Annotated in this window: 61 protein-coding genes and 1 tRNA gene (1 of these 62 cut by a window edge); 23 read left to right on the top strand and 39 right to left on the bottom strand. The window is 62.6% G+C overall.

Annotation, left to right across the window (positions count from 1 at the left end):
• Positions 1-6: 6 nt before the first annotated feature.
• The gene (locus tag CWB41_RS14645) at positions 7-447 is read left to right on the top strand and encodes a VOC family protein (RefSeq protein ID WP_115836238.1); all 441 of its coding nucleotides are present in this window, start codon (positions 7-9) and stop codon (positions 445-447) included.
• A gap of 6 nt (positions 448-453) precedes the next feature.
• Here the strand turns inward: CWB41_RS14645 and CWB41_RS14640 are convergent, their stop codons facing one another.
• On the bottom strand, positions 454-1,179 hold the full coding sequence (locus tag CWB41_RS14640; protein ID WP_115836239.1) for a class II aldolase/adducin family protein: 726 nt from the start codon (positions 1,177-1,179) through the stop codon (positions 454-456).
• Between CWB41_RS14640 and CWB41_RS14635 the strand changes: the two genes are divergently transcribed.
• Positions 1,178-1,558 (top strand): hypothetical protein, encoded by a 381-nt coding sequence (locus tag CWB41_RS14635; protein WP_129396516.1) that lies wholly within the window; start codon positions 1,178-1,180, stop codon positions 1,556-1,558. The genes CWB41_RS14640 and CWB41_RS14635 overlap by 2 nt on opposite strands.
• Positions 1,559-1,785: 227 nt before the next feature.
• Complete coding sequence (locus CWB41_RS14630) at positions 1,786-2,136, top strand: hypothetical protein (RefSeq protein ID WP_129396515.1); 351 nt, start codon at positions 1,786-1,788, stop codon at positions 2,134-2,136.
• Here CWB41_RS14630 and CWB41_RS14625 read toward each other — a convergent pair.
• Genes CWB41_RS14625 through CWB41_RS14610 form a run of 4 tightly spaced genes read right to left on the bottom strand, consistent with a single transcriptional unit; the run spans position 2,090 to position 5,280 of the window.
• A complete protein-coding gene (locus CWB41_RS14625; RefSeq protein ID WP_115836242.1) occupies positions 2,090-2,599 on the bottom strand; it encodes a DUF934 domain-containing protein in 510 nt (169 codons plus the stop codon). The genes CWB41_RS14630 and CWB41_RS14625 overlap by 47 nt on opposite strands.
• Positions 2,600-2,602: 3 nt before the next feature.
• Complete coding sequence (locus CWB41_RS14620; protein WP_115836243.1) at positions 2,603-3,340, bottom strand: phosphoadenylyl-sulfate reductase; 738 nt, start codon at positions 3,338-3,340, stop codon at positions 2,603-2,605.
• A complete protein-coding gene (locus CWB41_RS14615; protein WP_115836244.1) occupies positions 3,327-4,985 on the bottom strand; it encodes a nitrite/sulfite reductase in 1,659 nt (552 codons plus the stop codon). The genes CWB41_RS14620 and CWB41_RS14615 overlap by 14 nt, the downstream gene beginning before the upstream one ends.
• A gap of 1 nt (position 4,986) precedes the next feature.
• Entirely contained in the window at positions 4,987-5,280 is a 294-nt protein-coding gene (locus tag CWB41_RS14610) for a DUF2849 domain-containing protein (RefSeq protein ID WP_115836245.1), read from the bottom strand.
• A 159-nt stretch (positions 5,281-5,439) separates the two neighbouring features.
• On the opposite strand from CWB41_RS14610, the gene CWB41_RS14605 reads away from it, so the two are divergent.
• Positions 5,440-6,108, top strand: coding sequence for a DedA family protein (locus CWB41_RS14605; protein ID WP_245411231.1), 669 nt, complete (start codon positions 5,440-5,442; stop codon positions 6,106-6,108).
• A 68-nt stretch (positions 6,109-6,176) separates the two neighbouring features.
• Positions 6,177-6,458, top strand: a complete 282-nt coding sequence (locus CWB41_RS14600; RefSeq protein ID WP_115836246.1) for a hypothetical protein — start codon at positions 6,177-6,179, stop codon at positions 6,456-6,458.
• A gap of 64 nt (positions 6,459-6,522) precedes the next feature.
• Here CWB41_RS14600 and rimO read toward each other — a convergent pair whose 3' ends face one another.
• The 4 genes from rimO to CWB41_RS14580 form a co-directional block, all read right to left on the bottom strand.
• Positions 6,523-7,872, bottom strand: coding sequence for a 30S ribosomal protein S12 methylthiotransferase RimO (gene rimO / locus CWB41_RS14595; RefSeq protein WP_115836247.1), 1,350 nt, complete (start codon positions 7,870-7,872; stop codon positions 6,523-6,525).
• Between the two features lie 147 nt (positions 7,873-8,019).
• Positions 8,020-8,745 carry an outer membrane protein gene (locus CWB41_RS14590; RefSeq protein WP_115836248.1) on the bottom strand — a complete coding sequence of 242 codons (726 nt, stop codon included), beginning with the start codon at positions 8,743-8,745 and terminating at the stop codon, positions 8,020-8,022.
• A gap of 622 nt (positions 8,746-9,367) precedes the next feature.
• Positions 9,368-9,571 carry a hypothetical protein gene (locus CWB41_RS14585; protein WP_115836249.1) on the bottom strand — a complete coding sequence of 68 codons (204 nt, stop codon included), beginning with the start codon at positions 9,569-9,571 and terminating at the stop codon, positions 9,368-9,370.
• Positions 9,572-9,749: 178 nt separating this feature from the next.
• Positions 9,750-9,965 (bottom strand): hypothetical protein, encoded by a 216-nt coding sequence (locus tag CWB41_RS14580; protein ID WP_115836250.1) that lies wholly within the window; start codon positions 9,963-9,965, stop codon positions 9,750-9,752.
• A gap of 169 nt (positions 9,966-10,134) precedes the next feature.
• Between CWB41_RS14580 and CWB41_RS14575 the strand changes: the two genes are divergently transcribed.
• A complete protein-coding gene (locus tag CWB41_RS14575; RefSeq protein ID WP_165204381.1) occupies positions 10,135-10,854 on the top strand; it encodes a Crp/Fnr family transcriptional regulator in 720 nt (239 codons plus the stop codon).
• Here the strand turns inward: CWB41_RS14575 and CWB41_RS14570 are convergent.
• On the bottom strand, positions 10,851-11,630 hold the full coding sequence (locus CWB41_RS14570; RefSeq protein WP_165204378.1) for a bestrophin-like domain: 780 nt from the start codon (positions 11,628-11,630) through the stop codon (positions 10,851-10,853). The two genes, CWB41_RS14575 and CWB41_RS14570, sit on opposite strands and share 4 nt — an antisense overlap.
• Positions 11,631-11,855: 225 nt before the next feature.
• On the opposite strand from CWB41_RS14570, the gene CWB41_RS14565 reads away from it, so the two are divergent.
• Positions 11,856-12,272 carry a hypothetical protein gene (locus CWB41_RS14565; RefSeq protein ID WP_115836253.1) on the top strand — a complete coding sequence of 139 codons (417 nt, stop codon included), beginning with the start codon at positions 11,856-11,858 and terminating at the stop codon, positions 12,270-12,272.
• Between the two features lie 277 nt (positions 12,273-12,549).
• Positions 12,550-13,548, top strand: a complete 999-nt coding sequence (locus CWB41_RS14560) for a potassium channel family protein (RefSeq protein WP_245411232.1) — start codon at positions 12,550-12,552, stop codon at positions 13,546-13,548.
• Between the two features lie 231 nt (positions 13,549-13,779).
• On the opposite strand, the gene CWB41_RS14555 is transcribed toward CWB41_RS14560, so the two are convergent.
• The 5 genes from CWB41_RS14555 to CWB41_RS14535 form a co-directional block, all read right to left on the bottom strand.
• Positions 13,780-14,406 carry a DUF4126 domain-containing protein gene (locus CWB41_RS14555; RefSeq protein ID WP_115836412.1) on the bottom strand — a complete coding sequence of 209 codons (627 nt, stop codon included), beginning with the start codon at positions 14,404-14,406 and terminating at the stop codon, positions 13,780-13,782.
• A gap of 56 nt (positions 14,407-14,462) precedes the next feature.
• Entirely contained in the window at positions 14,463-14,873 is a 411-nt protein-coding gene (locus tag CWB41_RS14550; protein WP_207206614.1) for a DoxX family protein, read from the bottom strand.
• Between the two features lie 43 nt (positions 14,874-14,916).
• On the bottom strand, positions 14,917-16,023 hold the full coding sequence (locus CWB41_RS14545; RefSeq protein ID WP_115836256.1) for a glycosyltransferase family 2 protein: 1,107 nt from the start codon (positions 16,021-16,023) through the stop codon (positions 14,917-14,919).
• A gap of 216 nt (positions 16,024-16,239) precedes the next feature.
• Positions 16,240-17,067, bottom strand: a complete 828-nt coding sequence (locus CWB41_RS14540; RefSeq protein WP_115836257.1) for an outer membrane protein — start codon at positions 17,065-17,067, stop codon at positions 16,240-16,242.
• Between the two features lie 211 nt (positions 17,068-17,278).
• A tRNA-Ser gene (locus tag CWB41_RS14535) sits at positions 17,279-17,368 on the bottom strand.
• 283 nt (positions 17,369-17,651) lie between these two features.
• Between CWB41_RS14535 and CWB41_RS14530 the strand changes: the two genes are divergently transcribed.
• Positions 17,652-18,137 carry a hypothetical protein gene (locus CWB41_RS14530; RefSeq protein ID WP_115836258.1) on the top strand — a complete coding sequence of 162 codons (486 nt, stop codon included), beginning with the start codon at positions 17,652-17,654 and terminating at the stop codon, positions 18,135-18,137.
• Positions 18,138-18,142: 5 nt separating this feature from the next.
• Here CWB41_RS14530 and CWB41_RS14525 read toward each other — a convergent pair whose 3' ends face one another.
• On the bottom strand, positions 18,143-18,481 hold the full coding sequence (locus CWB41_RS14525; RefSeq protein ID WP_115836259.1) for a hypothetical protein: 339 nt from the start codon (positions 18,479-18,481) through the stop codon (positions 18,143-18,145).
• 14 nt (positions 18,482-18,495) lie between these two features.
• A complete protein-coding gene (locus tag CWB41_RS14520) occupies positions 18,496-19,320 on the bottom strand; it encodes an oxidoreductase (RefSeq protein ID WP_115836260.1) in 825 nt (274 codons plus the stop codon).
• Between the two features lie 68 nt (positions 19,321-19,388).
• Here CWB41_RS14520 and CWB41_RS14515 point away from each other — a divergent pair, with 68 nt between their 5' ends.
• Positions 19,389-19,865 (top strand): MerR family transcriptional regulator, encoded by a 477-nt coding sequence (locus tag CWB41_RS14515; RefSeq protein WP_115836413.1) that lies wholly within the window; start codon positions 19,389-19,391, stop codon positions 19,863-19,865.
• On the opposite strand, the gene CWB41_RS14510 is transcribed toward CWB41_RS14515, so the two are convergent.
• The gene (locus CWB41_RS14510; RefSeq protein WP_115836261.1) at positions 19,822-20,589 is read right to left on the bottom strand and encodes an SDR family NAD(P)-dependent oxidoreductase; all 768 of its coding nucleotides are present in this window, start codon (positions 20,587-20,589) and stop codon (positions 19,822-19,824) included. The two genes, CWB41_RS14515 and CWB41_RS14510, sit on opposite strands and share 44 nt — an antisense overlap.
• A gap of 158 nt (positions 20,590-20,747) precedes the next feature.
• Between CWB41_RS14510 and CWB41_RS14505 the strand changes: the two genes are divergently transcribed.
• Positions 20,748-21,644, top strand: a complete 897-nt coding sequence (locus CWB41_RS14505; protein ID WP_115836414.1) for an AraC family transcriptional regulator — start codon at positions 20,748-20,750, stop codon at positions 21,642-21,644.
• A gap of 17 nt (positions 21,645-21,661) precedes the next feature.
• On the opposite strand, the gene CWB41_RS14500 is transcribed toward CWB41_RS14505, so the two are convergent.
• On the bottom strand, positions 21,662-23,170 hold the full coding sequence (locus CWB41_RS14500) for a S10 family peptidase (protein WP_115836262.1): 1,509 nt from the start codon (positions 23,168-23,170) through the stop codon (positions 21,662-21,664).
• A 68-nt stretch (positions 23,171-23,238) separates the two neighbouring features.
• On the bottom strand, positions 23,239-24,801 hold the full coding sequence (locus tag CWB41_RS14495) for a sensor histidine kinase (protein WP_115836263.1): 1,563 nt from the start codon (positions 24,799-24,801) through the stop codon (positions 23,239-23,241).
• A gap of 266 nt (positions 24,802-25,067) precedes the next feature.
• On the opposite strand from CWB41_RS14495, the gene CWB41_RS14490 reads away from it, so the two are divergent.
• Positions 25,068-25,898, top strand: coding sequence for an MBL fold metallo-hydrolase (locus tag CWB41_RS14490; protein WP_245411233.1), 831 nt, complete (start codon positions 25,068-25,070; stop codon positions 25,896-25,898).
• Entirely contained in the window at positions 25,873-26,514 is a 642-nt protein-coding gene (locus tag CWB41_RS14485; RefSeq protein WP_115836264.1) for a uracil-DNA glycosylase family protein, read from the top strand. Before CWB41_RS14490 ends, CWB41_RS14485 begins: the two co-directional genes overlap by 26 nt.
• On the opposite strand, the gene CWB41_RS14480 is transcribed toward CWB41_RS14485, so the two are convergent.
• Together CWB41_RS14480 and CWB41_RS14475 are read right to left on the bottom strand one after the other, a co-directional pair.
• Positions 26,511-27,203, bottom strand: coding sequence for a TerC family protein (locus tag CWB41_RS14480; protein ID WP_115836265.1), 693 nt, complete (start codon positions 27,201-27,203; stop codon positions 26,511-26,513). The genes CWB41_RS14485 and CWB41_RS14480 overlap by 4 nt on opposite strands.
• Before the next feature lie 108 nt (positions 27,204-27,311).
• Positions 27,312-28,004, bottom strand: coding sequence for a pyroglutamyl-peptidase I (locus CWB41_RS14475; protein WP_115836266.1), 693 nt, complete (start codon positions 28,002-28,004; stop codon positions 27,312-27,314).
• 122 nt (positions 28,005-28,126) lie between these two features.
• Between CWB41_RS14475 and CWB41_RS14470 the strand changes: the two genes are divergently transcribed.
• Positions 28,127-28,429 carry an STAS domain-containing protein gene (locus CWB41_RS14470; protein ID WP_115836267.1) on the top strand — a complete coding sequence of 101 codons (303 nt, stop codon included), beginning with the start codon at positions 28,127-28,129 and terminating at the stop codon, positions 28,427-28,429.
• A 2-nt stretch (positions 28,430-28,431) separates the two neighbouring features.
• Here the strand turns inward: CWB41_RS14470 and CWB41_RS14465 are convergent, their stop codons facing one another.
• The 5 genes from CWB41_RS14465 to CWB41_RS14445 all read right to left on the bottom strand — a co-directional run bounded on the left by CWB41_RS14465 (position 28,432) and on the right by CWB41_RS14445 (position 34,236).
• Positions 28,432-29,712 carry a glycerate kinase type-2 family protein gene (locus CWB41_RS14465; protein ID WP_115836268.1) on the bottom strand — a complete coding sequence of 427 codons (1,281 nt, stop codon included), beginning with the start codon at positions 29,710-29,712 and terminating at the stop codon, positions 28,432-28,434.
• A gap of 106 nt (positions 29,713-29,818) precedes the next feature.
• A complete protein-coding gene (locus CWB41_RS14460) occupies positions 29,819-30,268 on the bottom strand; it encodes an RrF2 family transcriptional regulator (protein ID WP_115836269.1) in 450 nt (149 codons plus the stop codon).
• A gap of 157 nt (positions 30,269-30,425) precedes the next feature.
• Positions 30,426-32,291 carry an ABC-F family ATP-binding cassette domain-containing protein gene (locus CWB41_RS14455; protein ID WP_115836270.1) on the bottom strand — a complete coding sequence of 622 codons (1,866 nt, stop codon included), beginning with the start codon at positions 32,289-32,291 and terminating at the stop codon, positions 30,426-30,428.
• A 54-nt stretch (positions 32,292-32,345) separates the two neighbouring features.
• Positions 32,346-33,098: a DJ-1/PfpI family protein gene (locus tag CWB41_RS14450; protein ID WP_115836271.1), complete on the bottom strand. Its 753-nt coding sequence runs from the start codon at positions 33,096-33,098 to the stop codon at positions 32,346-32,348.
• Positions 33,099-33,174: 76 nt separating this feature from the next.
• On the bottom strand, positions 33,175-34,236 hold the full coding sequence (locus CWB41_RS14445; protein ID WP_115836272.1) for an NAD(P)-dependent alcohol dehydrogenase: 1,062 nt from the start codon (positions 34,234-34,236) through the stop codon (positions 33,175-33,177).
• A gap of 283 nt (positions 34,237-34,519) precedes the next feature.
• Here CWB41_RS14445 and CWB41_RS14440 point away from each other — a divergent pair, with 283 nt between their 5' ends.
• Positions 34,520-34,918, top strand: coding sequence for a GlcG/HbpS family heme-binding protein (locus CWB41_RS14440; RefSeq protein WP_115836273.1), 399 nt, complete (start codon positions 34,520-34,522; stop codon positions 34,916-34,918).
• A gap of 15 nt (positions 34,919-34,933) precedes the next feature.
• On the opposite strand, the gene CWB41_RS14435 is transcribed toward CWB41_RS14440, so the two are convergent.
• Entirely contained in the window at positions 34,934-35,518 is a 585-nt protein-coding gene (locus tag CWB41_RS14435) for a TetR/AcrR family transcriptional regulator (RefSeq protein WP_245411234.1), read from the bottom strand.
• A 202-nt stretch (positions 35,519-35,720) separates the two neighbouring features.
• Here CWB41_RS14435 and CWB41_RS14430 point away from each other — a divergent pair, with 202 nt between their 5' ends.
• The 4 genes from CWB41_RS14430 to glpX all read left to right on the top strand — a co-directional run bounded on the left by CWB41_RS14430 (position 35,721) and on the right by glpX (position 39,655).
• Positions 35,721-36,752, top strand: coding sequence for an aldo/keto reductase (locus CWB41_RS14430; RefSeq protein WP_115836275.1), 1,032 nt, complete (start codon positions 35,721-35,723; stop codon positions 36,750-36,752).
• A gap of 76 nt (positions 36,753-36,828) precedes the next feature.
• Positions 36,829-37,242 carry a dihydrofolate reductase gene (locus CWB41_RS14425; RefSeq protein WP_115836276.1) on the top strand — a complete coding sequence of 138 codons (414 nt, stop codon included), beginning with the start codon at positions 36,829-36,831 and terminating at the stop codon, positions 37,240-37,242.
• A gap of 92 nt (positions 37,243-37,334) precedes the next feature.
• A complete protein-coding gene (locus tag CWB41_RS14420) occupies positions 37,335-38,639 on the top strand; it encodes a homoserine dehydrogenase (protein WP_115836277.1) in 1,305 nt (434 codons plus the stop codon).
• Positions 38,640-38,647: 8 nt separating this feature from the next.
• A complete protein-coding gene (glpX, locus tag CWB41_RS14415) occupies positions 38,648-39,655 on the top strand; it encodes a class II fructose-bisphosphatase (protein WP_115836278.1) in 1,008 nt (335 codons plus the stop codon).
• 33 nt (positions 39,656-39,688) lie between these two features.
• Here glpX and CWB41_RS14410 read toward each other — a convergent pair whose 3' ends face one another.
• From CWB41_RS14410 to CWB41_RS14360, 11 genes are all read right to left on the bottom strand, one after another.
• Positions 39,689-40,132 carry a hypothetical protein gene (locus CWB41_RS14410; RefSeq protein WP_129396514.1) on the bottom strand — a complete coding sequence of 148 codons (444 nt, stop codon included), beginning with the start codon at positions 40,130-40,132 and terminating at the stop codon, positions 39,689-39,691.
• Between the two features lie 102 nt (positions 40,133-40,234).
• Entirely contained in the window at positions 40,235-40,531 is a 297-nt protein-coding gene (locus tag CWB41_RS14405) for a GlsB/YeaQ/YmgE family stress response membrane protein (protein WP_115836280.1), read from the bottom strand.
• Positions 40,532-40,629: 98 nt separating this feature from the next.
• Positions 40,630-41,874, bottom strand: coding sequence for a molybdopterin molybdotransferase MoeA (locus tag CWB41_RS14400; RefSeq protein WP_115836281.1), 1,245 nt, complete (start codon positions 41,872-41,874; stop codon positions 40,630-40,632).
• Positions 41,867-42,346, bottom strand: a complete 480-nt coding sequence (gene moaC, locus CWB41_RS14395) for a cyclic pyranopterin monophosphate synthase MoaC (RefSeq protein ID WP_115836282.1) — start codon at positions 42,344-42,346, stop codon at positions 41,867-41,869. Before moaC ends, CWB41_RS14400 begins: the two co-directional genes overlap by 8 nt.
• 2 nt (positions 42,347-42,348) lie before the next feature.
• Positions 42,349-43,182, bottom strand: coding sequence for an indole-3-glycerol phosphate synthase TrpC (gene trpC, locus CWB41_RS14390; protein ID WP_115836283.1), 834 nt, complete (start codon positions 43,180-43,182; stop codon positions 42,349-42,351).
• Positions 43,183-43,255: 73 nt separating this feature from the next.
• Positions 43,256-44,284, bottom strand: coding sequence for an anthranilate phosphoribosyltransferase (trpD, locus tag CWB41_RS14385; protein ID WP_115836284.1), 1,029 nt, complete (start codon positions 44,282-44,284; stop codon positions 43,256-43,258).
• A gap of 39 nt (positions 44,285-44,323) precedes the next feature.
• Entirely contained in the window at positions 44,324-45,733 is a 1,410-nt protein-coding gene (locus CWB41_RS14380) for a peptide MFS transporter (RefSeq protein WP_245411236.1), read from the bottom strand.
• Between the two features lie 60 nt (positions 45,734-45,793).
• Positions 45,794-46,393: an anthranilate synthase component II gene (locus CWB41_RS14375; RefSeq protein WP_115836285.1), complete on the bottom strand. Its 600-nt coding sequence runs from the start codon at positions 46,391-46,393 to the stop codon at positions 45,794-45,796.
• Positions 46,394-46,523: 130 nt separating this feature from the next.
• Positions 46,524-47,528 carry an aldo/keto reductase gene (locus tag CWB41_RS14370; protein ID WP_115836286.1) on the bottom strand — a complete coding sequence of 335 codons (1,005 nt, stop codon included), beginning with the start codon at positions 47,526-47,528 and terminating at the stop codon, positions 46,524-46,526.
• A gap of 139 nt (positions 47,529-47,667) precedes the next feature.
• On the bottom strand, positions 47,668-49,185 hold the full coding sequence (trpE, locus tag CWB41_RS14365) for an anthranilate synthase component I (RefSeq protein WP_115836287.1): 1,518 nt from the start codon (positions 49,183-49,185) through the stop codon (positions 47,668-47,670).
• A gap of 4 nt (positions 49,186-49,189) precedes the next feature.
• Positions 49,190-51,115 (bottom strand): peptidylprolyl isomerase, encoded by a 1,926-nt coding sequence (locus tag CWB41_RS14360; RefSeq protein WP_115836288.1) that lies wholly within the window; start codon positions 51,113-51,115, stop codon positions 49,190-49,192.
• Between the two features lie 279 nt (positions 51,116-51,394).
• Between CWB41_RS14360 and tpiA the strand changes: the two genes are divergently transcribed.
• The 4 genes from tpiA to CWB41_RS14340 form a co-directional block, all read left to right on the top strand.
• Positions 51,395-52,159, top strand: a complete 765-nt coding sequence (gene tpiA / locus CWB41_RS14355) for a triose-phosphate isomerase (RefSeq protein WP_115836289.1) — start codon at positions 51,395-51,397, stop codon at positions 52,157-52,159.
• A 142-nt stretch (positions 52,160-52,301) separates the two neighbouring features.
• Positions 52,302-52,688, top strand: a complete 387-nt coding sequence (gene secG, locus CWB41_RS14350; protein ID WP_115836290.1) for a preprotein translocase subunit SecG — start codon at positions 52,302-52,304, stop codon at positions 52,686-52,688.
• A complete protein-coding gene (locus CWB41_RS14345; protein ID WP_115836291.1) occupies positions 52,685-52,999 on the top strand; it encodes an HdeA/HdeB family chaperone in 315 nt (104 codons plus the stop codon). Before secG ends, CWB41_RS14345 begins: the two co-directional genes overlap by 4 nt.
• Before the next feature lie 73 nt (positions 53,000-53,072).
• Positions 53,073-53,615: the beginning of a CTP synthase gene (locus tag CWB41_RS14340; protein ID WP_115836292.1), read on the top strand. It continues 1,086 nt past the right edge of the window; the window shows 543 of its 1,629 coding nt (coding positions 1-543); its start codon is at positions 53,073-53,075; its stop codon lies off the right edge, out of view.

Below are 53,615 nucleotides of genomic sequence, written 5' to 3'. Positions count from 1 at the left end.
GCGGCTATGGAATATCTGCACACAATGGTCCGCGTGACGGACTTCGACCAATCGCTCGACTTTTATTGCGGCAAGCTCGGCCTTGTCGAAATGAGCCGGATCGTCAACGACAAGGGACGCTATACGCTGGTTTATCTCGCCGCGCCGGGCGATGCGGAAGCGGCCAGGAAAACCAAACGGCCGCTCGTCGAACTGACCTACAATTGGGACCCCGAGGCTTATACGGGCGGGCGCAACTTCGGCCATCTCGCCTTCGCCGTCGATGACATCTATGCGACATGCGCCAAGCTGCAGAAGGCGGGCGTGACCATCAACCGGCCGCCGCGCGACGGCTACATGGCCTTCATCCGCTCGCCGGACAATATTTCCATCGAGCTTTTGCAAAAGGGCGAGGCCAAGGCGCCTGCGGAGCCGTGGAAATCCCTGCCCAACACGGGCGTGTGGTAATCCGGTTCAGGCTTTCTTTGGCCTCGCGGCGGCCGCTTTCCTTGGCCGCTTCGCGGGCGATGCGGGGCCAAGCGTCGCGACCGTGTCCGACTGATAGCCATAGGATTTGAAGCGCTCGACCGTGATGGCGATCTCTTCATCCGGCAGGATATGCGGCCGGCCGATGGCGCGGGCGATGACATACATCTTCGCCAGCGTTTCGAGTTCGACCGCCCGCCACATGGCCTGGCCGAGGTCGCGACCGGTGACGATCATGCCGTGCTGGCCAAGCAGGACGCCGTGACGTTCGTGCAGCCCCTCGACCGCGAGATCCGAAAGCTCCTGCGTGCCATAGGGCGCATAGGCCGTGCAGCGCACGTTCGAGCCGCCGAAGGCGGCGATCATGTAATGCGCGGCCGGGATTTCCTCGCGCAGCATCGAGAGCGCTGTCGCGTAGACCGAATGGGTATGGATGACGGCGCCGTCCTGAGGCCGGGCGCGAAGAATGTCGAGATGCATCCGCCATTCGCTCGACGGCTTGTGCGGCCCCGTCCAGGCCCCGTCATTCTGTCCGAGCGGCATGCGGGCGATCATTTCGGGTTTCAGACGATCGTAGGGAATGCCGCTCGGTGTGATCAGCACGGCATCGTTGACGCGGACTGAGAGATTGCCGGCGGTGCCCTGATTGAGATTGAGCCGCTCCAGTTCGCGGCACGTGTCAGCCAAAGCTTGACGGAGCTTGGACTCAGACATGAAAAGCTTCCGCCTCGGCCACGAGTTCAAGAATTTTTGCGCGATGCGAAACCTTGAAAGAGGTCATTCATTTCACCAGTTGCAATTGCTCTGCACCAGCCGCTCAGCCGATCTCGCCGCGCAATATACCGAAATCGATGCGCTGCGGTACGTTTGTTGGAAGCGGTATAATTTAGCGCGATTTTCCGCTCGCGCATCGAGGCGAATATTAACGCTCATCGCGCTGCACACAAAGCTGGGCATAAGATTCACCTCGCACGAATCAAAGATTGACTCGACAAATTCCAACTTCGGCGCATGCTGCGGCTCGGGGCTGATGCATAGTGCTGCGAGCACATTGCGCTTTGGTTGCTGCAGCGCGCGCATTGCCGAAATTTAATATTGCAATCTGATGACAACAGCGTGAGTCGCAACACGAAAGAATCGCGTTGCTGTCACGAGTTTGCCGAGTTCGAACGTCATTGGTCTTTGCGTCGCCGACGACGAAGATTCGAACTCAGGCGGCAACGAGAATCGAGACGCTTTCTAATTTTGAACGGGTCTAACGGCTGCAAGCGCGAGGCTAGCGTGATCGAGTTTGGTGTTGATAAGGGAAAGGAGGCTTCGATGTCGATCGACGAGATCGTTCACACATGTTCGAACGAGCATATTGCGCGAGCGGCGGTGGCTTCCATCGGTGTTTCCTTTGCTTCACGCGTCAAGTTCGTGGCTGATCTACTCGGCGTCAGCGTCGGTGCCTTTACGGCGAAGACCGTGCGTGCCTTCGGCAAAGAAGCCAGCGCCGACGCGCGGCGCGAGGTGATGCGCGCCATGATTCGCAGCGATCAGCCGATCCTGCGCGGGCTCGAGGCGATCCTGGAGCGCAAGCTTGAAGATTCGAGTTTGCTTGACCGGCGCGAATGGCGCCCTGTCAGGCCGTCGCAGACCGGCGTCGCCAGGGATTGCTGTTATCCCTGACTTCGGCGCCTTCGCCGGGCTGGTAGAAATGCGTCATGACCGGCTTGCGACCGGCCTCAAGCAATCCGAGCGTTACCGGATCGGTGACTTCGAGCGCGTCGAAGCCGCAGCGTTCGTAAAGCTGTAGCTGATCGAAGAGAATATCGCCGACGGCGCGAAGCTCGCCGGCGAATTTGTAGCGATCGCGCAAAATCCGCGCTGTCGAATAGCCCCGGCCGTCGGTGTATTTCGGAAAGTTGACGGCGACCAACGCCAGCCGCGGCAGGTCGGCAGCAATCGCCTCGGCTGTCTCGCCCGGCTCCAGCAGGACGCCGAAAGCGACATTGCTCTCCCGTTTCGCCGGGGCCAGCTTTTGCCATTCGGCGAGGCTCAGCAGCACATGGCCTTCGGCCGGAAGCTCGTCGCTCGCGTCGAGGCGGCGCCAGGAATCGGTGACGAAGGTTCCGTTGCGATAAAGCGCCATGATTTAGATATCCGCGCCGGCTTCGAGCACTGAGGGAATGTGGACGCCGCATTCGGTCTTGCCGCGGCCGCGCCAGCGTCCGGAGCGCGCGTCCTCGCCCGGCCGCACCGGCGAGGTGCAGGGAAGGCAGCCGATCGAAAGGAAGTTCTTGGCCACCAGCGGATGCTCCGGCAAATCGTACTTTTCGAAATAGGCCTTGATGTCGGCCTGCGTCCAGGTGGCGAGCGGATTGAGCTTGATGCGCGGGCCATCGCTCTCGAACAAAGGCAGCGCCGCGCGGGTCGCAGCCTGGAAGCGCTTGCGGCCGGTGATCCAGGCATCGTAATTCGCCAGCGCCTTGGCGAGCGGCACGACCTTGCGCAGCGCGCAGCAGCGATCGGGGTCGCTCGACCACTGGAAATTCTCCGGGTCTTCCCTGGAGAGTTCCTCAAGGTCCGGCTTCAAAGTGATGAGCCGCGTCAGGCCGAGCCGGTCAACGAGGGCGTCGCGATACGCCAGAGTCTCGGGAAAAAGATGCAGCGTGTCGAGAAAGAGAACCGGCGTCGCTTTGTCGATCTGCGCGACCATATGCAGGAGGACGGCGGAATCGGCGCCGAAGCTCGAGACAAGCGCGATCCGCCCAGTGAACAGATCTTGGATAGCGAGGCGAAGTAGCTTTTCGGCGCCAAGCGCGTAGAACCTGTCCGACAGGCGCGAGGCCGCGATCTGGTCACCGAAGAGGGGCGCTTCAAGCACGCTCATAGAGAGCTTCCTTGAATGGGGTGGCGCCGACGCGCCGATAGGCGCTCAGAAAGTCCTCGTCGCGGTTTTCGCGGATCCGGAGATAAGTCTCGACGATGGCTTCGATCGCATCGACGACGGTTTCGCTCGAAAAGCCGGGGCCGAGAACCTCGCCGATGGTGCAATTTTCGTCCGCCGCGCCGCCGAGCGTGATCTGGTAGGATTCGACGCCCTTTTTTTCGAGCCCGAGAATGCCGATGTGACCGACGTGATGGTGGCCGCAGGCATTGATGCAGCCGGAAATGTTGATATTCAGCGTGCCGATCTCGGCGGCGCGGCCATTGTGGCCAAAGCGCTCGGAGATACGCTGCGCGATCGGGATCGAGCGCGCCGTCGCCAGCGCACAATAATCAAGGCCGGGGCACGAGATGATATCGGTCACGAGGCCGATATTGGCCGTGGCGAGACCGGCTTCCTTCAGCCGGTCGTAAAGTGCCGGCAGATCATCGAGCGCGACGTGCGGAAAGACGAGATTCTGCTCATGTGCGACGCGGATTTCGTCATGCGCGTAGGTTTCGGCGAGATCAGCCGCCGCTTCCATCTGCTCGGCCGTCATGTCGCCGGGGATGCCGCCGATCGGCTTCAGCGAGATCGAGACGACGCCATAGCCCGGCACTTTATGCGCGACGATATTCTGCGCGGCGAAGTGCGCGAAGTCGGCGTCCTGCGCCCGGCGGGCCTCGAAATTCTGCGCCGGCACCGGGCGCGGCGGCAGATCGGGCAGGGCGAAATAGCCGCGGAACCGTTCGACGATCTCCGGCGTAAGCACAAGGTCAGGATCGCGGCTGCGCGCGAACTCGGCCTCGACTTCGGCGCGGATCGCCTCCGCGCCCTTTTCGTGGACGAGGATTTTGATGCGCGCCTTGTATTTGTTGTCGCGCCGGCCTTCGAGGTTATACACCCGTAGGATCGCGGCGGTGTAATTCAGCAGATCCGCCTTTGGCACGAAATCGCGGATCTTGTGTCCGACGAAGGGCGAGCGGCCGAGACCGCCGCCGACATAGGCGGTAAAGCCGATCTCGCCCTCCGCGTTGCGGACGATCTGATAGCCGATGTCATGCACCTTGACCGCGGCGCGATCGTGCGGCGCGCCGGCGACAGCGATCTTGAACTTGCGCGGCAGGAACGAGAATTCAGGATTCAGCGACGACCACTGGCGCAGCAGCTCGCAATAAGGGCGCGGGTCTTCGATCTCGTCGGCGGCCGCGCCGGCGAATTGGTCGGCCGTCACATTGCGGATGCAATTGCCCGAGGTCTGGATGGCGTGCATCTCGACACTGGCGAGTTCGTTCAGGATGTCCGGGCAGTCGGCCAGCGCCGGCCAGTTGAACTGGATGTTCTGCCGCGTCGTGAAATGGCCATAGCCCTTGTCGTAGCGGCGGGCGATATGGGCGAGCTTGCGGAGCTGGCGCGGCGACAGCGTGCCGTAGGGGATGGCGACGCGCAGCATATAGGCATGCAATTGCAGATAGACGCCGTTCATCAGCCGCAGCGGGCGGAACTGATCCTCGGTCAGATCGCCGGCGAGACGGCGGCCAACCTGATCCCTGAATTGCGCGACGCGCTCCGCGACGAAGGCAGCATCGAAGTCATCGTAACGGTACATTTCACCTCCGCGCCGCTGCTGCGGGCGATGTCTTGAAGGCGATGGTCGGCCCAAGCTCGCGAATGGCGTTTCGCAGGCTGACTGCATGCAGTCCATCGGCGCTTTGCGCAACCGGTACGGCAAAGGCGTCGATAACCTTGCTGGCGGCAATCGCCGCCTTGGCCTGGTCAAGCCCGGCTTGCACGCTTTCAGGCTCGAAAAGCCTGGCGCTGGCAAGGGACTCTACCCAATTACCCTGCGAATCGAGGTAGACAACCGTGCCGTCTGTCAGGCGACTGGCTGAAACGACTTGCATGAGGCTGCATTTTCCCAAAAAAGGCTCACAAGCGAGCTTGGATATAGGTCAAGTCCCTGCATTTCGCCAGAATTTTGTGAGAATTAATACATATCACAGTCTTCTGCAGTAAAATTATGAACATGATAGACAATGCAGGGATTGCGTTGAGGAGGTCTGTTGTTTTTCGGGATTGATTTCCACCCTTTGATCGCCCGGCATGGCTATGCCGTCGTCTTCATCGTGGTGTTGCTGGAGGGCGCGGGATCGCCGTTGCCGGGCGAGACGGCGCTTGTGTTGGCAGCCGTCTATGCCGGGGCGACCGGCCGATTGGATATCGCGACCGTTCTGCTCGTCGCCATCGCCGGCGGAATCATCGGCGGGACGGGCGGCTATTGGATCGGACGCAGCGTCGGCCGCGAATTCCTGGGCAAATACGGCGGGTGGATCGGGCTGACGGAAAACCGGCTGGCGCTGGGGCGGCATCTCTTTCAGAGCCACGGCGGCAAGATCGTCTTTTTCGGCCGCTTCGTGGCGGTGCTGCGCGTCGTCGCGGCGCTTCTTGCCGGGCTCAACCATTATGACTTCCGGCTGTTCTTCCTGTTCAACGCAGCCGGTGTCGTCGCCTGGGCGGTTATCATGGGCCTCGGCGGCTATTTCTTCGGCGATGCGATGACGCGGGTCAGCGGCCCGCTCGGAATCCTCGGCCTCGCATTCGCGCTTGGCGTCGTCCTCGCATTTTTCATCATCCTGCGTCAGCAGGAGCGGAAATTCGAAAACCGGTTGTCAGACGAGGCCCTTGCCGAAGACAAAGACGAGCCCGAGCTTGAATCGACGGATCATTCCTGAGCCTGCGGGCATGGGAACAGACGCAACGCGGAGGCGTTCGCCCTTGAAATGAAACAAGGGAGAAGCCGATGCCCGGTCTCAAAAAATGGGCCCTTTTGCCGCTCGGAGCCGCGCTGGCACTCGCCTCGCCCGCGGCGGTCTTCGCGCAGAGCCCCGGGTCCGCCGCCAAACCCGGCACGACGATTCCGGAAAAGCAGCATATCGGGCCGGTCGATCCGCCGGCCAATGGCGTGATCAAGCCAAAAAGCGATACCGATCCGGCTATGGCCAAGACGCCGCCGCCGCAGAGCCCGGCCGAGACGCCAGTTATCCCGCCCGCTGAGACGCAGGGCGGCAAGGAGGCGAAGTGATAAGTTTTTGTGATTGCATCGGATTTGTCCGCGAAAACCGCTTCGCACTTTTCGGTCCGATGCTCTACGCCGCCGTGCCGAAGAGGTCGTAGGCGTCTGCGCGTTCGATCTTGACGGAGACGATATCGCCGGGGCGTAGCGGCCGCCGGCTGGCGATATGCACCTTGCCGTCGATCTCCGGCGCATCAGCCTTGCTGCGACCGACCGCTACGGTCGGGCCGGCTTTGTCGATGATGGCCTGGATGTGCCGGCCGACCTTGCGCTTGAGCAGATTGGCGCTGATCGCTTGCTGATGCTGCATGAAGCGGCGATAACGGCTCTCCGCGACCTCCGCAGGCACGGCGGGCAGGCCGAGATCGTTGGCCGGCGCACCCGCGACGGGCTCGTATTTGAAGGCGCCGACCCGGTCGAGCCGCGCTTCTTCGAGCCAGGCGAGCAGATAGTCGAAATCCTCTTCCGTTTCTCCGGGAAAGCCGACGATGAAGGTCGAGCGCAGCGCCAGATCCGGGCAGGCGCTGCGCCAGTCCTTGATTCGATCGAGCGTCTTTGTCTGATCGCCGGGGCGACGCATGGCTTTCAGAACCTTCGGGCTCGCGTGCTGAAAGGGGATGTCGAGATAGGGCAGAATCTTGCCGTCGGCCATCAGGCCAATCACCTCGTCGATGTGCGGATAAGGATAGACATAATGCAGCCGCACCCAGGCGCCGAGGCCGCCGAGTTCGCGCGCGAGGTCGATGAATTTGGCGCGCACCTGCCGGTCGCCCAGCGTGCTTTCCGCATAGCGCAGATCGAGTCCGTAGGCGCCGGTGTCCTGTGAAATGACCAGCAGCTCCTTGACGCCCGCGGCGACGAGCTTTTCGGCTTCGCGCAACACATCCGCGGCGGGGCGCGAGACGAGGTCGCCGCGCAATCGCGGGATGATGCAGAAGGAGCAGCGGTTGTTGCAGCCCTCCGAAATCTTCAGATAGGCATAATGACGCGGCGTCAGCTTGATGCCCTCAGCCGGCACGAGATCGAGGAAAGGATCGTGCGGCGCGGCTACCGCTTCATGAACGGCCGCGACCACGCTTTCGTAGGCTTGCGGCCCGCTGATCGAAAGGACATCGGGATAAGCGGCGCGAATTGTCTCGGATTGCGATGCCGCGCCCATGCAGCCGGTGACGATGACTTTGCCGTTTTCCTTGAGCGCGGAGCCGATGGCGGCAAGGGATTCGGCCTTGGCGCTGTCGAGGAAGCCGCAGGTGTTGACGATCACGGCGTCGGCGCCGGCATGGCTGCGAGTCAGCTCATAGCCCTCGGCGCGCAGCCGGGTGATGATCCGCTCGCTGTCGACGAGCGCCTTGGGGCAGCCGAGCGAGACGAAGGAAATTTTGGGCGGATGGGTCGTCTCCGCCGCGAGGGGATCGCGTGTCATAGGGGTCGATTGCCATGTCCGGACCCTCGCCGCAAGCCGCGCGTGGCGCCCGTTCGCGATCGGCAATGGCAGGACGGCGTTGCAGGACAAAGAAAAAACCCGGCCGTAAGGGGCCGGGTTTTCTGAATTTCGTGGAGACGATCGGTCTCAGTACTTCGAAACGATCGGCGCCGGCGGCGAGAACAGGTCGAACTTATACGAGAAGCCGGCCTGCACGCGGTTGTCGCGAACGCGCTGCGAGATAACGTCGCCCGTCACAACCGGATCGTAGTTGGTGATGTGTCCGTAATCCGTGTAGCGATATTCGGCGCGGACAGACCAGTTGTTGTCGATGGCGTATTCGATGCCGGCGCCAGCCGTCCAACCAATGCGCCCGGTGTTGAAGGAGTTGTAGTCGACTCCGTCGTTCAGGGACGTGTGGAAGTTGCCGTATGCGCCGCCGCCTGTGGCGTAGATCAGGACGCGATCGAAGGCGTAGCCGATGCGGCCACGGATCGAGGCATCGACATTCTTGCGGATGCCGTAGGAAATGCCCGCGTCGTAATTGCTATCGCTCTCGGACGAGCCGTTCACGTCGCCTTCGAGGCCGAAGACGAACTGCGAAACCTGATAATTGTAGCCGACGTGAACGCCGCCCACGACACCCGACTGGGACAGACCACCGGGATTGAAGCCCGTCGATTCGTCATAGACGCTCGAGGTGCCCCAGCCATAGCCGACCTGGCCACCGATATAGACGCCGGACCAGGTGAAGGCCGGGGGCGGCGGAGGCGTGTAAACCGGCGCGTCCTTACGATACGGCAGATCGGCCGCCAGGGCCGCGCTACCGGCGAAGCCAACAAGAGCCGTCGTCAACAGAAGCTTACGCAACATTATAGGAATCCCCTCTTCGAGTTTGGATCATGAACCCAGCTAATTCCTGCCCGCATTCGGATCAATAGAGCTGAGCCCGAAAACCAAGTTTAAGCGTCGTTTCCGTAAGCAGTGTCGTACTTTTGCAACGCTTACGAAAGTCAAACCTCCACACACGCTCGCTAAGTTTGCCAGCGAGCAAAGTGAGGGCGCAAATGCGGCGAGCTTGCGAAGCGAAAATTGATCACGAAAGCTTGAGTTTGACGGCAGAGCCGGAAACTAAACTTGCGTTAACAAAATTCGGAGCTGCGAAGCTAAAGCACTACAGAGGAAGTATTGCGCTGCCAGACTGCCCTTGGGCCGCATTAGGCATGTCGCTGGTCAAAGTTTCCTTAAGCCCCCCTACGCGAAACCAACCACGTACAGTCTCGGTTCCATCCTTGAGGGCCGCAGTGTCGTAGCGCACACCCTGTATGTAGGGCCGAGGCAGGCTGATTTAAGGCGGCGCCCCTCGTAAAAAGTCGTGGCAGCCATGCCGATATCTCAACCCAATACTTTGCTAACTACGTCCGCAACTTTCGATATGCACAGCGATGCTGACTGCACGTGCGCGTCTTTGTCAGGGGCGAAATTGGCGTCGCCGCTAATGTTTGATCTTCGGCGAACTCTCGACCCAATATCGCCAGTGCGTGGGATGCACAGGGACGGCTTCGCGGGTTATCGCATTGGCCCATCCTTCGCCGCTGCGCCGGCACGGAAAGACTAGGGCGTAAACCTCGCCGTCCTCGATCACGCTGACTTCGAGGTCATGGCCGAAAGGCGCCGAGTCAATCGACTCCCAATCCATCTGATGAAAATCTTTCCACAGGCTTTCGCCGATTGACGGGTCTTCGCGTGCCGTGACGGCGCAGCTAAAAGCGCGCCCGCAAGCAGACACATGAATTTGAACAAAATCCGCGGAAAGACCTTGATGGAGGTCAAATTTCTTGAGTTTGGGGTCGGCCGGAGACTGTCGTCTCGCAAATCTAGGGGTCGTTTCCGTCGGGGGGCTCATCCGTCGGAGGTTTGGGCGACACCCGATCGCCCGGCTGCGTCAGGTTGGCGAGCGTGGCTATTTCCTGCGCCAGAAGTCTTTCGACAATTGTCCGGGTTTGATCGTCGAGGGGAGCTTCCAGGAGCTGTCGATAATGCCTGATATTCAGTTCGGCTATCTCGCGAGGACTCGTGAAGTCGTCAGCCATGCACCGCCCCTTTTTTGGCTGAAGCGTCGTTATGTGAGCCAGAGCCGATGGCCGCGGCTATCTTCGAGACTTGCAAAAATTTGACCCGGATCAAGTTTTCGTACGAATTCTGGGTGCAGTGCTTTTTCGTAACGGTAAAGGGGCACGGCGGATGCTAGCGGCCAAGCGCATGGCGGGACCTGAAATTTATGCGGTTCATCCCTGGGTACTGGGAAACCTGGGGAAGGGCGCTCGCCATCAACTGTTGAGCGACGACGAGCGTGCGCGGCTCAGCAAGATCGCCTCGATCGTGCGCTTCAAAAAGGGCGAGGAGATTTACCGCGACGGCGACGAGGCCGACGCGGCGTTCAATATCATAAGCGGCGTTGTCGCCACGCATCGCAAAGAGGGCGACGGCGATAACGTGGCGTCGTTTCTTTATCCGGGTGATTTGTTCGGCCTCTCGGAAGAAGGCTGCTATGTCAACACCGCGAGGGCCGCGACGCCTGTGGTCGCCTACAAGATGCCCTTGCTGGCGGTCCGCCGCATGCTGGACAGCAATGCGGACCTCGACGTCGATGTCATCATCAAGCTCTGCGAAGAGCTTCGCGAAGCCCAGCGCCACGCCATGCTTCTCGCGCAAAAGAAAGCGATAACACGGCTGGTGATGTTCCTGGACTTGCAGGAGCACCTAAAGACTTCGCGAGGGGAGTCCGCTCCCGAATTATATCTGCCGATGGATCGTTCGAATATTGCCGCCTATCTCGGGCTCACTCCCGCCGCGCTCAGCCGCGCCTTCCGGACGATGATCACCGACGGGATCATCGCCTTTCGCGACCGCCGTCACCTCAGGATCCTCGACAGGGATGCGTTCAACAGGCTGGCCGACAATCTTTCGGAGAACGGCTAAGGCGCAAAATCCGCCAGCACACGGACGATGGCGTCGGGGGATTCCTTGATCCCGCCGGTGAAGGGCCGGTCGAGTGCGACGGCGATCAATAGCTCCGAGAAGATCAGCAGCGTCAGCAGCCCGGTCATCAATGTCTGCGCGCGCAGATTTTGCGTGCCGAAGAAGAAGGTAAAGACGACCGTCAAGAACGCGCCTCCGAAGAGGATGAACCAGACCGGCCCTGGCACGTCGCCCTCAGCGGCGAGCAGCCGCGTCCGGCGTGCTTGCGTGATAAGATTGAGCTGGTTGAAAATCTCCGCCTTGACGGTCGGATCGCCTTTTGCGGTCGCATCCGTGGCGAGCAGCGCGGTATAGATCGCGCCAAGCGCTTTCCAGGTCTGCTGGTTTGCGCGTCCGTCTTCCATCGCGGGCCACTCGTCTGTCACGATGGACTTCAGATAAGTCGTCAAGGCGTCGCGCGCGTCCTTGGCTTGCGCGGGGGCGAGGCCGGGAACGAGATGATAGATCGTTGCCGCGGCGGCCGCCTCGCGTTGGACGGTCGCTTCCGCGTCATTGAACTTTTCCCAAACGACGACGATGGAAAACGCAAGAAGCACGGCATAGAGAACGCCGACGGTCGCGAACTTGAATCCCGCGACCTCGTTATTGGTGGCGAGCTTTTCCAGTCTTACGAAGCGCCGGACGAGGAGCGGCCCGAGCATGGACGCGATCGTCGGCAATATGAGGATCAAAATGGTCTGAACCCAAAGCGGCGAGGAGGTGATAAAGTGCATCATGTGCTCTGGCCTCTGGCGACGCTCGAGAACTGGCCGCCGTATGATTGTTGGAATCGCCGATCGATGGCATTTCGGCATGCTGGTTGCAACTGCTACGCTGAGGACAGCCGCAAGCGGGCCGCAGGGTGGCCAGACCGCGCGGTAGTTGGGGACTTTGCAAAGCCGTTCTGGGCGTTTTTTGATTCTGCTGCTTTACTTCCCAGATGATTTTCGGGGCCGTCCGAGGTGGGCAAATCTACCGTCGCTCTGATACTGCTGACCCGCGTTTTCGGGACGTGCCACGATCCTTGTGTCGTCGAATATAACCGTGGCGGCCACGTCGCCTGGTTCGAGCAAGCGGCGCATGCCGCCCGCGCGGCACAGGTGCAAGTCATTATCAATGGCTTCTGCGGCTCTTCCTGTATGACGCTGGCGAGCGAAGCGCGGCCTTATGTCTGCATCACGCCGCGCGCGATATTCGCCTATCACCGGACAAACTATGGCGACCCGATACCGCTCGGGCGCGATCTCGACCATTGGATCAGGGTACGCGGCGGCTATCCGCCTTTTCGCGGCGTTCCGGGCCGTATGAGCTACGACGCCGCGCGTGCATTCTGGCCAACCTGCGGCTCCCGTGCGCCGGAAGGACTAAACGAGCAATGAAGCGTGGCATTGCCGCCTTTGCGGGCAGGCGGCCCTTCTTTCGTGCAACGGCGCCGCCAAATCCTGGCGCTGCCCGTTTGCGATTCGCTGAAACATCGCGCTAAGCTGAAGATGTTGATCGAGCCAGCCGAGCCATTGGATGGGCTGTTCTCCGATGGGATAAGAGCCGCGTGCGTGCACCTTTGAATCCAGGGTCCGGTCGCCTCGGCACGCGCAAATCTCGATGACCAAGTTCCTATCCTCTCCGCTTCGAAATCTGGCTGCCGGCGTTGTTTTCATGCTCGTGGTCTCGGCATGCGCGACTGTCGCCTATATGGAAAACGGGTGGCGGTTCGGCGACGCACTCTACATGGTCGTGCTGACCGTCTATACGGTCGGCTTCGACGAAGTCAGGCCGATCAACACGCCGGAATTGCGCGCCGTTACCATCGCATTGATCGTCACGGGTTGCACCGGGATGATCTTTCTGACCGGCGCGCTCATTCAGCTCATCACCGCCAGCCAGCTTCAGCAACTATTTGGGTTCCGTCGCATGCAAAAGGAAATCGACCGTCTCACCGATCACGTCATCATCTGCGGGTACGGACGCATCGGCCAGATGCTCGCGCGCGAGCTTCAGGCGGGAAAGTGCGACTTCGTGGTCGTGGAGCGCGGCGACGGCCGCATGAATGCCGCGCGCGAGTTGGGGTTCCTCAGTGTGCAGGGCGATGCCACGGACGAAGACGTCCTGCAACTCGCCGGTATTGCCCGGGCGCGGGCCTTAGCGACCGTTTTGCCGGACGACGCGGCGAATGTGTTCATCACGCTCAGCGCCCGCAGTCTCAACCGCGAGCTGACGATTATCGCGCGGGGAGAAGCCGCGTCCACGGAAGGCAAGCTCATTCAGGCTGGCGCTGACCGCGTCGTGCTGCCGACGCGGATCGGCGCGGAGCGGATGGCTGAGCTTCTACTGTTTCAAGACGTCGCGAAAGTATTGTCCGGAATTAAAGCGGGCGATCTCGACCGGCTTGGCCGTGATCTGCGCCGTCTCGGTCTCGAAATCGAGGTTGTCGCCGCGGCGACCGGCAGCAAGAGTGTCGGAGCCACCATTGGCGAGCTGGAGACCGCGGCCGCCGGCGCGTTTCTTGTCGTCGCGCTGGAACGGCAGAATGGCGAAGTCTTGCTCCAGCCGGCGGCGGATATTGCGATCCAGGCCGGCGACGGCGTCGCGATCGTCGGAAGGCCCGGTCGCGCCAAAATCGTCGAGTCCGTCTTCGCGCGGCCGGCCGCAAACTGAACTTCGCCGGTGAATGGCCCTGGTCTTACCGGCCGTTCAATCTGTACGATTGCTTCCACAATAGGCCGCCGCGCAATGGCTTACGGTGCCAGTCCAGCGATCCAGGACGACCACGAAGTTCTGTGTCTCCACGATCTGATAACGGAAGAGGTACGCGGCCAGTACTAACGCCAGGGTCGCCAAACCGAGCCACGCTACGTTCAAAAATCTCATTTGTCTCTTTCTTGTGCGTCAGGGCGATCTTGCATCCTTCGCGCTGGCGGGTCTGCGGCGGAATAGACGCCCAACAGTTCTCCATGCCACGACCATCATTCCAATCGTTATGACGAGCAGGCCGATCGCCACCGCGCCCGAAACATAGGGGTAGGCATAGACCACGTAGAGCAACCCGCTGGTGGCGACGTCCTCAGTTGTAGAAAGGGCGATGTTGCTGAAGGGCTCGGGGCTAACGTTGACGACTGCGCGTGCTCCGGCTTTGCCGCTATGCGCCAGCAGCGCGCCGCCACCCCCGAGAATGAAAGCAACCACCTGCATCCTGGGATCGGACGGATCGACGATGGCGGTGGCCAAGAGCGCGCCGCCTATCGGCCGGATCGCCGTGTGAACCGTATCCCAGATCGTGTCGAGCCACGGCACCTTGTCGGCAAAGAACTCGCACAGCGTCGCCAATGTGGCGGCGCCCATGATCCAGGGGCTGGCCAGTACGCGTAGCGCCTGCAAATGCTCGGGCAGCGGCAGCATATGCCAGCGCATCGCAAGGCCCGTCGCAAGAATGCACAGGTAGAGCCGCCAGCCTGAGAGCAGGCTGACGCTGGCAGCAATGCCCAGCAATGTCATGATACCAGGTTGTGCGTTCATCGCAGCGTCTCGCTTCGCTAGCCGGGGGCGCGGCAGCAGCAAACCGGTACAAACACCTAACCGGACGCGCGCGGCGGCCGCGTCGCCCACCAGATGGTTATCACGAGCAGCAGTTGAAATGGCAAGCGAAGGGTGAGTGCCCAATAGGGGATCGCTGGATATAGATCCGCATGCTGCCACATGTAGACGTTGGCCGGCGTGACCGCGAGCGTCAGCAGCACCAAGCCCCAGCCGGCCGCACCTCGGATCGGCGGAAATAAGACACCCAGCGCGCCGAGCAATTCGAAGACGCCGCTGATCAACACCAGCAAACGTTTTGCGGGCAGCCAAGGCGGAATGATGCTCATCTCCCGCCCGGTGAAAACGAAGTGCGCGATGCTTCCGAGAAAGAACCATAAAAACACAAAGCCAAGCGCCAAGGTTCGCATAAGGCGCTTGGCTTGGGGGCTCGAACTCGGCGAACTCATGCGCGCCCTTATGCGATGCTAAGCTTCGAGGCCTGGGCGGCAGTCAAACAGACCGTAATTTGATTTCCCAATATAGCTTTATCAACGACAGGCTGAATTTGCGAAGAGTCCGGGCGAGCCCGCGCTTAGATCGCTCCTGTGCGGCTTTGCGCCCGAGGATAGAAAGCGATTGCGGAAAAGTTCTGATGTAGAGGCATTTGTCAGCAAAGCGTTGTGCATTGGCTATGACATGCGCAAGGGCCATCTTGGCGGCAAGCGAACCTTCATCCATTTCTATTGGAAAGTGGCACATGTTGTTGAGCGCCGCGTGCCGAGCAAACAGGTTGTCGCCGTGAATCCGGTAGGCACCTAGTGGCTTGTCAATGAGGACACTTCCAGTGAACGCGTTGATTGCGAAATTGAAGAATGCATCGGTGGCACATCTGAGTGTTCGCAGTTGAGCGCAATCGATAAACAGAGCGAGAGCATCGCGCCGATAGAAATTGCCGGAGGTGGGAGACCAAACCCACTCGATTGCTTCTCTTCGCACGCCTCTGAGCGGCAAGTTCTCCAGGGTGCCGGGGCGGCACAAGCCGACTTCTTGAGCTTTGGCCAGAGCCGACACTTCATCGATCTCAACGACGTGGCATTGAGATCGGAATGGCGTCCCTGACGCCGTCATGACATTGCCAAGAACAACGGAATCGCCGACCACCTGCATCATCTCGCTGGAGGTGAAGCCGACTGCGTTAGGCAAAGTCAAATGAACGAGAAAATGGGTCTCGGCGAAAGTTTCGAAATAATAATCATCAGCATCGACCAAAACGACATATTGGCCGCGTGACTTGTGGAATCCATCGATACAGGCTGCGCTCTGTCCGAGGTTTTCCGGTTCACGGATTACGTTTAGTCCCGGATAAGATAATTCGAGATTTGCAATGACCTGAGATGAATCATCCGTCGATTTATTGTCCACAACAATGCATTCGATCCTGGGATAGGTCTGCGCAAAAATTGAATCGACACATTGCTTCAGAAAGCGGCCATAATTGTAGTTGACCACGATAAAACTGATCAACGGGAGGTTGGCGCCGCTAGAAGCTGGCGTTGAAGTCTGCTCGTCTTGAATATTGGAGGTCGCGATTCGAGAAAAACTCGATGTTTTGTTCATCAAGAGCCCAGCGCAATTAAAAAAATATGTGCAAGCCTAGGCCGGCTTCGCATTAAAGTCACGGGCGGTCAAAACAGATTTGGCCTCGTCGCGAGCATTGAAGCGCCCAAGCGCGTGACGCCAGGTCAATTTGCTGCCCTGAGAGCCGAACGCTGTATCGGGTATAAAAAACGGCGGCCCGAGGCCGCCGCTTGAATTGTCATCACCGTGCACTTTTCAGTATTTCGCCACCACCGGCGCGGGCGGGGCGAGGAAATCGAATTTGTAGTTTACGCCAGCACGGACGATCTCGCCTTGAACGCCGAAGGTTTTGCCGAGAGTAAAGCCGGTTGCGATCGGCACGGATCCATTGGACGTCGTCACGGAACCGAGATCGTAGAAAAGACCTTCCACTTTAACTGACCAATTATTGGTGATGGCATATTCGGCGCCGCCGCCCGCTACCCAGCCGGCCTTAACCGGCGATGCAGAGGATGAATAGTCGCCACTGGGGAAAGCGCGGACGTAATCGACGTCGACTTTCCCATACGCAAGACCGCCGGTCCCGTACAAAAGCAATGTCGGTGTTACCAGAAAACCCAGACGCGCGCGCGCTGTGCCGAGCCAGGAAAGGCTTTCATCCACATTCAGCGTGCCCGGCCCGCTGTTTCCGCCGCCGACGTAATCGACCGCGCCGGAAAAAGACGAAGAGCCCTTGAAGGTCGCGCCCTGAAAATCCGTTTCGACGCCCAAAACGATCTGGTTGAGCTGCCAATTATAGCCAATCTGGCCGCCGCCAATGAACCCATTGGCATTGGGGTGCAGGTTGGGGAGCAGACCGCAACCATTGCCATAGTATGCGCCTTCGGGATTATAGCAGTTGAGGTGCCCGTCATCATGGAGCGAACCCCAGCCCGCGTTCACGCCCGCGTAAAACCCGGTCCAGCTAAGGACCGGCGGCGGCACATAGGCTGGCGCATCCTTGGTGCTCGGAAGATCGGCGGCGGAAGCCGCTACGATCATGGAGATGAGGGCGGTCGACGAAATAAGCAATTTGCGAAGCAAGGTGGCCCCCGGAGGATACGAAGCAAATTCTTGCCAAGCTTACGCATCCGCCCGTTGGGTGCCTAGCGCGGGCGCGGATCGAAAATCAGATTCAACCGACCTGTGGCTTGGCGGGCACAGGCGCTTATTTCTTCGTCTCGGCCAACTTCCTGCGGCTGATCTTTGGGCTTGTCGTCAGCGCATACCGCCCGGCCGAGTTGGTCTTATTTCGTGGCGGAAGGGGTGGGATTCGAACCCACGGTAGGCTTTCACCCACGGCGGTTTTCAAGACCGCTGCCTTAAACCGCTCGGCCACCCTTCCAGCATAAAACTCCGTATAATACCTTTGCTCTGCGCGCCAGTGCCGCTGAGCTCCGGGCTGATTTTGGTAAAGCCTAAATACCAAAAGCCCCACTCAGCGGGGCAGCCGAGCGGGGCGGGGGTAGGGCTGTGACTCAGACATTACGCGTACTACGCTTGCTTCAACGCGCATCTTTGCGCCTGGTTCCTGGCCGCCGCAGACTTTTTGACGGGCGCCGAATCGACGGCCGGCCGCAGGCGCGTTAGAAATCCGGCTGCAGATTGCCGGTCGTTCAGGGGGCTCTATGCGTTCGGGCAAGGCGGGATTGCTGCTCCGCGCGGTATTGGTCATCGCGGCGCTTGCTTTCCAAAACAGCGAATCCCGGGCGGGACCATTCTCGCCCCTGGCCGGGGATTGGGTGGGAAGCGGCACGCTCACGATGGGTGGAGTGGGTCAGCGGCTGCGCTGCCGGGCGATCTATATCGTCTCCCCGCGCGGCGAAAGCCTACGGCAGTTCCTGCGCTGCGCCAGCGACAGCTATGTCATTGCCGTCGACAGCGATGTCACTGAAATTGACGGCAGATTGTCCGGCACCTGGCGGGAGTTGACGAGCGGCGCCTCGGGCACGCTGACCGGCCTCGTGCACGGGCCCTCCGTCGCGGGCGTCGTTTCAGGACTCGGCTTGAGCGCGAAACTGTCCATCTACACGCGAGGGCGGTCCCAGTATGCCTCGATCAATCTCTACGGGCCGAGCATTGCCGGGGTCGTCGTGACCTTTCACCGGGTCTGAGGGTCTTAGCCCGGCCGCCAGAGGGTGATGACGAGGCCGCCGGCGAGGATAAGCGCGCCGCCGACGTAAATGGGCAGATCCGGCCGTGCGCCGAAAAAGACGATATTGACGATCTGGGCGATCATGAAGAACAGCGTGACATAGATGCCCAGCAATTTGCCGAAATCCCAGGGCGGGGAATTGACGGTCAATCCATAGGCGAAGAGGACCGCGGCGCCGAGCGCGAAGAGACCGATCCGCCCCGGTCCGTTCGGTGCCTGCAAGCCCTTGCGCACAATGGCATCACCGCCTGCCTCAAGCGCCGCGGCGACCGCGAGAACAACATAAGCCACAACCGGATTCATCGCCCACCATCAGCTCAATTGCGTTGTGACATCCACCATATCAGCCGATCCTTCGCCCGGTCCGGCAAGATATGCGCCAAAAACAGGAAGGCAGGCGCGCCGCCGGCAGCGGCATAGCGCGTATGCGGCCGTTTTGACGCCACCGCATCGCCGATGACCTTTGCGACGGCTTCGGGCGGCGAGGGCAGGCGCGAGGGTTCGAGGTTTTCGAACATTTTGGCGTGCCGGCGCACATAAGGGCCATAAGCGGTATCGCCGGAGCGGGCGACGAGGCTGTCATGCGCGATGCCGCCCCATTCGGTGCGGATGGCGCCGGGTTCGATGACGATGACGTCGATCCCGAAGGGCTTTGTCTCGATGCGCAGACAATCGCTCAAGCCCTCCAGCGCGTATTTGGTCGCGTGATACCAGGCGCCGAAGGGCGACCCGAATTTGCCGCCGACCGAGGTTACGTTGACGATCTTGCCGCTCTTCTGCGCGCGCATGAAAGGCAACGCGAGCTGACTTAGGCGCGCGGCGCCGAAGACATTCACCTCGAATTGCCGCCGGGCCTCATCCAGAGGCACGTCCTCCACTGCGCCGTAGCTGCCGTAGCCGGCATTATTGACGAGCACGTCGAGCCGGCCTGTTTCGTTCCTGATCTTGTCGATCGCCGCGACGATCGAAGCATCATCGGTCAGATCGAGCCCGATGATATGTGCGCCTTGCGCCGCAAGCGGTGCCATGCGCTCCGTCCGCCGCGCCGCGGCGTAAACCGTATAGCCGTCGGCCAGAAGCCGCTTGACCGTCGCTTCGCCAATGCCGGACGAGGCACCGGTCACCAGAGCCGTTTTTGTCATGTTCCGCTCCACATTCGCTGGAGCGGCCTCTATAAGTGTGGAGTATGGTCCGCGGTCAAGAGGTGGATATGCTTATCTCGGAATTCGTGCGCGAGACGGGCCTGAGCAAGGATACGGTCCGGTTTTATGTCCGTCTCGGCCTTCTGGCGCCTGAGGCGGACGGCAAGGGCGGCCGCCACCCCTATCAGGTGTTCACGCAGGAGCATGTGCGCGCGGCCCGCGTCATCCGTCTGGCGCAAAGCCTGGGTTTTTCGTTGAAGGAGATCGCTGCCTTTAGTGAAGAACACCAGAATGGCGGTCTGGGCGAGGCCCGCACGATCGAAATCCTGAGCGCGCAGCTCAGCCGCCTCGAAGAGAAAGCGGCCGAGCTGAACGCGATGTCGAATTATCTGCGCGCCAAATTGACTTGGCTGAAAAGCGGCTCTGCCGGCAAGGAGCCGGACATCGCCGATTACGCGGAACACATTGCCGGCGTCGCGTGCGTCGATACAGCCGAAAAGGCTACAGGAACATCCCGCCCGAGACTTCGATCCGCTGCCCGGTGAGCCAGCGGTTCTCATCGGAGAGCAGCGTGGCGATCATCGGCCCGATGTCGTCCGGCACGCCGGCGCGGCCCATCGCCGTGACCGAGGCGACGAACTTGTTGAGCTCCGCATTGTCGCGCACGCCGCCGCCACCGAAATCGGTCTCGATCGCGCCGGGCGCCACGACATTGGCGGCGATGCCGCGCGGGCCAAGCTCCTTGGCGAGATAGCGGGTGAAGACTTCAATGGCACCCTTCATCGCGGCGTAGGCCGAATAGCCCGGCAGCGAGAAACGAGCGAGGCCGCTCGACAGATTCACGATCCGGCCGCCGTCGGCAATCAGCGGCAACAGCTTTTGCGTGAGGAACACGACGCCCTTGAGATGGACGCGATAAAGCCCGTCGAAATCCTCTTCGCTCAACGTGGCGATTGTGCCCGGCGCGCTATGGCCGGCGTTGTTGACGAGATAATCGAAATTCGTCCGGCCGAAGGTTTCGCGCAGCGCCCCGGCGATTTTCTCCGCGAAGGCCGGAAAGCTCGCCGTGTCGCCGGTGTCGAGCTGAAAGGCGAGCGCCGTGCGGCCCAGAGCCTTGATGTCGGCCACGACCTTGTCGGCCTCGGCGCGATTGCTGCGATAGGTGAAGATCACGTCGATGCCACGCGCCGCCGCCGCCAAGGCGGTATTGCGGCCGAGGCCACGGCTGGCGCCGGTGATGAGAGCGATTTTCGATTGCGTGTCAGCCATTGCCGATACTCCTTGCTGTTCGGTGGATATGGGCCCACGGGGCACGGGCGTCACTGCCGAAAGGCCCGAAAAACTTGCCTGATCCTCCAATGCGTCTTGGAAGCGCCGCGGCGCGGCTTTATGTTGCCGACAGTCTGACGATCACGCGCGAAAGAAGCATGTCCGATCCCCTGAAGAAAGCCATCGAGGATTATATCGCCACGCACGGCGGCGGCGACGGCGCCTATCCGACCGACATCGGCGCGCTGACGCTAATGCGCAGCACGACGCAGGCTTTGCCCAATCCGATGATCTACCGGCCGGCGCTCTGTGTCATCGTCCAGGGCGCCAAGCAGATCCTGATCGGCGAGCGCGTGTTCGATTATGCGGCGATGCAATGTCTCGTCATCAGCCTCACCCTGCCGGCCTTTGGCCGCGTAACGCACGCGAGCCCGGAAAAGCCGCTGCTGGCGCTCAATCTGGATTTCGATCTCCACATATTGCACGACGTGATGGCGGCGATGGAGCATCCGCCCGTCCCGAGCGCCGGCGCCGACTTTGGCGTCTTCGTCGGCGATCTCAATGCGCCGCTCTCGGATTGCTTGCTGCGGCTCGTCCGGCTGCTGGCAACGCCGCAGGCGATCCGGGTTCTTTATCCGGCGATCATGCGCGAAATCTACTATTGGCTGCTCACGGGGCCGCACGGCGGCGATGTCTGCAAGCTTGCGCTGCCGAACAGCCATACGCAGCGTGTCGCCCGTGCGATCCATCTGCTGCGCGAGCATTACGCGAGCCCGGTTCGCGTCGAGGATCTCGCCACGGCGGCAGGGATGAGCGCCTCGTCATTCCATCAGCATTTCAAGGCGCTGACATCGATGACGCCGCTGCAATATCAAAAGCAGCTCCGGCTTCTCGAGGCGCGCCTGCTCATCGCCGATGGCGCCAACGTCGCGCACGCGGCTTATCGCGTCGGCTATGAAAGCGCCTCGCAGTTCAGCCGCGAATATGCGCGCATGTTCGGCCAACCGCCGAAGCGCGACGCAACGGAGCTCAAGGCGCATCCGGTGCTGGCGTAAGCGTGCTGGCGGCGAACTCAGTTTGCTTCGATCAGCTTGCGGGCATCGTCCCGTAGCGCTGCGCGCGAGGCATCCCGCGCGTAGAACATATGGCCGCCGCCATAGACGGAGAGATGAACCCGGCCGGGCTCGCCCATGGGCGCGATCTGATCGAGCAGGAGCTTTGAGGTGAAATAGGGCGTGACAAGATCGGTGACGCCATGCGCGACGAGAACGCGGAACTTTGGATCGAGCGCCAGATCCTGCTTGAGATCGCCCATTGCCTCGGCGGTCGTGCCATGACCCCAATCCCAGTCCTCGCTGACCTTCTCGTTTAAAATTTCGTAGCGGGCGTCGACGAACCATTTGAGCTGGTTGGCGGCGAGGTCGGAGATCGCGCTCGCCAGGGGTGTCTTGAGCGCATCGAGCACGGGATCGGCATATTCGCCGCGCGCCGCGTGCGGCTGCGGATCGTAGCCGGAGACGAGCGCATCATAGGCGCTGGCGACGCGCCCCGCAGCGCGGTCACGCTCGCGCGTAAAGGTCCGTGTATCGATGCGGCCGCCGAGCTTGCGCACCAGCGCCGGATCGAGGCCGGTGAAGCCCGCGACCTTGGCGCCGATCCGGTCGAGCGCGGCCGCATCGGAATCGCCGCGCAGGAGATCGACGATATAAGGCCCTGCCGCATAGGCTTCGACATCGACGAGTTTCCCGCGCGCATCGGCGCCGGTCAGATCGCGCGCCGCCGCGGTCATCGAGGGCAGGTGGGTCGCGAAGGTCAGCGGATTGTTGGTGCTGTTGAACCAGCCGAAATCCAGTACCGGCGAGATCATCACGATGCCGTTGATGCCGACGCCTTCCGCATCGGTCAGGCGGCGCGCGAGCTTCGGCGCGCGAAAGCCGCCGTAGCTTTCGCCGACGATGAACTTCGGGCTTTCGAGCCGATGGTTCTCAGTGAGCCATTTACGGATCGCGACCGACAGCGCGTTGATATCGCCATCGACGCTGAAGAAGGTCTTGCGTGCGTCCTTGTCGAGAACCCGGCTATAGCCGGTATCGGGCGGATCGATGAAGACGAGATCGGTGAAGTCGAGCCAGGTCTCGGCATTGGGCACCGTCGCCGGCGCGGCGGATGGCGGCAGCTTGCCGTCCTCAAGCGGCAGACGCCACGGGCCGAGAGCGCCGAGGTCGAGCCATGCGGAGCCGGCGCCGGGGCCGCCGTTGACGGCAAAGGTGATCGGCCGCTTCGCGGAATCGACGCCGTCCTTGAGGAAGGCGATATAGGCGACATCGGCGAGCGGCGCGCCGGAACCAGCATCGCTGAGCCGGATCGCGCCCGCCTTGGCGGTGAAATTGATCGTCCGGTCGCCGAGTTTCAGAACATGAGAGGTCGTTGCGGACGGCGGCAATGGATGCGGCGGCGCGGTATCGGCCGAAGCGACCGTTGTGGGGGCGGCATGTCTGCCGGCTTCCTGCGCCGTAAGCGGCAGCGCGCACGAGACAAGAAGAGCCAAGGTCAACGCGAAAGACTTCGCCGCACCGATCATCGCACACTCCTTTAAGCCCGTGCGGAAAGGCATAGGCCCGGCGAATATGGTGGCGGTGAGGCGAAAAGTCAGGCGGCGGTGCGGGCGCGGCGCGGCGCTCCGGGCTCGGCGCTCAACGGCGAGGGCAGCTCAAGGTCGAGTTGCGGCAACGCATCCATGACGCGCTCGGGCGGGAAGATGACGATGACTTCCGTACCTTCGCGGACGCGCGACTTCAGTGTGAATGTGCCGCCGTGCAGTTCGACCAGCCCCTTGACGATCGGCAGGCCGAGTCCGGAACCTTCTTCAGCGTTCTTCTGCGCCAGCGTACCGCGGCCGAAGGACGACATGACGACCGGGATTTCGTCTTCCGGGATTCCGGGGCCGGTATCCTTGATCGAAAAATATTGGCCGCCGGTCGAGGTCCAGCCGACTTTGATTGTCACCGCGCCGCCGGGCGGCGTGAATTTCACCGCGTTCGACAGCAGGTTGAGCGCGACCTGACGGACGGCCCGTGCGTCCGCCCAGATGCGTGGCAGGCCCGGCTCGGAAGATTCAATGATGGTGATGTCGCGCTTCTTGGCGCGCAAGGTCATCAGGTGCCGGCACTCGTTGATGACGGCGTTCAGTTCGACCGGCTCGGCCTGCAGTTCGTAACGGCCGGCTTCGACGCGCGAGAGATCGAGGATTTCGTTGATGAGCGCCAGCAGATGCTGGCCGCTCGAATGGATGTCCCTGGAATATTCCTTGTAAGACGGAACCTTGTGAGCACCGAACAGCTCCGCCTGCATCACTTCCGAAAAGCCGAGAATGGCGTTGAGCGGCGTGCGCAGCTCGTGGCTCATCGTTGCGAGGAAGCGGGACTTGGCGAGATTGGCTTCTTCCGCGCGCCGGCGCGCCACGTCGCTGTTGATCTTGGCCTGTTCGAGTTCGGCGATCAGTTCGTCCTTCTCGCTCTCGAATGTCAGCGAGTCGATCGAGCGTGCATAAAGCTTCTTGGCCAAGACGGCGGAATAGAGCAGGGTGATGCAGGCAAGAATGGCGAGGGGAATCCCCCGGTCCGTGAGGCTCGACGGCCACAGGAAGACGACGGTTGCTGCCGTCATCGGCGCGAGTCCCGCATAAACGGCGACGGGAATCGAGGCGATGATCGTTGCGTTCATCGCGGCGACGAGCAGCAACATTACCAGCGCGAATGTGCGCGCGTTTGGGTCGCTGGTATCGCCAATCAGGAACACCAGTTGCGCCCAGACGATACCCTGAATGACTTCCGCAATGATGAAATTGCCACGCCAATTCGCAACATCGACACGCGCCGGCTCAAGCGAAAGAAATTTTTGGGCGAGCCAGTGCAAGCCCAGGGTAACGGCCAGAACGAGCCCCAGCCAGGTCGTCAGATGCGACGGCGCGGCCCATCGCAAGCCGACAAGCGCCGCGACGACCGCGATAAATGCGAAGGTGAGCGAGGAATTTCGCCGCCCGGTGGCATAAAGCTGGAGCAGTTCGACGTCGAAGGCCCGGTGCCCGGACCCGGCCGACGTTAACTTCTCGCGCGCCTCGCGGACTTTCGCGGCAAGCCGACGACGTTCGGTCGCAGCTTTTGGGTCTGCCCCGCGACCGCGCTCGATCATCTCGGCGGTGACTTCTGTCATCCTTGGCAAAACCCGTCGACTTTTAGTTCGCCGCGAAAGCTTTCGTTACGTTAAACTGTGCTGTAGAAAGATTAACGACCGGCTCATACAAACGTTAAGATTGAGTCGATCCGCAGGAACAAAACCTCAGATTCATTGTGCCTTCGCGCACATCCTGAATTCCAAATTTTAGTTAAGGATCGATTTCACTTTGAGTTATTGCGTGCGAATAGGGTGCGAAGTGCGTGCGTATCGTCGCGGCAACCCCCTGTTTCCCGGATGGGCCTATGTCGTTACTTTCCATTCCAGCCGTCGCGCTTGATCTTGACGCCGGCAACGAAGAGAACTCCCGCGATTTTGCCCCGGTTGCCGGCATGAAGGTCACGATCGTCGGTTCGGGCGATGCCTTCAGCTCCGGCGGTCGCGCCCATACGTGTATCCGCATTGATGCGGCGACCACGACCGTGGTGGTTGATTTCGGTTCCGGCGCGATGACCGCCTGGCAGAAACTCGGGTTCGATTTTAACAATATTGATGCGATCGTCGTGAGCCATTTGCACGGCGACCATTTCGGCGGCATTCCGGCGCTGCTCCTGCACGCACAATTTGTTGCGGAGCGCCGCAGGCCGCTTCTGCTCATCGGCCCTCCAGGGCTGAAAGTGCGCTTGCAGGAAATGCTCGATCTGTTTTTCCCGGGCAGCAGTGCAGTCGCGTGGAATTACGCCTGGCAGGTGCGAGAGATCGGCGGCGGCCGCAAGATCGCCGTTTCGGGCCTGACGCTGGAGACCTTCGACGTCATCCACTCACCCGGCAGCATGCCGACCGGCATCCGGCTTTCGGATGGCAAGCATATCTTTGCCTATTCCGGCGACACCGCCTGGACAGAAACGCTGAACGATATCGCCGCCGACGCGGATCTCTTCCTCTGCGAATGCTCGTCCGGCGACGAGCCGGTGCCGAACCATTTGCACTGGCCGCTGCTCAAGGGCAAGCTCAAGGGCTTCAGCGCCAAGCGCATCGCCATCACGCATATGGGCCCGTCCGCCATTGCTAAAATCCCCGAAATGCAGGCCGCGGGACTCATCGTCGCCAATGACGGACTCAGTCTCGAGCTCTGATCTCGAGGCTTATGCTGCGCGTATCCGGGCCTGCCGTTTCTGCCGCGATCTGCCGGAGCCGCAACGCTTGCCGCAGGAGCCGCGACCCGTCCTGCGCGTCTCGCGGACGGCGCGCCTGCTTCTCGCCGGGCAGGCGCCCGGCACACGGGTCAATGCGACCGGCATCCCTTACAATGATCCGTCGGGTGATCGACTACGCGCATGGATGAATGTCTCGCGCGAGGCGTTCTACGACGAGTCGCGCATTGCGATCGTGCCGATGGGCTTCTGCTTCCCGGGTCTCAACGCGGCGAAGGCCGATCTGCCGCCGCGGCGCGAATGCCGGCAATTGTGGCACGATGGGCTGCTCGATCTGATGCCGCAGCTCACCTGTATCGTGGCAATCGGGCGCTACGCGCAGGATTATCATTTCGCCCGTGCCGGCCATCCATTGCCGAAGAGCGCAACGCTCGTGGAAATCGTTCGCGATTGGGAGAGCCATAAGCGCTTAAAGCCGCGGATCATCGCCCTGCCGCATCCCTCCTGGCGCAACAACGGGTGGATCAAGCGCAACCTCTGGTTCGAGGAAAATGTCGTGCCGCTGCTACGCGCCGAAGTGGCAAAGGCCTTGGTTTAGTCCTTCGCTTTCTCGTTTCGTGGCAGCGCCAACGCGATCAGCACGACGAGAACAGCGCCTGCCACGCCGCAGACCGCTGAGAAATAGCTCCAATGCGCGATGGCAAGATCTGGAAGAGGTGGCTTGGCCATCATGAATTCTTCGGCGATCATTCCACCGGCGATGAAGCCAAGCATTGCCGCACCGAGCCAGATCAGAATCGGAAAGCGGGAGATGAGCGTCAGCAAAAGCGTCGAGCCGAAGATAATCAGCGGGACCGAAAGGCCGAGCCCGAAGAGAACGAGAAGGGCCGAGCCTTTCGAGGCGGCGGCGATCGCGACGACATTGTCGAGCGACATTACCGCGTCGGCGATGACGATCACCCGCACCGCGCCGAGGATCGATGTCTGCTCCGTGACGGGCTTTTTGCCGCGTTCGTCGCGTGCGAGCTTCACGGCAATCCAGAGCAGCAGGAGGCCGCCGACAAGTTTGATGAACGGAATGCCGAGCAGATCGACAAAGAGCAGCGTGAACGCGATCCGCAGGCCGATCGCCGCCAGGGTGCCGAGTGCGATGCCTTTGAAGCGCTGCGCCTGAGGCAGGCCTGCGCAGGCGAGCGCGATCACGACCGCATTGTCACCTGAGAGCAGAATGTCGATCCAGATGATCTCAAGGACCGGGATAAGAAGGTCGGCAGGATTGACGGTCATGCCGCCGCCTGCCGCGCGCGCGCGGCCTTACAACATGCGCGCATCTTGAGGGACAAGCGGGAGAGCCGGGACGGGTTCTCGTCGCGATATCGAGTGGCCTTCATCCGGTTAATTATCCCTCGGCCGCGTCAGCATTGCAAATTTTATCACGGTTCCGCGATTGCCGGCGAAATCGCCGCGCGTCAGTGCCGCGACGGCGACGATGGCAATTTCCGCCGCCGCGGCAATGTCGGCGAAGCTCGGCCGGGACGCATCGTCGGCACGCGCTGGAATCGGAATGTGGATGAAACCCGCCGGACGATCTTTTTGCGTCCGCAAAGTTTCGTAGAGCGTCGCATTGCAGAGATAGGCACCGGCATCGCGCGAAATTCTTGCGGCGATTCCAGCATCGCGGATTCTTGCGGCGATCTCCGCGGCGGGAATTCGCACGGGGATCGTCTCTGCACCGTCAAGCGACAAAACGTTCAAATCCGGACGTTCGCCTTGCGCGTCGGCCGCGCGCGGGTCAACACGGTTGCGCGCGCGGGTTTCGATCGAGATGCACTTGCGGCGCGCGGCGACGCCGAAATGCAGGATCGCGTCAGGCCGCGTGTCCACGCATAGCTCGGACAGCCGCGCCGCAAGACCGTCGTAGACGACGGGCAGCACGCGCGTTTCCAGCCGAATGCCGAGCCGGTCAAAATGAGCGCGCTTTTTCTCCAGGGCCGCCATCAACGCCGCCGAGGGATTGTTCTCGACGCCGGGGAAGGCTGCGAAGCCGGTGAGGAGGACGCGGATCATGGCATTGGCAATCGGTGACATTTTGGAAAGGTTGATCGCAAAAATACGCCCATCCTGCGGCGCCGGGCGTCGTCGCGGAAGCGACCGGTAACTTCCGCGCTCTAAGCCCTTTGCCTTATCGGCGTATAACGGGGAGGCGTGCAGTGTCAGAGCAGGACGAACACGAAGTAAACACCATCGTTCTCGATCAGGTCCTGGGTCTCAAGGCCGCTGCGCCACTTGCTGAAAGCCTGCTCGCGCATCGCGGTGCTGACATTCTGATCGATGCCGGCGAGGTCGAACGCCTCGGCGCGCAATCGCTGCAAGTTCTGCTCTCAGCTGTTGCAACCTGGCACGCGGACGGACGCGGCCTCGATTTCGCTCATCCGTCCGAGGCATTCCTCGAGAGCCTGCAGCTCTTTGGGATCGATCCGGATAGTCTCTTGCACCATCCGCGCGCCGCCTAGCCTTAAGCCTCCGCCGCGTCCGCGGTGATGAGGATGGCGCGGAAATCGTTGACGTTGGTGAGTGTCGGGCCGGTGATGACGCTATCGCCGAGCGCCTCGAAAAAGCTGTGGCCATCATTATTGGCGAGAGCATCCGGCGGCTTGATGCCGAGCTTCCACGCGCGGGAGAGTGTGTCCGGCCCAAGATGGGCGCCAGCGATATCCTCCAGTCCATCGACGCCGTCGGTGTCGCCCGCGAGCGCATGGATTCCCTTGTGGCCGGCGAGCGCGATGCCCAGTGACAGCAGAAATTCGACATTGCGGCCGCCGCGGCCTTTGCCGCGTACCGTCACGGTCGTCTCGCCGCCCGAAAGAATGAGGCAGGGCGCTTTGAAAGGCTGGTTATGCCGGGCGACCTGGCGGGCGAGGGCGGCCAGCACTTTGCCGACATCGCGGGCCTCGCCTTCGATGTCGTCGCTCAGGATATGGACGGCGAGCCCGTGCTTGCGTCCCACTTCGGCTGCGGCCTCAAGCGCCATCTGCGGTGTCGCGATCGTTTTGACTTCGCTGTTCTTGAGGCGGGGGTCGCCGGGCTTGACGCTTTCGCCACGCCCGCTGGTCAGAACATCGCGGACCTTGTCGTTCATCTCGATGCCGTAGCGGGCGATGATCTCCAGCGCGTCCTGGCAGGTCGTGGGGTCGCCGATGGTCGGCCCCGAGCCGATATCGACCGGCTCGTCGCCCGGCACATCGGAGATCAGTAGCGTCACGAGTTTCGCGGGATGGCAGGCGACGGCGAGCCGGCCGCCCTTGATTCCCGAGAGATGACGGCGCACGCAATTCATCTCGCTGATCGTCGCGCCGCATTTGAGCAGGGCTTTGTTGAGCGTCTGCTCGTCGGTGAGATCAAGCCCTTCGAGCGGCAGCGGCAAAAGCGCCGAAGCGCCGCCGGAGATGAGGCAGATGACGAGATCGTCTTCGGTCAGTCCCCGGACGGTGTCGAGCAGGCGTTTGGAACCGGCAAGGCCCGCGGCATCCGGCACCGGATGGCTGGCTTCCAGAACTTCGATCGTGCGGGTTGGCAGATGATGCCCGTAACGGGTGACGACCACGCCGGACAATTCGCCCGGCCAGGCGGCTTCGACGGCAAGCGCCATTGAGGCCGCGCCCTTGCCAGCGCCGATGACGATCGTGCGGCCTTTCGGCGGCGGTGGCAGATATTGCGCAAGCACCCGCGCCGGGTCGGCGGCGGAGACGGCGGCGTCGAACAGCGACCGCAGCAGGACCTTTGGTTCAACTGACATCTGAAGAAAACCGCTTTCCTGTTTGTTTTATTTTGTTTTTCATAAGCAAGCGAAGCGCCGACAAGCAAACGCCCCGGCGCGAAATATTCCGCGCCCGGTCCGGGCGTCAGATCGTATAGGTGAATTCCTGCTCGCCGCTCAAGGCCAGCGCGCGCATATCGGCCAGCGTCCGATTGTCCAGGATCTGCGCGATGGCCTCCCGCGCCTCCAGCATGACGAGGCGGACGCCGCAGCTTTTCTCGTCGGAACAGTCGTCGCAGCGGCGATAAGCGGTGCGGCTGGCGCATTGGATCGGCGCCAGCGGGCCGTCCAGGACGCGGATGATATGGCCGACGCGAATATCCTGCGCGGAGCGGGCCAACGTATAGCCGCCGCCCTTGCCCTTCTTGGAATTGACGAAGCCTGCGTTGCGCAATTCGCCGAGGATCGTGTCGAGAAATTTCTTCGGAATCGAATTGGCCGTCGCGATATCGGTGACGAGAGACGGTTCACCCGGCGGGAACCCGGCCAGATGGACCATGGCCTTGAGGCCGTATTTCCCTTTTTTCGTCAACATATTCGGTGTTCGTCAGCCCTGCGCGTGAGCGGAATAGAAAACAGCCGTTCCATTGTCCACTAAATTTATGATCAGAATCGAGAAGCGCCAGACTACCATGCTTTGGCTTGGCCCGCCCAGAGCCGGGGGGGCGGCCAAGCGTGAACGGAGCGCCGCATCAGCGCGGCGCGGGTTGGGCCTCCGCCGAGAGTTGCAGCCAGTCCTCTTCGACGGCGGCGAGCGCGCGTTCCAGATCGCCGCGCTGCCGGGCAAGCTGGGCGACCTGCTCCGGCTTGGCCGCGAAAGCGCCGGGCGCCCCGAGCGCCGCGTCGACCCGCGCGAGCAAATCCTGAAGCTTGGCCATCTTCTCTTCCGCCGCGGCGATGCGCTTCTTCAGCGGCGCCGCTTTGGCGGCCCGGGGCGCCGGTGGCGTCGCTTCGCCATTCGCCCGATCGCCTCTGGTCTGCACCGGCGTGGCGCCGCGCGACGAGAGCACCAGCCGGGTGTAATCGTCCATCGTGCCATCAAAGGGCGCAACGCGGCCGTCGCCGACGACCCATAGCTGGTCAGCGCAGGCATCGAGCAGATAGCGGTCGTGCGAGATCAGCATCACCGCGCCCTCATAATCGTTGATCGCCTCGATCAGAGCTGCGCGGCTGTCGATGTCGAGATGGTTTGTCGGCTCGTCGAGGATGAGCAGATGCGGACCGTTGAAGGTTGCAAGCCCCATCAGGAGCCGCGCCTTCTCGCCGCCGGAGAGCAGCGCGACTTTCGTGTCGGCCTTGACGTTCGGAAAGCCGATTTGCGCGCAACGGGCGCGAATCTTCGCCTCGGGGCTGCCGCGCATCAGTTCCGCGACGCATTGATAGGGCGTCGTCGCCTCGTTGAGATCGTCGACCTGATGCTGGGCGAAAAAGCCGACGTCAAGCTTCGCCGAGCGTGTGACCGTTCCGCTCATGGCTTCGAGCCGCCCTGCGACCAGTTTGGCGAAGGTCGATTTGCCGTTGCCGTTGGCGCCGAGCAGGCCGATGCGGTCGTCCTCGGCGATGGTCAGCGAGAGCTTTTGCAGCACCGGCGCGCTGCCATAGCCGGCGGCGGCATTCTCCATACGCAGGATCGGCGGCCGCAGCGGCTTTTGCGGCGAGGGCAGGTGAAAGGGCAGAACCTCGCCATCGACGATGGCGGCGATCGGCTCCATTTTCGCGAGCATTTTGAGCCGCGCCTGCGCCTGCTTCGCCTTGGTGGCCTTGGCGCGGAAGCGATCGACAAAAGCCTGGAGATGCGCGCGTTGCGCGTCCTGCTTCTTTTTCTGCTTGGTTTGCACTGCCTGCTGCTCGCGCCGCTGGCGCTCAAAGCTTGCATAATTGCCGCGCCAGAGCGTCAGCTTGGCCTGGTCGAGATGCAGAATATGGTCCGCCACCGCATCGAGCAGATCGCGATCATGGCTGATGACGAGAATCGTTGCCGGATAATGGGCGAGATAATCGATGAGCCAGAGCGTGCCTTCGAGGTCGAGATAATTGGTCGGTTCGTCGAGCAGCAGAAGATCGGGCGCTGAGAAAAGCACGGCGGCGAGTGCGACACGCATCCGCCAGCCGCCGGAAAATTCCGAAAGCGGGCGCCCCTGCGCTTCGTGATCGAAGCCCAGACCCGCCAGAATATGCGCGGCGCGGGACGGGGCTGCGTGGGCGCCGATATCGGCAAGGCGCGTCTGGATGTCGGCGATGCGGTGCGGATCGCTCGCCGTTTCCGCTTCGGTGAGCAAGGCGGCGCGTTCAATATCGGCGGAGAGCACGAAATCGAGCAGGCTGGTCGGACCGCCCGGCGCCTCCTGCTCGACGCGGCCGAGCTTCATCTGCCGCGGCACCGAGATCGTGCCGGAATCGGGCGAAAGATCGCCGGCGATCATGTTGAACAGGGTTGTCTTGCCGGCGCCATTGCGGCCGACGAAGCCGATATGCGCCCGCTCCGGGAGCGCGGCGGTCGCTTTGTCGAAGAGGACGCGCGGCCCGAGCCGGAAAGTCAGTTCATTGAGATGCAGCATCGGCGGGTTTTGACGCAGCGCAGCAGGGAAGGCAAGCGCGCCGGGTATTGAGCGTCAGGATTGGCTGATCCCGAGCCGCGCCGCGATTTCCTTTGCCGTCTTGAGCCGCGCGAGGGTCAAGGGCTGATAGGCCGCCTGCGCGGCGGCGAGAACCTCTGCCGGGGCGGTCTCGGGCGTGCCGGCATGGAAGGGCGGGTCCGGCGCATATTGGATGTTGAGCTGAATGAGTTCGGCAATGCTCTGGCCGCGCACCAGCGCCGCGACGGCAAGCGCGCCATCGATGCCGGCGGTGACGCCCGCGGCGGTGACGATATTGCCGTCGATCACATAGCGCGCGTTGACCGGAATGGCGCCGAAATAGGGGAGCAGATCGAAGGACGACCAGTGCGTGGTCGCGCGGCGTCCTTTCAATATGCCGGCCGCGCCGCAGATGAGCGCGCCGGTGCAGACGGAGAAGATCGGCTTCCCGGCGGCGGCATGATGGCGGATGAACGCCAGCACGGGCTCATCGTGCATCAGCGCCTGCTGTCCGGCGCCACCGGGGACCAGCAGCAGATCGAGCGGCGGCGCTTCGGCGAGCGTCACCTCCGGGGTGAGGATCAGCCCGGCGTGATCGCGGAACGGCCCCTTCTGCGTGCCGATGATGTGGATCTTCGCGTCCGGGAGCCGCGAGAGAACCTCGAACGGCCCGGTGAAATCGATCTGGTCCATATCCGGAAAGATCAGAATGCCGATGCTGATCTTCTGGTCGCGCAGCGCCGTGAAGGCAGCGGGCTCGGTCTGCCGGTCTTCGTTAGGCTCGCCCATCGGACACACGAGGAAAGAGGGAGGCTGTCGTCGGTAGTCCCGCCCGGACTGCGGCGCAAGCCCCCCGCTTGGCGGGCTACGCCGCTTCTTTCCGCAGCGACTCGATGTCGATGACGAAACGGTATTTCACATCGTTCTTCAGGAGCCGCTCGTAGGCTTCGTTGACCGCCTGGATCGGCACGACCTCGATGTCGGCGACGATGTTATGTTCGCCGCAGAAATCGAGCATCTCCTGCGTCTCCTTCATGCCGCCGATACCCGAACCGGCAACGGACTTGCGGCCGCCGATGAGGGCGCCGCCCTGGACCGGCGGCTCAAGCTCCGTCAGCACGCCGACGAGCACCATCGTCCGGTCGCGTTTCAGCAGCGCGAGATAGGGGTTGAGATCGTGCGGCACCGGCACGGTATTGAGCAGGAAGTCGAAGCTCGCCGCCTGCGCCGCCATCGCGGCTGCATCGCGCGAGAGCAGTACTTCGTCGGCGCCGAGCTTTTTGGCGTCCTTGGCCTTGCCGGGCGAGGTTGTGATCATCACCACATGCGCGCCGAGCGCCTTGGCGAATTTGATGCCCATATGGCCGAGGCCGCCGAGACCGATGACGCCGACCTTCTGGCCCGGCCCGACCTTCCAGTGCCGCAAGGGAGACCAGGTCGTGATGCCGGCGCAGAGCAGAGGTGCGGTGGCCTTCAGATCGAGATGCGGCGGCACTTTGGCGACGAAACGCTCCTCGACAACGATCTTCTCGGAATAACCGCCGAAGGTGAGCGCGTCGCTGTTGCGCTCTTTGCTATTGTAGGTCCAGGTCGCGCCGTGCTCGCAATATTGCTCGAGGTCGTCGTCGCAGGCCGAACAGTGCCGGCAGGAATCGACCATACAGCCGACGGCGGCGAAGTCGCCGGCCTTTAGCTTCTTGACGTGTTCGCCAACCGATGTGACGCGGCCGACGATCTCATGGCCCGGCACCATAGGGTAGAGCGAATTGCGCCAGTCGTTGCGGGCCTGATGCAGATCCGAATGGCAGATGCCGCAATAAAGAATCTCGATCTCGATATCGTGCGGGCCGGGGCTGCGCCGGGTGAAGCTGAACGGAGCCAACGGCGATTGGGCGTCGCGAGCGGCATAGCCGCGGACTTCTGTCATGGTCGATCCTCGATGTCAGAAACTGATTGTGCCGGCCCCGAACACGATCCGGCGCGAAAAGCGCCATGTCCGGTCGGTCTGCTGCTGGAAGCGAGTGGAACATAATTCCAATCCCGGGGCAGGAATAGAGGGCCATCCCCGACGATTTGACGAATTTTGCTCAATAATCCCTGCTCGATTTTCGTAACGATTCTTGCGTCTCCGCAAAAGTTCGGGCTGGCCTTGCGCGGCTGACATCCTAAATAATGTTCTGTCAGAATTCCCGCCTGCAGGAGAAAATTGTATGATTACCAGCGAAAAAGCCCATCGCGTTATTGCCGCCGGCGAGGCCAAGGCGAAAGAAATCGGCCAGCCGATGAACATCGCGGTGGTCGACGCCGGCACCAATTTGAAGGCTTTCACCCGGATGGACGGCGCCTGGCTCGGCAGCATCGACATCGCCATCAACAAGGCCTTTACCGCCAAGGCTTTCGACCTTTCGACCAAGGAACTCGGTCAGAACAGCCAGCCCGGCGATCAGTTCTATGGCATCCAGGAGTCAAACCACGGCCGGGTCATGATCTTCGCCGGCGGCGTGCCGCTGGTCGTCGATGGCAAGATCGTTGGCGCGGTCGGCGTCAGCGGCGGCAGTGGCGTCCAGGATCAGTCCGTAGCGGAAGCGGCTGCGGCGGTCTGCAAGTAAGAGCCTCACGAATTCTCACGAGCAGCGCGGCGAATTTCGCCGCGCTTTTTTTGCCTGGAGCGCCGCGTTCGCGGGCGTAATTGCGCCATAGCGCAACCCGTCAACCAGCAATGCCACCATGCGCCGTGCCTGGGTGACGTCGCCATCGCTGCCGGGCACGGCAAGCCGCGCGGCGGCGAGGAGCAATTCTCTGGCCTCCACATCGGCGCGCACCGCACCTGCTGCCGCCGCGGCGCTAAGCAGACTTTGCAGGGCAGGGATCAGGCGGCCGAGAAAATAATCCGGGAGCGATTGATACGCCGGGTCGCCCGAATGCAGCGCCGCCCCCAAGCCGCGTTTGGTCGTAACAAAGCTTACCAAGCGCTGCATCCACAACGCGAGCGCTTCGCCCGGCGCATGCTGCGCCGCCAGCCCCGCGGCGGCTTCGGCGCAAGCATCCACCTCCTGGCGAACAATGGCTTTGATGAGGTCTGAGCGCTGCGGGAAGTGTCGATAGACCGTTCCAACGCCGACGCCCGCCTTCTCGGCGATCTCGCGCACTGGCGCATCCACGCCCGAAGCCGCAAATACAGCCATGGCGGCACGCAGGAGCGCATCCATATTGCGTCGCGCGTCAGCTCGCGCCGGCCGATTCCGGTCGTCGAGGGCGTCCGCCTCACGGGTCAAATGACTTGTTCTCTCGGTCAAAGGCAAACCAGGTTGCAAACGGAACATTGTTCCGTATAAATGGAGTCACGTTCCGTTTTGTCCTTATAAACCGCCGAATCGGACTTCGCCAGCGTCATGAGTAAGGAGACAAAGGATGCAATACCGCCCTCTTGGCCGGACCGGCATAAAGGTCAGCCCCTATTGCCTCGGCGCCATGATGTTCGGCGGAATCGCCAATTCCGACCACGACGAATGCGTCCGTATCATCCACAAGGCACTCGATTTCGGTATCAATTTCATCGATACGGCCGATCGCTACAGCGCTGGTGAATCCGAGGAGATCGTCGGCAAAGCGCTCGAAGGACGGCGCGATAGAATCGTGCTGGCTACTAAAGTGCATGGCCCGATGGGCGACGACCCAAATATGCAGGGCAATTCACGACGCTGGATCACCCGCGCGGTGGAAGACTCGCTGCGCCGGCTGCGTACGGACTACATTGACATTTATCAGATCCATCGCCCGGCGCCGGATACGGACATCGAAGAGACGCTCTCAGTGCTCACCGATCTTATGCGCGCGGGCAAAGTGCGCGCGATCGGCTCTTCAACTTTCCCGGTCTCCGAGATCGTCGAGGCACAATGGGTGGCACAGCGGCGCGGTCTGGCGCGCTTCCGGACGGAGCAGCCGCCTTATTCGATCCTTGACCGCGGCATCGAGCGAGACATGTTACCCACCTGTGCGCGTTATGGCATGGGCGTGATGGTCTGGAGTCCGTTGTCGAAGGGCCTGCTCACCAGCCGCTACCGCAAGGGGCAGCCGCTGCCCGACAGTATGCGGGTGAAATATTTTCCCCGGCAAATGTCCGATGAGCGCAGCCTGGATGCGATCGAGCACCTGATCCCGCTCGCGGCCGAAGCGGGGCTGTCGCTAACACATATGGCGATGGCCTTCGCAATAGCTCATCCGGGCGTAACGTCGGCCATTCTCGGGCCGCGCACCATGCAGCAACTTGATGATTTGCTGTCTGGCGCTGAAGCTCGCCTTACAGATGATGTTTTGGACAGGATCGACCAGATCGTGCCGCCCGGAACCGACGTCGGGTTAAATGAAGCGGCCTACAATCCGCCAGCGATCCTAAAGGCCGACCTGCGCCGCCGCCCGGCCATCGAGCGGACTGCCGTCTGACGCCGAGCGTCCAACCGTCGCGGAAAGCCGCTTTACCTGCGTGCTTGACGCGTTAAAAGCGCAGCGGGAGATTCTCATGCAGACCACAGACGTGCGCGCCGTCATCGCCATCGGCCTCAGAGGCCAGTTCGGCCTTCATGATCGTCTGCCGTGGGAGGGCAATCGCGGCCGCGAGTTCGTCGCCGATGTGGAACGGTTTTTCGAGCTGACGCGCGGCCATGTTCTGATCATGGGCCATCGCACCTACATTTCCGTCCCGGAATTCGCCTTCAGGGACCGCGACATTGTCGAAATCCACGCTTCCGACAAGCCGGAAGAGGTGCTGGCCCGCTTTCCCGGCCGGGTCGTCTTCATTGGCGGCGGCCCGCCCGTCTATGCTGCCTACGCACCCTTTATCCGCCATTGGGACATCAACCGGCTGCCCTTTGACGGCGAAGCCGACCGCTGGTTCGACCCCGCCTGGCTGGTGGCGGGTGGCCATCCGGTCTGAGACCGGCCGCTTTGTTGATCGCCCCGGCGAAATGGGGCAGAAGGCGGCAGCATAAATGGCCGGGGTTCCGGCGATTCAGTTGGATTTTTCGGATGTCGTCTCCCTTGCGTCTCGGCGTCGCCGGTCTCGGCACCGTAGGCGCTGCGCTTCTCAAAATTCTCGACCGCCAAGCCGCCGCTCTGGCGGCACGGACGGGGCGCCACATCGCTGTCACCGCGATCTCGGCGCAGAACCGTGACAAGGCGCGCGACGTCGATCTCGCCCGTTTTGCCTGGTTCAGCGATCCCGTGGCGCTGGCGGGCTCGCCCGACATCGATGTCTTCGTCGAATTGATCGGCGGCGCGGATGGCGTGGCTTATGCTGCGGTGGAGACGGCGCTCAGCAACGGCACGTCGGTGGTCACGGCCAACAAGGCGCTGATCGCCAAGCACGGGCTTCACCTCGCCAAGCTCGCCGAGACCAAAGGCGTGGCGCTTGGCTTCGAGGCGTCGGTCGCAGGCGGCATTCCAATCATCAAGACCTTGCGCGATAGCCTTGCCGGCAATCGGGTCTCGCGCGTTTACGGCATCCTCAACGGCACCTGCAATTACATCCTCTCCCGTATGGAGGCGGAGCAGATTTCCTTCGGCGAATGTCTCGCCGCGGCGCAAAAGCTCGGCTATGCGGAGGCCGATCCCTCCTTCGATATCGGCGGCTACGATACGGCGCATAAGCTCGCGATCCTCACCGCGCTCGCCTTCGGCACCGAGATCGCGCCGGACGCCATCGCCGTCGAGGGCATCGAGAAGATCACACTCGCCGATATCGCCGCCGCTTCGGAGCTCGGCTATCGCATCAAGCTCCTTGGCGTCGCCGAGCGGACCCAGGCCGGGATCGAGCAGCGCGTGCATCCGACGATGGTGCCGCGCTCGTCCCCCATCGCGCAGGTGATGGGCGTCACCAATGCGGTGACGATCGATGCCGACGCGGTGCAGGAGCTGACGCTGGTCGGGCCGGGTGCCGGCGGGGCGGCGACGGCCTCCTCGGTCGTGTCTGACATTGCCGACATCGCCCGGGGACTGCGGCTGCCGCCCTTCGGCGTCCCGGCGAACGCGCTGGCGCCGTTGCGCCGCGCGGCCATTCAGACGCATGAGGGCGGCTATTACATCCGCCTTTCGGTCTTCGACCGGCCGGGTGCCGCCGCGGCGATTGCGACGCGCATGGCCGATCGCGCGATTTCGCTGGAAAGCATCGTCCAGCGCCGCCGCGCCGGCGAGCAGAAGGGCGCAAGCGCGGTGCCGGTCATTCTCATCACCCATGCGACCTCGGAGAAGCTTATCGGCGAGGCGCTGAAGGATGTTCTCGCGGATGGCTTCATCGCCGAGCCCCCGCAGGTCATCCGGATCGAACGCGAATAGGAAGGTCCGTGACCGATCTCGTCGTCAAAAGCCAGGACATCGTCGGCCGTATCCTGACGCTCGAACTCGTCCGCGTCACCGAACGCGCCGCCGTCGCTGCCGCGCGCTGGCGCGGCCGCGGCAACGAAAAGGCAGCGGATCAGGCGGCGGTCGATGCCATGCGGCGCGAACTGCACCGGCTGCCGATCGACGGCACAGTGGTGATCGGCGAAGGCGAGCGCGACGAGGCGCCGATGCTTTATATCGGCGAAAAGCTCGGCACCGGGTTTGGTCCCGCGGTCGATATTGCCGTCGATCCGCTGGAGGGCACGACGCTTTGCGCCAACGACATGCCAGGCTCGATCGCGGTGATGGCGATGGCGACCGGCGGCGCGCTGCTGCACGCACCCGACGTCTATATGGAAAAGATCGCGATCGGCCCGGGCTATCCCCACGGCATTGTCGATCTCGACCTGAGCGTGGCAGAGAATATTGCCGCTCTGGCGAAGGCCAAGGGCGTCGCGCCGAAGGAGATTTCTGTCCTGCTGCTCGACCGCCCGCGGCACAGACCGATCCTTGACGCCTGCCGCGAGATTGGCTGTCCCGTGCGGCTGATTCCGGATGGCGATGTTGCCGGCGTGATCTTCACCACGCGGCCGGAGGAGACGGGCATAGACATCTACATTGGCGTCGGCGGCGCGCCGGAGGGCGTTCTGGCCGCGGGCGCGCTGCGCTGCGTCGGTGGCCAGATGCAGGGCCGGCTGATCCTCGATAGCGAAGAGAAAGTCGAGCGTGCGGCGCGGATGGGCGTTGCGGACCCGCGCCGGAAATACGATCTCGCCGAACTTGCCGCCGGCGATGTCATCGTCTCGCTCACCGGCGTCACTGATGGCCCGCTCGTGTCCGGCGTGCGTTTCGACAAGGATGCGATCCGCACCGAGACCTTGATCTACCGCTCGACGACCGGCACCGTGCGCCGCATCGGCGCCGAGCATCGCGGAAATGTTCTTTGGGATTGCAAGGCCGCGGTGCGCTGAGGCGTTGGCTTTCCGTCCCGAGGCACGGGCGCGTTAAGGGCAAACCTTGACGCCGATGGCTGCGGCCTGCTGCCAGGTCATACGCGTGAAGCTCGTTCTCTGCAGCGCGTGATGCGCGGCGACCCAGCGCCGGATGTTGGGCGGATAATAGCTGGCGGCATAATTGTTGAGCGAGGCGGGCGCGAGTTTTCCGTCGATCGTCGCGCCATGGAAATAGAGCACAGCGCCCTGCGGAACGCAGGCGCCGGAAATTCCGAGCAGCAGCGTGCAGGACGAAAAGCACTCGACCGGGAGGCGGTAGATATAATCGTTGCGGTGATGCTCGACGAATTCGATCCGGCTCAGCAGATTGCCGCCATTGTCCTGCTCGACGATGTCAGGGAGGCGATTGGCGGAACGGTCGAGAAGGCCGGCGGCCGGCGCCGCGGCGGTTTGCAGAATGAGCGCCGCCGCCAGAGCCATCCGCCAATGCCGCATCCTGTCTTCCTCCCCGGAGCCGAACCTGCATTTCAGCAGATTCGGCAAGCAATGTCCGGGCCTATTGCGTGGCGCCAGCGTCAATCCACGGGCTTGTCGGGTTCAGAGCCAGCGGCGCGGTCCGATCTCGGTGGGGCCGACGTTGCCGGTCTTGCCCGCGACCAGCCGCCAGATGAGCAGAAGGACGAAGGCGCCGATGGTCGCGCCGATGAAGCTCGCGCCCTGATCGAGGCGATACCACCCGACCGACTGGCCGATGAAGGTCGCGAGAAAGGCACCGGCGATGCCGAGCAGCGTGGTGAGAATGAAACCGCTCGGATTGTTCGGCGCCGGCGAGAACCAGCGCGCGAGCAGGCCGGCGACGAAACCGATAACGATGATCCAGATGATGTGACCCATGATGATACTCCCCAGTCTTCGCGGTCTCGTCTGGCGGACCTTGAAAGACGAGCTTAGGCGGGCTTTCTAGACTGTCAATCAGACGCGACCGGTGCGATTCAGCGCAGAGGCGGCGACAGCTTGATGACGCGGCAGGATTCGCCCGCTTCGGCCGCCGGGGCATAGGGGGAACGCACCAGCAGGCATTGCGATTGGGCGAAAATATTCAGCAGTGAAGAATCCTGCAACGCGAAGGGTGTCGCCGCCGGCAGGCCGGTTCCGCCCTGTGTGAGTGTCGCACGCAGATAATCTTCGCGCTGGCTGTTGGCCTGCACGGGCGCACCGAGAATTGCCGGCTCGGTCGGATCCTCCGCCGCACGCGGATCACCGCTGAGCGCGCGCACCAGCGGAACCAGAAACAGAAGGCTGCAGACGATCGAAGCGGCCGGGTTTCCGGGCAGGCCGAGAATCAACATCTCGCCGAGACGCCCGTGGATCAGCGGCTTGCCCGGCCGCATGGCAATGCGCCAGAAGCTCAGCTCCATGCCCTCGTTTGCGAGCGCCGAACGGACAAGGTCGTGCTTGCCCACCGAGGCACCGCCCAGCGTTACCAGCACGTCAGCTTGGGCTTTGCGCGCGGCGCGGATGCCGGCTTCGAGCGACGCGAAATCATCGCCCGCGATGCCGAGGTCGATGGGCTCGCCACCATTCTCAATGACAAAGGCGGCGACGGCGAAAGAGTTCGAGGTGATGATCTGGTCGGGGCCAATTGTCTGGCCCGGCTGCACCAGTTCATCGCCGGTGGCGAGGATCGCCACGCGCGGCTTTCGCGCCACGGGCACTTCGGCATGGCCCATCGCGGCGGCGAGGGCGACATTGATGGGGCTGAGTCTTGTGCCTGCCGCCAGCAGGCTCTGACCGGCCGAGAAATCGACGCCCGTGGCGCGGATATGCCGCCCCGCGAAGATCGTCCGCTGCGCGATGACGACGTCGCCGTCGAGCACCGTATCCTCCTGCATCAAAACGGCATCGGCGCCGCGCGGCACCGGCGCGCCGGTGAGGATGCGCACCGTTTCGCCGGGCGCGATGCTTCCGTCGAAGCCGTGTCCCGCGGCGCTTTCGCCGATCATTTTCAATCGCGCTGGAAGCGTTGCGAGGTCGGCGGTGCGCACGGCGAAGCCGTCCATGGCCGAGGCAGCGAAAGGCGGCTGCGTGCGGCGCGCGATAAGCGGCTCGGTCAAGGTGCGCCCGAGAGCCTGAGCGAGCGGCACATGCTCGGTGCCGCGCGCGCCGTGGTTCGCGAGGACGCGCGCCCGGGCTTCGCCGACGGGCAGGAGATCGGAAGCGCCCACCGGTTCAGCCATCGCGCCGGAAGGGGCCGGATTTGCCGCCCGTTTTTTCAATGAGTTCAATGCCCTCGATCCGCATCGCCCGGTCCGCCGCCTTGAGCATGTCGTAGATCGTGAGGCAGGCGACCGATACGGCTGTTAGGGCCTCCATCTCGACGCCCGTCTGGCCACTCACCTTCGCCTCGGCGAAGACACGCAGACCGGGCAGCGCCGGATCGGCCTCGACCTCGACCGTTACCTTGGTCAGCGCCAGCGGATGGCAGAGCGGGATAAGATCGGAGGTCTTCTTCGCCGCCATGATTCCGGCGATCCGCGCCGCCGCGAAGACATCGCCCTTCTTGGCATTGCCCGAGACGGCGAGCGCGAGCGTCTCGCGGCGCATGACGACGCGGCCTCCGGCGCGTGCGGCGCGCTCGGTTGCGGGTTTTTCCGAGACATCGACCATATGGGCTTCGCCGGCCTCGGCGAGATGGGTGAGCTTGCCCATCGTCAGCCGTGCGCCTTGCGTGGCGTCGCATGGCGTTCGGCGTCGTCGCCGCACAGCAGGGTATGTGTCGCCGCCGTCACGTCCTTCTGCCGCATCAGGCTTTCGCCGACGAGGAAGGTGTCGATGCCGGACTTGTGCAGGCGCAGGCAATCGTCATGACTGGCGATGCCGCTTTCGGCGACGACGATCCGGTCGGCGGGGATTTTCTCCGCCAGACGCTCGCAGGTTTCGAGCTTCGTCTCGAAGGTGCGCAGATCGCGGTTGTTGATGCCGAGAAGCTTCGTTTCGAGTTCGAGCGCGCGATGCAGTTCGGCTTCGTCGTGGACTTCGACCAGCACATCGAGCCGCAGATCGTGCGCGGTCTTGTTGATCCTCTTGGCTTCCTCGTCGGTGACACAGGCCATGATGATGAGGATGCAATCGGCGCCATAGGCGCGCGCCTCGTAGACCTGATAGGGATCGAAGAGGAAATCCTTGCGCAGCGCCGGGAGGCGGACGGCTTTGCGCGCGGCTTCGAGATAATCGAGCGAGCCCTGAAAGGAGGGCGTGTCGGTCAGGACCGAGAGACAGGCCGCACCACCCGTTTCATAGGCCTTGGCGAGCACCGGCGGATCGAAGTCGGCGCGGATCAGGCCCTTGGAGGGGCTTGCCTTCTTGATTTCGGCGATGAGCGCGAAACGGCCTTCGGCGAGCCTGGCCTCTATGGCGTGGACGAAACCGCGCGGCGGATCGTGGCTCTCGATCCGGCGTTCCAGCGTCGAGAGCGGCATGCGCAATTTCGCCTCGACGATCTCCTTGCGCTTGTAGGCTTCGATCTTCTTTAGAATATCGGCCATGGGCCTGCCTTTGTCCTCCGCTGTCGGCCTGCGACAAGCCTAATCTGGCACGAAGCGCCGCCAGGGCAAAATATCAAGCCCCGCCGGGCCGGCCATGCGACGCTTTGATCAGTTTGGCGAGCACCTCGGCGGCGCGCCCGGCATCGAGGGCTGCGGCGGCCTCAGCCGCGCCCTCGCGCAAATCCGCTGCTTTTTCAGCGACGACAAGCGCCGCCGCGGCGTTGAATACGGCGATGTCGCGATAGGCGTTCCGCGCGCCGTGGAGGACGGCGTTGAGAGCGGCGGCATTATGCGCGGCATCGCCGCCCTTGATGTCCTCGAGGCTGGCAGGCTTCAATCCCGCATCTTCCGGGTTTATGACGAACGAGCGGATCGCGCCGCCCTCCAGAGCCGTGACGTAAGTTGGGCCAGTGATGGTCACCTCGTCGAGCCCGTCCGAACCATAGGCCAGCCAAACGCGCTCGGAGCCGAGGTTGCGCAGCACTTCGGCCAGTGGCTCCAGCCATTCCTTGGCGAAGACGCCGAGCAATTGCCGCTTGACCCGCGCCGGATTGGCGAGCGGCCCGAGCAGATTGAAGAGCGTGCGCGTGCCGATTTCGGCGCGGATCTGATTGACATGGCGGATCGCGGCATGGTGCACGGGGGCGGCCATGAAGCCGATGCCCGCCTCGTGCAGGCAATGCTCGATCTCGTCCGGGTCGAGGCCGATCTTGACGCCGAGTGCGGTAAGCACATCGCTGGCGCCGGACCTCGACGAAGCGGCGCGGTTGCCATGCTTGGCGACCGGCACGCCGCAGGCCGCGACGATCAAGGCCGCGAGGGTCGAGACATTATAGGTGCCATGGCCATCGCCGCCGGTGCCGACGATGTCGACCGCATCGGGCGGCGCAGTGACAGGCAGCATCTTGGCCCGCATGGCGCCGACCGCGCCGGTGATTTCCTCGACCGTCTCGCCGCGCACGCGCAGGCCCATCAGGAAGGCGCCGGTCTGCGCCGCCGTCACCCCGCCGCCGAGCAACAGATTGAAGGCGTATTCCGCCTCGCTGCGGCTCAGGCTCGCGCCCGTCGCGATTTTCGCTAGCAGGGGTTTGAAGGCGTCCATGGCGTCTCATTGCTCTGGCGCGCCGTAAAGCGCAAGGGTTCAGCTCGCTTCTCGCTCGCTCGTGATCTCGCCGGTGATCTTGGCGAGGGGCCGAGTGCAGGCGAGGATCACGAGCCCGGCGAAGGCTGCGATCGCGGCGGCGGTGAGGAAAAACTCGGTCCGGCTCATGGCGCTCCAGAAACTGCCGAGCCAGCCCGAAAGAAAATTGCCGATGAAGTTTGTCGCCAGCCAGAACCCCATGATGAGCGAGAGCATTCGCGTGGGTGCGAGCTTCGTCACCAGAGAGAGGCCGACCGGCGAAAGATAAAGCTCGCCCAATGTCAGGATTGTGAAAAAAGCCAGAAGCCAGAGCCAGCTCGCTTTGCCCGCGCCGGTGTGCCAGGTCGCCAGCGCAAGGACGAGATAGGCGAGCGCTTCGCCGAAACAGCCGATGGCCATTTTCATGACGCTTGACGGTTCGCGCCTTCGTGCCGCCTGCCGTGTCCACAGCGAGACGACGAGCGGCGTGAAGGCGAAGATCAGGAACGGATTGATCGCCAGAAACCACGTCGTCGGAATCTCCGCGTGCCAGCCGAAGAACGAAAAGCTGCGGTCGACTTCGGCATTGGCCCAGAGCGTGATCGTATTGCCCTGCTGTTCATAGACCGCCCAGAACAACAGGCTTGGTACGAAGAGCACGAGCAGGACGAGAAGACTGCGCCATTCCTCGCCGCTAAGGCGCGACGCGAAGGGCGCGGCTTGGGCTTGAGTTTGGGTTTTGGCGTCCGGCGGCAGATGGCGCAGGCCATAAAGGTAGATGCAAAGGCCGATGACCATGCCGACGCCGGCGGCGGCGAAGCCATAATGCCAGCCTGCTTCTTCGCCCAAGGTGCCGCAGACAAGCGGCGCGAAGAAAGCGCCGATATTGATACCGACATAGAAGATCGAGAAGGCGCGGTCGCGCCGCCTGTCGCCTTGCGGATAGAGTCCGCCGACCTGCGTCGAGATATTGGGTTTGAAAGCACCAGAGCCGAAGATGATCGCCAGCAGCGCGATGAGAAAGAGATGATCGAAGGCCATCATGAAATGGCCGAGCGCCATGAGAACGGCGCCAATGATGACGGTGCGGCGCTGGCCGAGCACGCGGTCGGCGAGGAGGCCGCCGAGGATCGGCGTCGCATAAACGAGCGCGGTGTAGAAGCCATAGATCTGGGAGGAGAGCGGCTGCAAGGCCAGCGGCCCAAACAGGGCTTCGAGCCCGTGCCGGAGCGTGGCGAGCCCCAAGACATGCTCCGCATGGCCGGGGAGCAGCAGATATTTCGTCATGTAGAGGACGAGAAGCGCGCGCATCCCGTAATAGGAAAAGCGCTCCCACATCTCCGTCGCGAAAAGGACGCTCAGGCCCTTGGGCTGGCCGAAGAGCTCGCCGGGCCGGGCGTTGCCGGTGAGAAAATCGATCGGTTCGTCCAAAGCGCTGCGGCCTTTATGCGGCGGGAGAGGCGGCCTCAGCGTAGCATTTCGTAGACCAGATCAGACAGCGCCGCGCGCCGCGTTCCATTCCCGCGCCAGTTCGAGGAAATTGGCGAGGATGCGATGGCCGTGCTCGGATTCGATGCTTTCGGGATGGAATTGCACGCCATGCACCGGCCGGGATTTGTGCGAAAGGCCCATCACCAGCCCGTCCGTTTCGGCGGTGACCTTCAATTCATCCGGCAGCGTCTCGCGCTTGACGACGAGCGAATGATAGCGCGTCGCGCGGAACGGGCCGTTGATGCCGCGGAAGATCGTCTCGGCCTTATGGCTGATGTCCGACATCTTGCCATGGACGGGGATCGGCGCGCGCACCACCTCGCCGCCGAAGACTTCGCCGATCGCCTGATGGCCGAGGCAGACACCGAAGATCGGAATCTCGCCGCTCGCCGCGCGAATGAGGTCGAGACAGATGCCGGCCTCATGCGGCGTGCAGGGGCCGGGCGAGAGCACGATCGCGTCCGGCCGCGCGGCGATGACATCGGCAACGCTCACCTTGTCATTGCGATGCACTTTCACCTCGGCGCCCAATTCACCGAGGTAATGCACCAGATTGAAGGTGAAGCTGTCGTAATTGTCGATCAGGGTAACGGCAGGCATGGGAAAACCTATTGAGCCGCGCGGCGGGCAAGGTCAAGCCAAAATGGCGCCAGTGTCATTGCGAGGAGCGTCAGCGACGAAGCAATCCAGTCTCTGCCCCTGGATTGCTTCGCTTCGCTCGCAATGACGGCTAGGCCGCCTGCCGCACCGGCGGAGCCATGAATTCGGGCCCGACCGGGTCGTGAATGTTATCCGCCAGAATCTTGTCGATCTCGGCAAGCGCCGCCGCATCGAGCTTCCAGCCGGAGATTTCCGTAACCGGATCAAGCTGGCTGGGCTTGCGCGCGCCCCAGAGCGCGATGCTGAGCGGCTGACGGTCGAGCACCCAGCGCACCGCAAGGTCGAGCACCGTCTTGCCGTAGTTCTTCTTGGCGAAGGCGTCGAGCGCGGCGACGGCGGCGAGATATTGCGCGAGGCGCGGCGGCTTGAACTTGGGATCGTTGCGGCGCAGATCATCGCCGCCGAAGGTCGAATCCGCGTTGATCTTGCCGGTCAGCAGGCCACGGCAGAGCGGGCCATAGGCGAGCGTCGCGATGTCGTTCTTGGCGGCATAGGGCAGCACGTCCTTCTCGGCGCCGCGCTCGAAGAGATTATGCGGCGGCTGGACCGTATGCAGCGGCGCGACGGCGCGGAACGCTTCCATCTGCGCGACGCTGAAATTGCTGACGCCGATGGCGCGGATTTTCCCGGCCTTGAACAATTTGCCGAGCGTCTCGGCGGTCTCGGCGATGGGCGTCGCCGTATCCGGCCAATGCACCTGATAGATGTCGATCACGTCGGTCTGGAGCCGGCGCAGCGAGTCTTCGATCTCCTTTTCGATCCGCGCCTTGCTGGCATTGCGGAATATCTTGCCGTCCTTCCAATCCAGCGCGACCTTGGTGGCGATGATGGTTTTCTGCCGCCGTCCGCCCTCGGCCAGCGCGCGGCCGACGATTTCCTCCGAATGGCCGAAGCCATAGACCGGCGCGGTGTCGATGATGTTGATGCCGCGATCGACGGCGTTCTGAATGGTGCGGATCGAATCCGCGTCGTCGCTGCCGCCCCACATCCAGCCGCCGATTGCCCAAGTGCCGAGCGCGACCCGCGTCGGCTTGAGCTGCGTGCCGGGAATGGTGAGTGTTTCAAGCTGAGTCATGGCTGATCCTCGCTGCGATGGCGTCCCCGAGCCTTCATATTGGAAACGAAACTCTATTTTCGAGCGTGAGCGTCAGGAATGCGCAAGATCAAACATGCGGCGGCTTTTTTCCGCGCAATTTTATCATTTTGCGGAGACTTTACTGCCCGCGTTTCGTCCGCGCGGCAAAGCGCACGGCTTCTTCCGCCGCACGGAACAAAGCCTGCGCCTTGTTGACCGTCTCGCGCTGTTCATAGGCGGCATCGGAATCATAGACGACGCCCGCGCCTGCCTGCACATGCATCTTGCCGTCCTTCACCACCGAGGTGCGCAGGATGATGCAGGTGTCCATGTCGCCATTGGCGCCGAAATAGCCGATGGCGCCGGCATAGATGCCGCGCTTGTCCGTTTCCAATTCGTCGATGATCTCCATCGCCCGCACCTTCGGCGCACCGGAGACGGTGCCCGCCGGAAAGCCGGCGCAAAGCGCGTCGATCACGTCATGCGAGGCGTCAAGCTCGCCTTCGACATTCGAGACGATGTGCATCACATGGCTGTACCGCTCGATAACGAATTTTTCGGTCACCGCGACGCTGCCGATTTTCGCGACGCGGCCGACATCGTTGCGCCCGAGATCGAGCAGCATCAGATGTTCGGCGCGCTCCTTCTCGTCGGCGAGGAGATCGGCGGCGAGCAGCGCGTCCTCGACGGCATTCTTGCCGCGCCAGCGTGTGCCGGCGATGGGACGGATCGTCACCTTGCCGTCGCGGGCGCGCACCAGAATCTCGGGGCTCGAACAGACGATCTGGAAACTGCCGAAATCGAGATAGCAGAGGAAGGGCGCCGGATTCACGCGGCGCAGCGCCCGATACAGTGCGAAGGCGGGCAGGGCGAAAGGCGCAGTGAAACGCTGCGACAGCACGACCTGAAAAATGTCGCCGGCGCGGATGTAATCCTTCGCCCTATCGACCATTTCGTGAAAGCGCGCCTCGGACGTATTCGACATAGGGCTTATCGCCTGCGCATCGGCGTCGAGGTCGCCAGCGCCGCGCGGCAGCGGCGCTTCGAGCGTCGCGACGATGGCTTCGATCCGCTCCAGCCCTTTTTCATAGGCAGACTTGGCGCTGACATTCGGCGCGGGGCGCACCGGCGTCACGACGAAAATCTCATCGGTCACGCTGTCGAAGACGACCATGATTGTCGGGCGCAGCATGATCGCGTCCGGCACGCCGATCGGATCGGGCTTGGCCGGCGCCAGACGCTCCATCTGCCGCACCATGTCGTAGCCGAGATAGCCGAAAATGCCCGCCGCCATCGGCGGCAGACCTTCCGGCGCATCGATCCGCGATTCGGCGATCAGCGCGCGCAAAGCATCGAGCGGCGCTGCTTCGCAGGGCGTGAAAGCGGCAAGATCGGTCAGGGCGGTGCGATTGATCTCGGCGCGATCGCCCTGACAGCGCCAGACGACATCGGGATCGAGGCCGATCATCGAATAGCGGCCGCGTGCGCCGCCGCCTTCGACGGATTCGAGCAAAAACAGGCGGCCGTTGCGACCGGCGGACAATTTCATAAAGGCCGCCACGGGCGTTTCGAGATCGCCGACAAGGCGGCTCGAAAGCAGCACCGGCGCGCCCGATTCGTAGCGTGCGGCGAAGGTGTCGAAGGCGGGCGTAATCATGCCGTCACTGCTGATCCGCCGGCGCGCCGGAAACGGATTGCCAAATCTGCGGATTGATCCGCGTGCCGAGCCGGGTTTCGAGCTGCGAGACAAATTGCGCCGTCATGTCGTCGTTGAGCGCCGTCTTCATCTGATCGGTGACGCTGCCGAAGTTGAACGTCGAGGCGCTAATGGGGGGCACGACGCCGTTCGTGACCTTGAACACGATGCGTCCGCCATCCTGCGTCCCGGCCGATCCAGCTTTTCCGATGGCGCGGTTGAAGACCTGATCGAGCAGATCGCGGGAGAGGCCTTTGGAATCGAGGCGCGTGATCTTATCGATATGCTTCACCGGCAGATTGCCGTCCGATGTCGCGATCGCGGCCAGCGTCGCGCCAGCGTCGAGCTTCTTGGCCAGATCGACAGACTTGTCGACCAGACGCTGGGCGGTCTGATCGGCGACCCAGTCTCGCGTGACGCGCGCCTTGACCTCGTCGAACGTCTGATTGCGCGCCGGATCGATATTGAGCACGTCGAACCAGATGGCGCCGCCATCCTTGGTCTGGACCGGATCGTTGTCCACGCCGATATCGGAGGCGAACACGGCCTTCAGCACAGCCTGCGGATCGCCAAGGCCGGAAATGGCCTTGCCGGCCTTGTCGTTTCCTTGTGCGTCGATCGCATCGATGGTTTGCGCCGAAAGACCCAGCGCCTTGGCGGCATCGGCAATGGATTTGCCGGCGGCGCGTTCGTCTTCGATCTTGTCGTGAATATTGCCGAGGTCTTTTTGCGCCCGCGCGATGGCGAGGTCACGAGCGATCTCGCCTTTTATTGCGACCAACGGAATGACGACCTTGGGGGCGGTCTGCACGGCATGCAGAATCGCCCAGCCGAACTGGGTTTGCACCGGTTTCGTGACGCCGCCCGAGGGGATGGCGAAAGCCGCCGCGGCGGCGGCCTTGTCGGCGAGGCCCGCTTCGGTGACGGTGCCGAGATCTGTGTCCTTCGGCGTCAGCTTGCGCTCGGCGATCAGGGCCGCAAAAGTTTCGCCGCCTGCCAGTTTGGCGGCTGCTGCATCGGCCGATTTTTCATCCGGGAATACGATCTGCTGAATTTCCCGTTTTTCTGGCTGCGTATAGCGATGATCCTTCACCGCCTCATAGCTTTTCTCGATCTCCGCGTCGGTGATCGGGTTCTGTGCCGATTGGATTTGCGCCAACGCTTCGGCTGTCAGGACGAGCAGGCTGATCTTGCGATATTCTGGCTGGCGATAAAGCTCGCGATGGGCCTCAAAATAGCTTTTGAGCATGGCATCGGTCGGCGCGGAAAAGCTGCCCGCGGCCGTCTTCGGCAGAATGACGTAGTCGATGCTGCGCTGCTCGTTGTAATAGCGGTTGATGATCTCAAGCAGGGCGCGGGGCGGGGTCAGCCCGTCGGTCAGGGCCGAGACGATCTGGTCGCGCAGAGCGCCGGCCCGCGTATCCGCGAGATAGCCTCGCTCGGTCAGGCCATTATCCTGTAGCCGTTGCTCGAAAACCTGCTGGCTGAATTGGCCGTTGGCGCCTTTGAACGCGTCATCCTGCATGATCTGCTGGGCGAGAACGTTGTCGGAGAGTGCCAGCCCCAGCCGGTGCGCTTCTTGGTTCAGCGCCGAATCGCTGAGCAGCCGGGCGAGAACCTGGCGATCGATCCCGCGTTCATGCGCCTCGTCGGCGCTGATCGCCCGCCGCTGCTGTTCCTGCATGCGCAGCAATTGCGTCTGATAGGTGTTGCGGAACTCGTCCGGCGTGATTTCGGCCGAACCGACTCGCGCCAGAGTATTGGCGCCGAAACCGCGGAAAATATCGGCGATGCCCCAGAAGCCGAAGGCGATGATCAGAAAAGATATCACCACGGCCATAATGATCCGGCCAATCCAGGTCTGGCTGGAGGCACGCAAAGCATCAAGCATATTCTATGAATCTCCGGAGGAGAGACCGCTTTCAGGAAAAGTGGAAACCGGTTTTCCGTCCGAAAACGGTCTCATTATTTGAATGAGCGCGTTTTCATGGTGCGAACCGGTATCCACTTCGCGTGAAAACGCGCTAGGTCGATCGGGGGCCGGACTATAGGGAGGCGGCCACGGGCTGGCAATGCGCGCTAAATCCGATTGCGCGCCCCGGTCAATTCCCCGGATTTTGCGGCGGCGGGTGCCAGTGCTAGATCGGGATCAAACGCGGGGCGGAGCGGAATGGCGAACAGATTGACGCCGCTGGTGGCCGGAAACTGGAAAATGAACGGGTTGCGCGCCGATCTCGCGCAGGTCGCGGCGATTCGCGATGCCGTTGCCGCGGGCGCCGTGGCGGGGGCGGAAATCCTTGTCTGTCCGCCCGCCACCTTGCTTGCTGCGGCGGCACAGCTTTGCGCCGGCACGCCGGTCGCTATCGGCGGGCAGGACTGCTCTCCCGACGCCTATGGCGCCCACACGGGCGATATTTCCGCGGAAATGCTCAAGGATGCTGGCGCATCCTACGTTATCGTCGGCCATTCGGAACGTCGGATCGATCATGGCGAGAGCGATGCCCGGGTTGCCGCCAAAGCTGCGGCGGCCTTGCGCGCCGGCCTCAAGGTGATTCTCTGCGTCGGCGAGACCGAGGCCGAGCGGACGGCGGGGCAGGCCGAGGCGCGCGTCGCCGCACAGCTCGAACAATCCCTGCCACCGGAGCAGGCTGCGGCCGGGCGGCTGGCCGTCGCCTATGAGCCTGTCTGGGCGATCGGCACAGGCGTCACGCCGTCGCCGCGGGATGTCGTCGCGATGCACGGCTTCCTGCGCCAGCGGCTCAAGACCTTGCTGACGGACGGCGAGGTCGTGCGGCTGCTCTATGGCGGCTCGGTCAAGCCCGGCAATGCGGCGGAGCTTCTGCGTTCGCCCGACGTCAACGGCGCCCTGGTCGGCGGCGCCAGCCTGAAGGCGGCCGAATTCCTCGCCATTGCCAAGGCCGTCAGCCAGCATTAACTGACTGATTACGTGGCCGTTCCAGGCAAGGCCCCAGCGCCGGGCCGCGAATAGGCGCATCCTGCTCTAGCCAGAGGAAGCGCCACGGTATAAGAGCGGGCAAAATAGGATTGGGCGGCGCCCCGAGAGGTCACTTGCGACAATGCAAACGGTTTTGATCGTCATTCACATTATGATTGTGCTCGCGCTGATCGCGACTGTGCTTCTGCAGCGCTCGGAGGGTGGCGCTCTGGGCATCGGCGGCGGCGGATTCATGACCGGACGCGGCCAGGCGAATGTTCTGACGCGCGCTACCGCCATTCTCGGAGCCCTGTTTTTCGTCACCAGCCTCACGCTGACGCTGCTCGCCAATGCCAACCGCCCGAGCAAATCGATCTTCGAGGGCGCCGTGGCACCTGCTGCCGCGCCGGGCGCGCCCGCCGGGCAGGGGACGCTGCTGCAGCAGCTCAAGAAACAGCAGCAGGATCTGCAAGAGCATCCGCAGCCGCCCGGACCGCCGGCGCAGCCGGAGCCGCCGCGGTCGCAATGACTGGCGCGCCGCAAGCGCCTCTCTGGAGCGCATTGCTGGCCGCGATCTGGCTCGGCGCCGGGCTTTCCAGCGCCGGCGCGGCGGCGATCAATCTGGACTCCGAATCCTGTCAGGATTTCCTCAACGCGAACGGGGCTGACGTCGAAACCACACTCGCCTGGCTCGATGGCTATTATCAGGATACGGATGCGCCTGCGGTGATCGACCTTGACGCACTCAGGGCGAACGCCGCCAAACTAAAGGCTTTTTGCGCGGCCCATCCCGAAACGACAGTCGGCGCCGCGGCGGAAAGTCTGTTCGGTCACGAGTAAACTTCAGCTTCTGTGTGGACGGGCTATAAAAAAGCTCCCCAAACGGCACAAAACCGGATAATCACCGAGACCCATGGCGCGGTACATTTTCATCACCGGCGGCGTGGTCTCTTCCCTGGGCAAGGGGCTTGCGTCGGCGGCCCTCGGGGCTTTGCTACAAGCACGCGGCTATACGGTCAGGCTTCGTAAGCTCGATCCCTACCTCAATGTCGATCCGGGGACGATGTCCCCCTATCAGCACGGCGAAGTCTTTGTCACCGATGACGGGGCGGAGACCGACCTCGATCTCGGACATTACGAGCGATTCACCGGCCGCGCGGCGGTGCGTGACGACAACATCACGACCGGGCGCATCTATCAGGAGATCATCACCAAGGAGCGGCGCGGCGATTATCTCGGCGCGACGGTTCAGGTGATCCCGCACGTTACCAACGAGATCAAGGAATTCGTTCTGCGCGGCAACGAGGGCGTCGATTTCGTGCTGGTCGAGATCGGCGGCACGGTCGGCGACATCGAAGGGCTGCCGTTTCTCGAGGCGATCCGCCAGCTCGGCAACGATCTGCCGCGCCAGCACGCGATCTACGTCCACCTGACGCTGATGCCCTATATTCCGAGC

The organism is Methylovirgula ligni, assembly GCF_004135935.1.
In the GTDB taxonomy this organism is placed as follows: domain Bacteria; phylum Pseudomonadota; class Alphaproteobacteria; order Rhizobiales; family Beijerinckiaceae; genus Methylovirgula; species Methylovirgula ligni.
Note: the sequence above shows the minus strand (reverse complement) of the source record. Positions and strands in the feature narration are given on the sequence as shown.

What these genes read in the sequence shown, in the direction of transcription:
- CWB41_RS14445 (WP_115836272.1), bottom strand. Translation starts at nt 34,236, where the DNA reads ATGACAGAAGTCCGCGGCTATGCCGCTCGCGACGCCCAATCGCCGTTG.
- CWB41_RS14370 (WP_115836286.1), bottom strand. Translation starts at nt 47,528, where the DNA reads ATGACTCAGCTTGAAACACTCACCATTCCCGGCACGCAGCTCAAGCCG.
- CWB41_RS14645 (WP_115836238.1), top strand. Translation starts at nt 7, where the DNA reads ATGGAATATCTGCACACAATGGTCCGCGTGACGGACTTCGACCAATCG.
- CWB41_RS14620 (WP_115836243.1), bottom strand. Translation starts at nt 3,340, where the DNA reads ATGAGCGTGCTTGAAGCGCCCCTCTTCGGTGACCAGATCGCGGCCTCG.
- CWB41_RS14450 (WP_115836271.1), bottom strand. Translation starts at nt 33,098, where the DNA reads ATGGGCGAGCCTAACGAAGACCGGCAGACCGAGCCCGCTGCCTTCACG.
- CWB41_RS14625 (WP_115836242.1), bottom strand. Translation starts at nt 2,599, where the DNA reads ATGGCGCTTTATCGCAACGGAACCTTCGTCACCGATTCCTGGCGCCGC.
- rimO (WP_115836247.1), bottom strand. Translation starts at nt 7,872, where the DNA reads ATGACACGCGATCCCCTCGCGGCGGAGACGACCCATCCGCCCAAAATT.
- CWB41_RS14490 (WP_245411233.1), top strand. Translation starts at nt 25,068, where the DNA reads ATGTCGTTACTTTCCATTCCAGCCGTCGCGCTTGATCTTGACGCCGGC.
- CWB41_RS14505 (WP_115836414.1), top strand. Translation starts at nt 20,748, where the DNA reads ATGTCCGATCCCCTGAAGAAAGCCATCGAGGATTATATCGCCACGCAC.
- CWB41_RS14405 (WP_115836280.1), bottom strand. Translation starts at nt 40,531, where the DNA reads ATGGGTCACATCATCTGGATCATCGTTATCGGTTTCGTCGCCGGCCTG.
- CWB41_RS14495 (WP_115836263.1), bottom strand. Translation starts at nt 24,801, where the DNA reads ATGACAGAAGTCACCGCCGAGATGATCGAGCGCGGTCGCGGGGCAGAC.
- CWB41_RS14440 (WP_115836273.1), top strand. Translation starts at nt 34,520, where the DNA reads ATGATTACCAGCGAAAAAGCCCATCGCGTTATTGCCGCCGGCGAGGCC.
- CWB41_RS14550 (WP_207206614.1), bottom strand. Translation starts at nt 14,873, where the DNA reads ATGAGTTCGCCGAGTTCGAGCCCCCAAGCCAAGCGCCTTATGCGAACC.
- trpE (WP_115836287.1), bottom strand. Translation starts at nt 49,185, where the DNA reads ATGATTACGCCCGCCTTCGACACCTTCGCCGCACGCTACGAATCGGGC.
- CWB41_RS14430 (WP_115836275.1), top strand. Translation starts at nt 35,721, where the DNA reads ATGCAATACCGCCCTCTTGGCCGGACCGGCATAAAGGTCAGCCCCTAT.
- CWB41_RS14635 (WP_129396516.1), top strand. Translation starts at nt 1,178, where the DNA reads ATGAAAAGCTTCCGCCTCGGCCACGAGTTCAAGAATTTTTGCGCGATG.
- CWB41_RS14575 (WP_165204381.1), top strand. Translation starts at nt 10,135, where the DNA reads ATGGCGGGACCTGAAATTTATGCGGTTCATCCCTGGGTACTGGGAAAC.
- CWB41_RS14375 (WP_115836285.1), bottom strand. Translation starts at nt 46,393, where the DNA reads ATGCCTGCCGTTACCCTGATCGACAATTACGACAGCTTCACCTTCAAT.
- CWB41_RS14510 (WP_115836261.1), bottom strand. Translation starts at nt 20,589, where the DNA reads ATGGCTGACACGCAATCGAAAATCGCTCTCATCACCGGCGCCAGCCGT.
- CWB41_RS14360 (WP_115836288.1), bottom strand. Translation starts at nt 51,115, where the DNA reads ATGCTTGATGCTTTGCGTGCCTCCAGCCAGACCTGGATTGGCCGGATC.
- CWB41_RS14630 (WP_129396515.1), top strand. Translation starts at nt 1,786, where the DNA reads ATGTCGATCGACGAGATCGTTCACACATGTTCGAACGAGCATATTGCG.
- CWB41_RS14555 (WP_115836412.1), bottom strand. Translation starts at nt 14,406, where the DNA reads ATGAACGCACAACCTGGTATCATGACATTGCTGGGCATTGCTGCCAGC.
- CWB41_RS14425 (WP_115836276.1), top strand. Translation starts at nt 36,829, where the DNA reads ATGCAGACCACAGACGTGCGCGCCGTCATCGCCATCGGCCTCAGAGGC.
- CWB41_RS14585 (WP_115836249.1), bottom strand. Translation starts at nt 9,571, where the DNA reads ATGGATTGGGAGTCGATTGACTCGGCGCCTTTCGGCCATGACCTCGAA.
- CWB41_RS14485 (WP_115836264.1), top strand. Translation starts at nt 25,873, where the DNA reads ATGACGGACTCAGTCTCGAGCTCTGATCTCGAGGCTTATGCTGCGCGT.
- tpiA (WP_115836289.1), top strand. Translation starts at nt 51,395, where the DNA reads ATGGCGAACAGATTGACGCCGCTGGTGGCCGGAAACTGGAAAATGAAC.
- CWB41_RS14525 (WP_115836259.1), bottom strand. Translation starts at nt 18,481, where the DNA reads ATGAATCCGGTTGTGGCTTATGTTGTTCTCGCGGTCGCCGCGGCGCTT.
- CWB41_RS14545 (WP_115836256.1), bottom strand. Translation starts at nt 16,023, where the DNA reads ATGAACAAAACATCGAGTTTTTCTCGAATCGCGACCTCCAATATTCAA.
- CWB41_RS14345 (WP_115836291.1), top strand. Translation starts at nt 52,685, where the DNA reads ATGACTGGCGCGCCGCAAGCGCCTCTCTGGAGCGCATTGCTGGCCGCG.
- CWB41_RS14465 (WP_115836268.1), bottom strand. Translation starts at nt 29,712, where the DNA reads ATGTCAGTTGAACCAAAGGTCCTGCTGCGGTCGCTGTTCGACGCCGCC.
- moaC (WP_115836282.1), bottom strand. Translation starts at nt 42,346, where the DNA reads ATGGGCAAGCTCACCCATCTCGCCGAGGCCGGCGAAGCCCATATGGTC.
- trpC (WP_115836283.1), bottom strand. Translation starts at nt 43,182, where the DNA reads ATGGCCGATATTCTAAAGAAGATCGAAGCCTACAAGCGCAAGGAGATC.
- CWB41_RS14560 (WP_245411232.1), top strand. Translation starts at nt 12,550, where the DNA reads ATGCTCGTGGTCTCGGCATGCGCGACTGTCGCCTATATGGAAAACGGG.
- CWB41_RS14455 (WP_115836270.1), bottom strand. Translation starts at nt 32,291, where the DNA reads ATGCTGCATCTCAATGAACTGACTTTCCGGCTCGGGCCGCGCGTCCTC.
- CWB41_RS14580 (WP_115836250.1), bottom strand. Translation starts at nt 9,965, where the DNA reads ATGGCTGACGACTTCACGAGTCCTCGCGAGATAGCCGAACTGAATATC.
- CWB41_RS14420 (WP_115836277.1), top strand. Translation starts at nt 37,335, where the DNA reads ATGTCGTCTCCCTTGCGTCTCGGCGTCGCCGGTCTCGGCACCGTAGGC.
- CWB41_RS14590 (WP_115836248.1), bottom strand. Translation starts at nt 8,745, where the DNA reads ATGTTGCGTAAGCTTCTGTTGACGACGGCTCTTGTTGGCTTCGCCGGT.
- CWB41_RS14615 (WP_115836244.1), bottom strand. Translation starts at nt 4,985, where the DNA reads ATGTACCGTTACGATGACTTCGATGCTGCCTTCGTCGCGGAGCGCGTC.
- CWB41_RS14410 (WP_129396514.1), bottom strand. Translation starts at nt 40,132, where the DNA reads ATGCGGCATTGGCGGATGGCTCTGGCGGCGGCGCTCATTCTGCAAACC.
- CWB41_RS14460 (WP_115836269.1), bottom strand. Translation starts at nt 30,268, where the DNA reads ATGTTGACGAAAAAAGGGAAATACGGCCTCAAGGCCATGGTCCATCTG.
- CWB41_RS14400 (WP_115836281.1), bottom strand. Translation starts at nt 41,874, where the DNA reads ATGGCTGAACCGGTGGGCGCTTCCGATCTCCTGCCCGTCGGCGAAGCC.
- CWB41_RS14640 (WP_115836239.1), bottom strand. Translation starts at nt 1,179, where the DNA reads ATGTCTGAGTCCAAGCTCCGTCAAGCTTTGGCTGACACGTGCCGCGAA.
- CWB41_RS14570 (WP_165204378.1), bottom strand. Translation starts at nt 11,630, where the DNA reads ATGATGCACTTTATCACCTCCTCGCCGCTTTGGGTTCAGACCATTTTG.
- CWB41_RS14480 (WP_115836265.1), bottom strand. Translation starts at nt 27,203, where the DNA reads ATGACCGTCAATCCTGCCGACCTTCTTATCCCGGTCCTTGAGATCATC.
- secG (WP_115836290.1), top strand. Translation starts at nt 52,302, where the DNA reads ATGCAAACGGTTTTGATCGTCATTCACATTATGATTGTGCTCGCGCTG.
- CWB41_RS14600 (WP_115836246.1), top strand. Translation starts at nt 6,177, where the DNA reads ATGCCCGGTCTCAAAAAATGGGCCCTTTTGCCGCTCGGAGCCGCGCTG.
- CWB41_RS14610 (WP_115836245.1), bottom strand. Translation starts at nt 5,280, where the DNA reads ATGCAAGTCGTTTCAGCCAGTCGCCTGACAGACGGCACGGTTGTCTAC.
- CWB41_RS14515 (WP_115836413.1), top strand. Translation starts at nt 19,389, where the DNA reads ATGCTTATCTCGGAATTCGTGCGCGAGACGGGCCTGAGCAAGGATACG.
- CWB41_RS14475 (WP_115836266.1), bottom strand. Translation starts at nt 28,004, where the DNA reads ATGTCACCGATTGCCAATGCCATGATCCGCGTCCTCCTCACCGGCTTC.
- trpD (WP_115836284.1), bottom strand. Translation starts at nt 44,284, where the DNA reads ATGGACGCCTTCAAACCCCTGCTAGCGAAAATCGCGACGGGCGCGAGC.
- CWB41_RS14500 (WP_115836262.1), bottom strand. Translation starts at nt 23,170, where the DNA reads ATGATCGGTGCGGCGAAGTCTTTCGCGTTGACCTTGGCTCTTCTTGTC.
- CWB41_RS14520 (WP_115836260.1), bottom strand. Translation starts at nt 19,320, where the DNA reads ATGACAAAAACGGCTCTGGTGACCGGTGCCTCGTCCGGCATTGGCGAA.
- CWB41_RS14435 (WP_245411234.1), bottom strand. Translation starts at nt 35,518, where the DNA reads ATGGATGCGCTCCTGCGTGCCGCCATGGCTGTATTTGCGGCTTCGGGC.
- CWB41_RS14530 (WP_115836258.1), top strand. Translation starts at nt 17,652, where the DNA reads ATGCGTTCGGGCAAGGCGGGATTGCTGCTCCGCGCGGTATTGGTCATC.